Origin of the sequence: uncultured Flavonifractor sp. (assembly GCF_944385615.1) — a bacterium.
Classification (GTDB): domain Bacteria; phylum Bacillota; class Clostridia; order Oscillospirales; family Oscillospiraceae; genus Flavonifractor.
In genome coordinates this window covers 1-54,377 of sequence record NZ_CALWXV010000006.1, presented here as the reverse complement: position 1 = coordinate 54,377, position 54,377 = coordinate 1, and the positions used below count along the sequence as shown (strand labels likewise).

Annotated in this window: 64 protein-coding genes and 1 tRNA gene (1 of these 65 running past the window's edge); 50 read left to right on the top strand and 15 right to left on the bottom strand. The window is 59.7% G+C overall.

All coding sequences use genetic code 11. The features are described 5' to 3' along the window. Together Q0J75_RS03320 and Q0J75_RS03315 are read right to left on the bottom strand one after the other, a co-directional pair. A protein-coding gene (locus Q0J75_RS03320) for an amino acid ABC transporter permease (RefSeq protein ID WP_297196761.1) crosses the window boundary here: on the bottom strand, position 1 shows a 1-nt sliver of it. Its footprint begins 731 nt before the window's first position; just 1 of its 732 coding nucleotides falls inside the window; the start codon is cut by the window's left edge — 1 of its three bases falls inside, at position 1; its stop codon lies off the left edge, out of view. A 74-nt stretch (positions 2-75) separates the two neighbouring features. Then, positions 76-942 (bottom strand): ABC transporter substrate-binding protein, encoded by an 867-nt coding sequence (locus Q0J75_RS03315; protein ID WP_297196759.1) that lies wholly within the window; start codon positions 940-942, stop codon positions 76-78. 316 nt (positions 943-1,258) lie between these two features. On the opposite strand from Q0J75_RS03315, the gene Q0J75_RS03310 reads away from it, so the two are divergent. Genes Q0J75_RS03310 through prmA form a run of 3 tightly spaced genes read left to right on the top strand, consistent with a single transcriptional unit; the run spans position 1,259 to position 3,657 of the window. Further along, positions 1,259-1,822 (top strand): DUF1836 domain-containing protein, encoded by a 564-nt coding sequence (locus tag Q0J75_RS03310; protein ID WP_297196757.1) that lies wholly within the window; start codon positions 1,259-1,261, stop codon positions 1,820-1,822. Between the two features lie 18 nt (positions 1,823-1,840). Beyond that, on the top strand, positions 1,841-2,713 hold the full coding sequence (locus tag Q0J75_RS03305) for a DegV family protein (protein ID WP_297196755.1): 873 nt from the start codon (positions 1,841-1,843) through the stop codon (positions 2,711-2,713). Then, positions 2,713-3,657, top strand: coding sequence for a 50S ribosomal protein L11 methyltransferase (gene prmA, locus Q0J75_RS03300; protein WP_297196753.1), 945 nt, complete (start codon positions 2,713-2,715; stop codon positions 3,655-3,657). The genes Q0J75_RS03305 and prmA overlap by 1 nt, the downstream gene beginning before the upstream one ends. 61 nt (positions 3,658-3,718) lie before the next feature. Here prmA and Q0J75_RS03295 read toward each other — a convergent pair whose 3' ends face one another. After that, positions 3,719-3,898: a YlcI/YnfO family protein gene (locus Q0J75_RS03295; protein WP_297196750.1), complete on the bottom strand. Its 180-nt coding sequence runs from the start codon at positions 3,896-3,898 to the stop codon at positions 3,719-3,721. 574 nt (positions 3,899-4,472) lie between these two features. Between Q0J75_RS03295 and Q0J75_RS03290 the strand changes: the two genes are divergently transcribed. After that, positions 4,473-5,651 carry a DEAD/DEAH box helicase gene (locus Q0J75_RS03290; protein WP_297196748.1) on the top strand — a complete coding sequence of 393 codons (1,179 nt, stop codon included), beginning with the start codon at positions 4,473-4,475 and terminating at the stop codon, positions 5,649-5,651. Positions 5,652-5,899: 248 nt separating this feature from the next. On the opposite strand, the gene Q0J75_RS03285 is transcribed toward Q0J75_RS03290, so the two are convergent. Beyond that, positions 5,900-6,706: a PilZ domain-containing protein gene (locus Q0J75_RS03285; RefSeq protein WP_297196746.1), complete on the bottom strand. Its 807-nt coding sequence runs from the start codon at positions 6,704-6,706 to the stop codon at positions 5,900-5,902. A 217-nt stretch (positions 6,707-6,923) separates the two neighbouring features. Between Q0J75_RS03285 and Q0J75_RS03280 the strand changes: the two genes are divergently transcribed. The 7 genes from Q0J75_RS03280 (at position 6,924) to Q0J75_RS03250 (ending at position 15,851) form a co-directional block, all read left to right on the top strand. Beyond that, positions 6,924-7,838 (top strand): DUF2156 domain-containing protein, encoded by a 915-nt coding sequence (locus Q0J75_RS03280; protein WP_297196745.1) that lies wholly within the window; start codon positions 6,924-6,926, stop codon positions 7,836-7,838. A 31-nt stretch (positions 7,839-7,869) separates the two neighbouring features. Then, entirely contained in the window at positions 7,870-8,748 is an 879-nt protein-coding gene (locus Q0J75_RS03275) for a GNAT family N-acetyltransferase (RefSeq protein WP_297196744.1), read from the top strand. Between the two features lie 506 nt (positions 8,749-9,254). Continuing rightward, complete coding sequence (locus Q0J75_RS03270) at positions 9,255-10,196, top strand: ABC transporter permease (RefSeq protein ID WP_297196743.1); 942 nt, start codon at positions 9,255-9,257, stop codon at positions 10,194-10,196. Position 10,197: 1 nt separating this feature from the next. Continuing rightward, positions 10,198-11,538: an ABC transporter permease gene (locus Q0J75_RS03265; RefSeq protein ID WP_297196742.1), complete on the top strand. Its 1,341-nt coding sequence runs from the start codon at positions 10,198-10,200 to the stop codon at positions 11,536-11,538. 16 nt (positions 11,539-11,554) lie between these two features. Continuing rightward, positions 11,555-12,628 carry an ABC transporter ATP-binding protein gene (locus Q0J75_RS03260; RefSeq protein WP_297196741.1) on the top strand — a complete coding sequence of 358 codons (1,074 nt, stop codon included), beginning with the start codon at positions 11,555-11,557 and terminating at the stop codon, positions 12,626-12,628. Then, positions 12,621-13,655: an ABC transporter ATP-binding protein gene (locus Q0J75_RS03255; RefSeq protein WP_297196739.1), complete on the top strand. Its 1,035-nt coding sequence runs from the start codon at positions 12,621-12,623 to the stop codon at positions 13,653-13,655. Before Q0J75_RS03260 ends, Q0J75_RS03255 begins: the two co-directional genes overlap by 8 nt. Positions 13,656-14,123: 468 nt before the next feature. Beyond that, on the top strand, positions 14,124-15,851 hold the full coding sequence (locus Q0J75_RS03250; RefSeq protein WP_297196737.1) for a peptide ABC transporter substrate-binding protein: 1,728 nt from the start codon (positions 14,124-14,126) through the stop codon (positions 15,849-15,851). A gap of 116 nt (positions 15,852-15,967) precedes the next feature. On the opposite strand, the gene Q0J75_RS03245 is transcribed toward Q0J75_RS03250, so the two are convergent. From Q0J75_RS03245 to Q0J75_RS03235, 3 genes are all read right to left on the bottom strand, one after another. Then, positions 15,968-17,287, bottom strand: a complete 1,320-nt coding sequence (locus Q0J75_RS03245) for a S1C family serine protease (RefSeq protein WP_297196735.1) — start codon at positions 17,285-17,287, stop codon at positions 15,968-15,970. Positions 17,288-17,568: 281 nt separating this feature from the next. Next, positions 17,569-18,441 carry a DegV family protein gene (locus tag Q0J75_RS03240; RefSeq protein WP_297196733.1) on the bottom strand — a complete coding sequence of 291 codons (873 nt, stop codon included), beginning with the start codon at positions 18,439-18,441 and terminating at the stop codon, positions 17,569-17,571. A 24-nt stretch (positions 18,442-18,465) separates the two neighbouring features. Then, complete coding sequence (locus Q0J75_RS03235) at positions 18,466-18,933, bottom strand: MarR family winged helix-turn-helix transcriptional regulator (protein ID WP_297196731.1); 468 nt, start codon at positions 18,931-18,933, stop codon at positions 18,466-18,468. 194 nt (positions 18,934-19,127) lie between these two features. On the opposite strand from Q0J75_RS03235, the gene Q0J75_RS03230 reads away from it, so the two are divergent. From Q0J75_RS03230 to Q0J75_RS03220, 3 genes are all read left to right on the top strand, one after another. Beyond that, positions 19,128-20,285 (top strand): stage II sporulation protein P, encoded by a 1,158-nt coding sequence (locus Q0J75_RS03230; RefSeq protein WP_297196729.1) that lies wholly within the window; start codon positions 19,128-19,130, stop codon positions 20,283-20,285. A 157-nt stretch (positions 20,286-20,442) separates the two neighbouring features. Then, positions 20,443-20,871 carry a hypothetical protein gene (locus Q0J75_RS03225; RefSeq protein WP_297196727.1) on the top strand — a complete coding sequence of 143 codons (429 nt, stop codon included), beginning with the start codon at positions 20,443-20,445 and terminating at the stop codon, positions 20,869-20,871. Positions 20,872-20,896: 25 nt separating this feature from the next. Next, entirely contained in the window at positions 20,897-21,466 is a 570-nt protein-coding gene (locus Q0J75_RS03220; RefSeq protein ID WP_297196726.1) for a hypothetical protein, read from the top strand. Between the two features lie 61 nt (positions 21,467-21,527). Here the strand turns inward: Q0J75_RS03220 and Q0J75_RS03215 are convergent, their stop codons facing one another. Next, positions 21,528-22,742: a CapA family protein gene (locus Q0J75_RS03215; protein WP_297196724.1), complete on the bottom strand. Its 1,215-nt coding sequence runs from the start codon at positions 22,740-22,742 to the stop codon at positions 21,528-21,530. Positions 22,743-22,755: 13 nt separating this feature from the next. Further along, on the bottom strand, positions 22,756-24,003 hold the full coding sequence (locus Q0J75_RS03210; protein ID WP_297196722.1) for a serine hydrolase domain-containing protein: 1,248 nt from the start codon (positions 24,001-24,003) through the stop codon (positions 22,756-22,758). A gap of 137 nt (positions 24,004-24,140) precedes the next feature. Here Q0J75_RS03210 and Q0J75_RS03205 point away from each other — a divergent pair, with 137 nt between their 5' ends. The 5 genes from Q0J75_RS03205 to lepB all read left to right on the top strand — a co-directional run bounded on the left by Q0J75_RS03205 (position 24,141) and on the right by lepB (position 29,417). Continuing rightward, complete coding sequence (locus Q0J75_RS03205; RefSeq protein WP_297196720.1) at positions 24,141-24,923, top strand: TIGR00282 family metallophosphoesterase; 783 nt, start codon at positions 24,141-24,143, stop codon at positions 24,921-24,923. Between the two features lie 37 nt (positions 24,924-24,960). Beyond that, positions 24,961-26,043, top strand: a complete 1,083-nt coding sequence (locus Q0J75_RS03200; protein WP_297196719.1) for a metallophosphoesterase family protein — start codon at positions 24,961-24,963, stop codon at positions 26,041-26,043. Then, positions 26,040-28,244, top strand: coding sequence for an ATP-binding protein (locus tag Q0J75_RS03195; RefSeq protein WP_297196718.1), 2,205 nt, complete (start codon positions 26,040-26,042; stop codon positions 28,242-28,244). The genes Q0J75_RS03200 and Q0J75_RS03195 overlap by 4 nt, the downstream gene beginning before the upstream one ends. Positions 28,245-28,271: 27 nt before the next feature. Next, positions 28,272-28,700, top strand: a complete 429-nt coding sequence (locus tag Q0J75_RS03190) for a DUF4176 domain-containing protein (protein ID WP_297196717.1) — start codon at positions 28,272-28,274, stop codon at positions 28,698-28,700. 111 nt (positions 28,701-28,811) lie between these two features. Beyond that, positions 28,812-29,417 (top strand): signal peptidase I, encoded by a 606-nt coding sequence (gene lepB, locus Q0J75_RS03185; protein WP_297196715.1) that lies wholly within the window; start codon positions 28,812-28,814, stop codon positions 29,415-29,417. Between the two features lie 350 nt (positions 29,418-29,767). Here lepB and Q0J75_RS03180 read toward each other — a convergent pair whose 3' ends face one another. The 6 genes from Q0J75_RS03180 to Q0J75_RS03155 all read right to left on the bottom strand — a co-directional run bounded on the left by Q0J75_RS03180 (position 29,768) and on the right by Q0J75_RS03155 (position 35,201). Then, positions 29,768-31,363, bottom strand: coding sequence for an MBL fold metallo-hydrolase RNA specificity domain-containing protein (locus tag Q0J75_RS03180; protein WP_297196713.1), 1,596 nt, complete (start codon positions 31,361-31,363; stop codon positions 29,768-29,770). Between the two features lie 133 nt (positions 31,364-31,496). After that, positions 31,497-31,588 (bottom strand) — tRNA-Ser (locus tag Q0J75_RS03175). Beyond that, positions 31,562-32,758 (bottom strand): tyrosine-type recombinase/integrase, encoded by a 1,197-nt coding sequence (locus Q0J75_RS03170; protein ID WP_297196711.1) that lies wholly within the window; start codon positions 32,756-32,758, stop codon positions 31,562-31,564. Before Q0J75_RS03170 ends, Q0J75_RS03175 begins: the two co-directional genes overlap by 27 nt. 117 nt (positions 32,759-32,875) lie before the next feature. Next, on the bottom strand, positions 32,876-33,601 hold the full coding sequence (locus Q0J75_RS03165; protein WP_297196707.1) for a hypothetical protein: 726 nt from the start codon (positions 33,599-33,601) through the stop codon (positions 32,876-32,878). Positions 33,602-33,729: 128 nt separating this feature from the next. Next, positions 33,730-34,290: a PH domain-containing protein gene (locus Q0J75_RS03160; RefSeq protein ID WP_297196704.1), complete on the bottom strand. Its 561-nt coding sequence runs from the start codon at positions 34,288-34,290 to the stop codon at positions 33,730-33,732. 104 nt (positions 34,291-34,394) lie between these two features. Beyond that, positions 34,395-35,201: a helix-turn-helix domain-containing protein gene (locus tag Q0J75_RS03155; protein ID WP_297196703.1), complete on the bottom strand. Its 807-nt coding sequence runs from the start codon at positions 35,199-35,201 to the stop codon at positions 34,395-34,397. 155 nt (positions 35,202-35,356) lie between these two features. Between Q0J75_RS03155 and Q0J75_RS03150 the strand changes: the two genes are divergently transcribed. The 31 genes from Q0J75_RS03150 to Q0J75_RS03000 form a co-directional block, all read left to right on the top strand. Beyond that, complete coding sequence (locus tag Q0J75_RS03150; protein ID WP_297196702.1) at positions 35,357-35,578, top strand: helix-turn-helix domain-containing protein; 222 nt, start codon at positions 35,357-35,359, stop codon at positions 35,576-35,578. Positions 35,579-35,653: 75 nt separating this feature from the next. Further along, positions 35,654-35,848: a hypothetical protein gene (locus Q0J75_RS03145; protein ID WP_297196701.1), complete on the top strand. Its 195-nt coding sequence runs from the start codon at positions 35,654-35,656 to the stop codon at positions 35,846-35,848. Between the two features lie 85 nt (positions 35,849-35,933). Then, positions 35,934-36,185, top strand: coding sequence for a helix-turn-helix domain-containing protein (locus Q0J75_RS03140; RefSeq protein ID WP_297196700.1), 252 nt, complete (start codon positions 35,934-35,936; stop codon positions 36,183-36,185). 60 nt (positions 36,186-36,245) lie between these two features. Further along, the gene (locus Q0J75_RS03135) at positions 36,246-36,395 is read left to right on the top strand and encodes a hypothetical protein (RefSeq protein WP_297196699.1); all 150 of its coding nucleotides are present in this window, start codon (positions 36,246-36,248) and stop codon (positions 36,393-36,395) included. After that, positions 36,392-36,727, top strand: coding sequence for a hypothetical protein (locus tag Q0J75_RS03130; RefSeq protein ID WP_297196697.1), 336 nt, complete (start codon positions 36,392-36,394; stop codon positions 36,725-36,727). The genes Q0J75_RS03135 and Q0J75_RS03130 overlap by 4 nt, the downstream gene beginning before the upstream one ends. Before the next feature lie 16 nt (positions 36,728-36,743). After that, on the top strand, positions 36,744-37,589 hold the full coding sequence (locus Q0J75_RS03125; protein WP_297196695.1) for a DUF3102 domain-containing protein: 846 nt from the start codon (positions 36,744-36,746) through the stop codon (positions 37,587-37,589). 100 nt (positions 37,590-37,689) lie between these two features. Next, positions 37,690-38,043 (top strand): hypothetical protein, encoded by a 354-nt coding sequence (locus Q0J75_RS03120; RefSeq protein ID WP_297196693.1) that lies wholly within the window; start codon positions 37,690-37,692, stop codon positions 38,041-38,043. Positions 38,044-38,056: 13 nt separating this feature from the next. Beyond that, the gene (locus Q0J75_RS03115) at positions 38,057-39,778 is read left to right on the top strand and encodes a PcfJ domain-containing protein (protein ID WP_297196691.1); all 1,722 of its coding nucleotides are present in this window, start codon (positions 38,057-38,059) and stop codon (positions 39,776-39,778) included. Continuing rightward, the gene (locus Q0J75_RS03110) at positions 39,775-40,173 is read left to right on the top strand and encodes a hypothetical protein (RefSeq protein WP_297196689.1); all 399 of its coding nucleotides are present in this window, start codon (positions 39,775-39,777) and stop codon (positions 40,171-40,173) included. Before Q0J75_RS03115 ends, Q0J75_RS03110 begins: the two co-directional genes overlap by 4 nt. A 525-nt stretch (positions 40,174-40,698) precedes the next feature. Further along, on the top strand, positions 40,699-40,908 hold the full coding sequence (locus tag Q0J75_RS03105; protein WP_297196687.1) for a hypothetical protein: 210 nt from the start codon (positions 40,699-40,701) through the stop codon (positions 40,906-40,908). A gap of 14 nt (positions 40,909-40,922) precedes the next feature. Next, positions 40,923-41,504, top strand: coding sequence for a hypothetical protein (locus tag Q0J75_RS03100; RefSeq protein WP_297196685.1), 582 nt, complete (start codon positions 40,923-40,925; stop codon positions 41,502-41,504). Then, positions 41,501-41,746, top strand: coding sequence for a hypothetical protein (locus Q0J75_RS03095; protein WP_297196683.1), 246 nt, complete (start codon positions 41,501-41,503; stop codon positions 41,744-41,746). The genes Q0J75_RS03100 and Q0J75_RS03095 overlap by 4 nt, the downstream gene beginning before the upstream one ends. Before the next feature lie 409 nt (positions 41,747-42,155). Continuing rightward, the gene (locus Q0J75_RS03090) at positions 42,156-42,905 is read left to right on the top strand and encodes a hypothetical protein (protein WP_297196682.1); all 750 of its coding nucleotides are present in this window, start codon (positions 42,156-42,158) and stop codon (positions 42,903-42,905) included. Next, positions 42,898-43,110 carry a helix-turn-helix domain-containing protein gene (locus tag Q0J75_RS03085; protein ID WP_297196680.1) on the top strand — a complete coding sequence of 71 codons (213 nt, stop codon included), beginning with the start codon at positions 42,898-42,900 and terminating at the stop codon, positions 43,108-43,110. The genes Q0J75_RS03090 and Q0J75_RS03085 overlap by 8 nt, the downstream gene beginning before the upstream one ends. Before the next feature lie 80 nt (positions 43,111-43,190). Then, positions 43,191-43,664 carry a terminase small subunit gene (locus tag Q0J75_RS03080; protein WP_297196678.1) on the top strand — a complete coding sequence of 158 codons (474 nt, stop codon included), beginning with the start codon at positions 43,191-43,193 and terminating at the stop codon, positions 43,662-43,664. Beyond that, complete coding sequence (locus Q0J75_RS03075; RefSeq protein ID WP_297196805.1) at positions 43,657-44,892, top strand: PBSX family phage terminase large subunit; 1,236 nt, start codon at positions 43,657-43,659, stop codon at positions 44,890-44,892. The genes Q0J75_RS03080 and Q0J75_RS03075 overlap by 8 nt, the downstream gene beginning before the upstream one ends. A 1-nt stretch (position 44,893) precedes the next feature. Further along, positions 44,894-46,291, top strand: coding sequence for a hypothetical protein (locus tag Q0J75_RS03070; RefSeq protein ID WP_297196676.1), 1,398 nt, complete (start codon positions 44,894-44,896; stop codon positions 46,289-46,291). A 4-nt stretch (positions 46,292-46,295) separates the two neighbouring features. After that, positions 46,296-46,484: a hypothetical protein gene (locus tag Q0J75_RS03065; protein ID WP_297196674.1), complete on the top strand. Its 189-nt coding sequence runs from the start codon at positions 46,296-46,298 to the stop codon at positions 46,482-46,484. Continuing rightward, positions 46,478-47,590 (top strand): phage minor capsid protein, encoded by a 1,113-nt coding sequence (locus Q0J75_RS03060; RefSeq protein WP_297196672.1) that lies wholly within the window; start codon positions 46,478-46,480, stop codon positions 47,588-47,590. Before Q0J75_RS03065 ends, Q0J75_RS03060 begins: the two co-directional genes overlap by 7 nt. A 113-nt stretch (positions 47,591-47,703) precedes the next feature. After that, positions 47,704-48,264 carry a phage scaffolding protein gene (locus tag Q0J75_RS03055; RefSeq protein WP_297196670.1) on the top strand — a complete coding sequence of 187 codons (561 nt, stop codon included), beginning with the start codon at positions 47,704-47,706 and terminating at the stop codon, positions 48,262-48,264. A gap of 17 nt (positions 48,265-48,281) precedes the next feature. Next, complete coding sequence (locus Q0J75_RS03050) at positions 48,282-49,142, top strand: hypothetical protein (protein ID WP_297196668.1); 861 nt, start codon at positions 48,282-48,284, stop codon at positions 49,140-49,142. A gap of 14 nt (positions 49,143-49,156) precedes the next feature. Continuing rightward, complete coding sequence (locus tag Q0J75_RS03045) at positions 49,157-49,531, top strand: hypothetical protein (RefSeq protein ID WP_297196666.1); 375 nt, start codon at positions 49,157-49,159, stop codon at positions 49,529-49,531. Continuing rightward, positions 49,513-49,827, top strand: a complete 315-nt coding sequence (locus tag Q0J75_RS03040) for a hypothetical protein (RefSeq protein WP_297196664.1) — start codon at positions 49,513-49,515, stop codon at positions 49,825-49,827. The genes Q0J75_RS03045 and Q0J75_RS03040 overlap by 19 nt, the downstream gene beginning before the upstream one ends. Further along, entirely contained in the window at positions 49,824-50,252 is a 429-nt protein-coding gene (locus Q0J75_RS03035) for a minor capsid protein (RefSeq protein WP_297196661.1), read from the top strand. The genes Q0J75_RS03040 and Q0J75_RS03035 overlap by 4 nt, the downstream gene beginning before the upstream one ends. Next, positions 50,249-50,683, top strand: coding sequence for a minor capsid protein (locus tag Q0J75_RS03030; protein ID WP_297196659.1), 435 nt, complete (start codon positions 50,249-50,251; stop codon positions 50,681-50,683). Before Q0J75_RS03035 ends, Q0J75_RS03030 begins: the two co-directional genes overlap by 4 nt. After that, the gene (locus Q0J75_RS03025) at positions 50,676-51,188 is read left to right on the top strand and encodes a hypothetical protein (protein ID WP_297196657.1); all 513 of its coding nucleotides are present in this window, start codon (positions 50,676-50,678) and stop codon (positions 51,186-51,188) included. Before Q0J75_RS03030 ends, Q0J75_RS03025 begins: the two co-directional genes overlap by 8 nt. Positions 51,189-51,191: 3 nt before the next feature. Continuing rightward, a complete protein-coding gene (locus Q0J75_RS03020) occupies positions 51,192-51,614 on the top strand; it encodes a hypothetical protein (RefSeq protein ID WP_297196655.1) in 423 nt (140 codons plus the stop codon). Then, entirely contained in the window at positions 51,611-52,162 is a 552-nt protein-coding gene (locus Q0J75_RS03015) for a Gp15 family bacteriophage protein (RefSeq protein ID WP_297196653.1), read from the top strand. The genes Q0J75_RS03020 and Q0J75_RS03015 overlap by 4 nt, the downstream gene beginning before the upstream one ends. Positions 52,163-52,166: 4 nt before the next feature. Continuing rightward, complete coding sequence (locus Q0J75_RS03010) at positions 52,167-53,747, top strand: hypothetical protein (protein ID WP_297196651.1); 1,581 nt, start codon at positions 52,167-52,169, stop codon at positions 53,745-53,747. A gap of 1 nt (position 53,748) precedes the next feature. Then, positions 53,749-54,138: a hypothetical protein gene (locus tag Q0J75_RS03005; protein WP_297196649.1), complete on the top strand. Its 390-nt coding sequence runs from the start codon at positions 53,749-53,751 to the stop codon at positions 54,136-54,138. Between the two features lie 9 nt (positions 54,139-54,147). Next, positions 54,148-54,377 (top strand): hypothetical protein (locus Q0J75_RS03000; protein ID WP_297196647.1); only part of this gene is annotated, 230 nt, incomplete at its 3' end.

Below are 54,377 nucleotides of genomic sequence, written 5' to 3'. Positions count from 1 at the left end.
TAATAGAAGAGGCCTCCTTTCCTGAAATATGAGAAGAAGGGCGGCACAGAAGGCCGCCCTTCTCCAAGGTCCAGTTTACTTCGACGGAATATACTTGTCAACGATGGACTGAACGGTACCGTCAGCGATCAGCTCTTCAAGAGCGGTGTTCACAGCGTCCTTCAGAGCGGTGTTGCCCTTGGCAAAGCCGATGGCGTAATCCTCGTTGGCAAACTCAGTGTCCAGGATCTTCAGGCCGGGGTTGGCAGCCACAAACTCCTGAGCGGGAGCGTTGTCGATGACCACAGCGTCCACCTGACCGTTGACCAGAGCCATAACAGCCAGAGCGCCGTTGTCGTAAGCGGTGACATGGTCCTCGCCATAGCCGCCGTTCTCGGGGGTGTCGGAGCAGTAGATGTAGCCGGTGGTGTCGGCCTGGCAGCCGATCATGCTGGCGTTGGCCAGATCATCCACGGTCTCAATGGGGGAGTCCTCCTTGACGATGACCACCTGCACGCCGTTGGCGTAGGTGTTGGAGAACTCCATCACCGCCTCACGCTCGGGGGTAACGGTGATGCCCGCCATGGCAATATCGCTCTGACCGGTCTGTACAGCGGTGAGAGCGGCGTTGAAGGCCATATCGTCCACCACCAGCTCCAGGCCCAGCTTGTCGGCGATGGCCTGAGCCACCTCCACGTCGATGCCCTCGAAGCCGCCGTCATCGGTGGTCATTTCATAGGGGGGGAACTGGGCGTTGGTGGACATGTGGAGCTTGCCCTCCTCCACGGTGGTAAATTCCCCGGTGGCGGCGGGGGTGCTGCTCTCGGTGCTGCCGCTGGGGGTGTTGGAATTGGCGGCGGGAGTATTGGCCGTACCGGTGGTGCCGTTGCCGCAGCCGGCCAGCAGAGACAGAGACATGGCCGCAGTCAGGCCCATCAGGGCCAGCTTCTTGAAATTCTTCATGACGTTATACTCTCCTATTCATGCGCTTGGCGCGATCCTCTTTGCCTTACCTTGAAATAAGGTAGTTTCTATTATACACGGTATGCAAAGAAATGCAATATTTATTCATTCGTCAAACCCAACAAAAAACCAAAAAGTTTTCCCTGGTGCTCTCTCTGCGGGGTATGGGGCGGGAAGTGGGTTCACATAATGCTGTTATGTAAGGAAAAGGGCCTGTTTTCAATCCTTGAAGGGGTTTACTTCCGGGAAAGCGATGTGGTATAATGGCGGCGATATCTTCAGATATGGTTTTGAAAACCAGGAAGGAGGAGGCCTTTTGGAAGAGATCCGCGCATTAAAAGAGCGGCTGGAGAACGAGCGGCCGGTGGACTGGGAGGGCCTGCCCGATATCGGCCTGTATATGGATCAGCTTATCAGCTATATGCCCCGGCAGCTCATCCACTACGGCGAGGGGGAGGCCCTCACCTCCGCCATGGTGAATAATTATATTAAGGACGGGGCCATGCCCCGGGCGGAGGGCAAGCGGTATTCCCGCACCCATCTGGCCTATCTCACCGCTCTGTGCGCTTTGAAGCAGGTGCTGTCGGTGAAGGACACAGGGCTGCTGCTGGCCTCGGCGGCTCAGGGGCGGGAGCCTCAGGCCCTGTATGAGCAGTTCCGCATGGAGCTGGACCGGGCCCTGGACGTGACCGCCGGGTCCCTGGACCCCACCGCCGGGGAGGAGGACCTGCCCGGTCTGGCCCTGGCGCTGGCGCTGCGCAGCTACGCCGATAAGCTGGCCTGCCAGCGGATTCTGGAACTGCTGCGGGCCAAGCAGCCCCAGGCAGAGAAGGAAAGCGGAAAAAAGGGGAAAAGCAAGGAAAAAGATCTGAAATTATAACAGGAGGTTATCTCGCTGATGGGAGAGTATGTGATTTTGACCGACTCCTCCGCCGATCTGTCGGCGGAGCTGGTGGCGGAGCTGGGAGTGGAGGTGCTCCCGCTGTCCTTCACCATGGAGGATAAAATCTACTATAACTGGCCGGACAACCGGGACATTGACCCGGCAGATTTCTATGCCCGCCTGCGGGGTGGGGCTATGGCCACCACCTCCGCCGTTAACGTGGCCACCTATACCGATGCCATCGAGCCCTTTTTGAAGGAGGGCAAGGACGTGCTGGTGCTGGCTTTCTCCTCCGGCCTGTCCACTACCTGCAACTCGGCGCAGATTGCCGCCAGGGAGCTGATGGAGCAGTACCCCGACCGGAAGGTGTATGTGGTGGATACCCTGTGCGCCTCCCTGGGTCAGGGCCTGCTGGTGTGGTACGCCGCCCAGCAGAAAAAAGAAGGCAAGACCATGGACGAGGTGCGGGACTGGACCGAGGCGCACAAGCTCAACCTGTGCCACTGGTTTACGGTGGACGATCTCCACTTCCTCAAGCGGGGTGGGCGGATCTCCGCCGCCACCGCCGTACTGGGCACCATGCTGTCCATCAAGCCGGTGATGCATGTGGACAATGAGGGCCACCTTATTAAGGTGGGTACTGCCCGGGGCCGGAACGCCTCTTTGAAGGCCCTGGTGGACCACATGGAGCAGACCGCCCAGAACCCGGCGGAGCAGGTGGTATTTATCAGCCACGGCGACTGTGAGGCCGACGCCCAGCGGGTGGCTGCCGATGTGAAGGCCCGCTTTGGGGTAAAGACGGTGGTCATCAACTATGTGGGGCCGGTGATCGGCGCCCACTCGGGACCGGGCACCGTGGCCCTGTTTTTCCTGGGGAGTGAACGCTGATGGAGGATTTGAAGTGGCTGGAGGTGGTGCTGGACACCACCGAGGAGGAGCTGGACGGCCTGTGCGCCCGGCTCACCGCCAATGGCGTCACCGGATTTGCCATTGAGGACGAGGAGGACTTCAAGACCTTCCTGGAGCAGAACCGTCAGTATTGGGACTATGTGGACGAGGACCTGCTGGAGCGGATGAAAGGGGTGTGCCGGGTCAAGTTTTACGTCACCGACGACGACGACGGCAAGGCCCAGCTGGAGCGCTGGCTGGAGGGCATCCGCCAGCCCTATACCCTCTCCTCTCTGGGGGACAACGATTGGGCCCACTCCTGGCAGAAGTATTATAAGCCCATGGCGGTGGGGGAGAAGCTGTGGATCGTGCCTGAATGGGAGAAGGACCAGACCCCGCCGGAGGGGCGCACCCCGGTGTACCTCAACCCCGGCCTCACCTTTGGTACGGGCAACCACGCCTCCACCCAGCTGTGCCTGATGGGGCTGGAGGAGTATGTGGTCCCCGGCCAGCCGGTGCTGGATCTGGGCTGCGGCAGCGGTATTTTGTCCATCGCCGCCATGGCCCTGGGGGCTTCTTCCGCCGTGGCGGTGGATATCGACCCCAAGGCGGTGGATGTGGCCTATGAAAACGCCTCCCTCAACGGGATCGGGAAAGACCGGTATACCGTTCGGGCGGGGGATGTGCTCACCGACCAGGCCCTGGTGAAGGAGCTGGGGGAGCGGCGCTATCCTCTGGTACTGGCCAATATTGTGGCAGATGTTATTATGCCTCTGTCCGCCAAGGCGGGGGAGTGGATGACCGGGGACGGGGTATTCCTGTGCTCCGGCATCATCGACACCCGGGCCGACGAGGTCCAGGCCGCCCTGGAGCGCAACGGCCTGCGCATTATCCGCCGCCGGGAGCAGAACGGTTGGGTATCCCTGGCCGCGAAACGGGCATAAACAGGAAAAAGGGCGTGCCGCCATGCGGCACGTCCTTTTTGTGTGTGGCGTGCATTGCCCCTTACGGGTTGTCCGCTTCCTTCAGGTTTTCCAGCGCCACCCGAGTGGCCTCAATCACAAACTGGGAAAAGTTGCAGTCTGTGCCCTGAATGGCCTTTTCCACCTCTTCCAGAATGGGATTGGGAAAGCGAATGGTTTTTGAGGTGGTGCCGGGAACGGCTGGGAGCTTGAATTTTGCCATAGAATCACCGCGTCTTACATATTGTCATTTACAACGTAATACAATTTATGTTATAAGTATGTAAGACGAATTGTAAGACAACGGGGTGAGGATATGGACTGGGAAAGCGCGTATGTGCAGTGTCCGCCCTTTGGCGTCGGCAAAGGCCCCTATGGTTGCTGCCGGTACTATTATTACCGGGGTATGCTGCATGGTACCAGTGAAGCGTTGGAAACCTGGACTGCTTTGTATGGGACGGAGGAAGGAAATGGATGAATCAAAGGCGGGGGCGGCCTTTTATGGTCGCCAGTCCATCACCGCCGGGAGATTCGGCCGCCATATATGGCGGCCCTACCCTAAATGGTGGCAATGCCATTTGCAGAGGCCGGTCTCTATATTGTTACGCCCTCTTCCGGCGGGCATCCCGGCCGCTCCGGGTGAAAGGATTGCATTTATTCCTATAATATGATACACTTTTTCGGTACGATTTGAGGTCGCGCCCCGGGGAAAGAGGGCGTTGGGTACGAAAGGGAGTTTCGATGCCTGTGGGGACCTTGAATCAGGCAGATTGAAACGGAAAGGAAGTTTTGTACCCATGGAAATCAACGGCGAGCAGGTCAACGAGATCGTTAATTATGCTGACCTGGGCCTGTCCCCCGAGGTCATGAAGGCCATCGACAAAAAGGGATATGTTCAGGCCACTCCGGTCCAGGCCGGGGCCATTCCCTACTTCATGGACTGGAAGGACGTCATCGCCAAGGCCCCCACCGGCACCGGCAAGACCTTTGCCTTCGGTATCCCTATGGTGGAGCACATCGACCCGGCCCGGGAGGAGGTCCAGGCCCTGGTGCTGGCCCCAACCCGGGAGCTGGCGGTGCAGATCCAGGAGGAGCTGCGGGACCTGTGCGAGTTTAAGGAGGGGGTGCGCACCGTCTGCCTCTACGGCGGCGCCCCCATTGAAAAGCAGATCACCACCCTGAAAAAGCGGCCCCAGATCGTGGTGGCCACTCCGGGGCGGCTGATGGACCACATGAAGCGGCGCACCGTGCGCCTGGACAAGGTGGAGACGGTGGTACTGGACGAGGCCGACCGGATGCTGGACATGGGCTTTGTCCGGGATGTGACCCGGATTCTGGACCAGCTGAAGCACCGGAAGAACATGGGCATGTTTTCCGCCACCATCAGCCGGGAGGTGATGGATATCTCCTGGGTGTACCAGCGGGACCCGGTGGAAATCACGGTCCGGCCGGTGGAGGAGTCCAAGCCCGACATCACCCAGTACCGGGTGGACCTGGACGGACGGGAGAAGAAGCTGGACACCATTGCCGCCCTCATTACCCACGGAGGCTACGAGCGGGCCATTGCCTTCTGCAACACCAAAAATATGACCGACCGGCTGGCGGGCCTGCTGAATATGCGGGGCATCTCCTGTCAGGCCATCCACGGCGACATTCAGCAGCGGGTCCGGGAAAAGACCCTGGACAAGTTCAAGAAGGGTGAGATCAAGGTGCTGGTGGCCACCGACGTGGCCGCCCGGGGCCTGGACATCGACGATGTGGATGCGGTGTTCAACTACGATGTGCCCGACGAGCTGGAGAACTACACCCACCGCATCGGCCGTACCGGCCGGGCCAAGCGCCACGGCGTGGCCTACACCTTTGTGGCCACCGTCACTGAGAGTGTGCGCATGGACGACATCATCCGCAACACCAAGGCGGAGGTCCAGCGGCTGAAATACGATCAGGACGGCTGCCTGATGCTGGTGGAGCTGTGAGACCGTCGAAAAAGTGGCAAAGCCACTTTTTCGAGTAGGTTGCAGTCTGCCGCATGCAGGTTTTCTCCGCTTGTGGCGGACAAAACCCACACTTGCAGCCTGAGAAGTGTTTTCAGCCACGCACATGTCGCGGCTGAAAACAGATCAGATTTTTTTCGCGCCTGCGGGCGCGAACTCTGCGAGGCTTTGTTGATAAACTGAGGGCTGCTGCGCAACGGCGCAGCAGCCCTTTCTTACTAAAATCTGATTTACACCAGCATACCCTTGTTTTGCAGGGTCATGATATCCTTGTACAGCAAAGACTCCACCTCTTCGTCCAGCGGCTCAAAGGAGCAGCCATACCGCCAGCGGGGGGCCTGGGTGGGCTTGGCGGTATTCCGGCACACCGCCACGGTACAGGAAAATTTATAGCTGGACCCGCCAGGGAGCAGGGCGGGGACGTTGAGGATGAGCTGCCGTCCCACATCCAGTTTGAGGGGGCTGTAAAAGGCCACTCCAACCAGACTGATGTCGTCCAGCTGACACTTGCCCCGGAAGTGGAAGCCGGGACCCCACAGAAGCTGAGCGTCAACGGTTACCCGCTGCCGGAAGGCCCGGCGGCACTCGGTACAGGCCACCGCGTGTTTCACAAAGACGTTCCAGCTCTCCGCCCCGGCTGACGACACGGCGCCGTAGATCATGACCAGATTGCCCCATTCGGTCCGCACACGGACCTGGACCTTGACGGGGGTGCCGTGCTCCACCCCCAGGGGGGCTTCGCTGCCCCGGCGGGGCTCAATGGCTACCACCTTAAAATCGGGGTCCTGCTGCGCCACATGTCCGGCAAAAAACAGATAGTTGTCCTCACTCTGGACCTCGCAGGCCGCGCCCTGACATTCTGAGAGCAGCTCTTTTAAGGCCACGTCCGCCGCCGAGGGGACTGTTTCGGTGCCTTCCGGCGGGGTTTCTGCGGATTCCGGTACAGCTTCGGTATTCTCTGGTTCTGTTTCAGGGCGCTCTGGTATCTCGTTGATAACTTCCGGGGTCTGCTGGGTTTGGTCCTGTGTCTCGGACATAATGGGCCCCCTTCCTGCGCCGCCAGCGGTGAGGACGCAGCTTAAAATTTTCTGAAATGTATGTCCAGACTAACACCAGCGACAGATTCTGTCAAGGGCAAAGCCCGGGGCGTTTTGTTGCGGCGGGGACGGGATACGCCGGATTTCCCTTGCTATTTGTGGATTGACGTGCTATCATGGCGGCATACTGGGAAAATGTTAGGAGAGAATACCCTTTATGATCGCATTTAAAACGCCCGCTCCGGCGGATAAGGCCTGGGTGGACGGATTGCTGGCCCGGGGCAATTACCGGGGCTGCGACTATAACTTTACCAACCTCTATGTATGGAAAAAGACCTACGGCGTGGAGATCGCCCAGGGGAACGGTTTTTTGTTTACCCACCTGTGCGGCCGGATGGGATGCAGCTATCTGTACCCCGCCGGAGCCGGGGATATTGCCGGGGCCATCCGTATGCTGGAGGCAGACGCCGCCGGCCGGGGCCAGCCCCTGCGGCTGGTGTGCCTGACCCGGGGCCAGATGGCCGAGCTGGAGGAGTTTTTCCCCGGCCGTTTTACCTATGTGGCCGACCGGGACGGCTACGATTACCTCTATGAGATCGATCGGCTGGCCGACCTGGGGGGCAAAAAGCTCCACGCCAAGCGCAACCACATCAACCGGTTTATGGAGAACAACCCCACCTGGGTGTATGAGGAGATCACCCCGGACAGCCTGGCCGAGTGCCTGGAGATGGACCGGGAGTGGTACCGCCGCTCTCTCCAGCGGGAGGGCCAAGCGGAGGAGCGGGAACTGGGGGACGAGGGGATCGCCCTGCGTACCGCCATGGAGGACTATCAGGCCCTGGGCCTGGAGGGCGGTCTGATCCGGGTGTACGGCGAGGTTGTGGCCTTTACCATGGGGGACAAGCTGTCCGCCGATACCTACGACGTCCACTTTGAAAAGGCCTATGGCGAGCTCCAGGGGGCCTATGCCATGATTAACCGGGAGTTTGCCCGCTGGGTGCGCCAGCGCCACCCGGAGATCAAATACCTGAACCGGGAGGACGACATGGGCGTGGAAGGCCTGCGAAAGGCCAAACTGTCCTATTACCCCGACCTGCTGGTGGAAAAATACGCTGCGACGTTACGGCCCTGAACGAGGGCTGGTGAAAGAGAGGAGTGTTCCCATGGTAGAGATCCGTCCATCCCGTCCGTCAGAGGCCCAGGCCCAGAAGGACCTGTGGCAGACCGCTTTTGGCGACGACCCCTGTTTGATTGATTGGTTTTATACGTGCTGCTGGCGGCCGGAGGATATGCTCCTGGTGCTGGAGGACGGCAAGCTGGCCTCCATGCTGGCCCTGCTGCCCCACACCATCGCGTTGCCCGGCGGCGGTGAGGCGTCGGCCTGGTATATCTACGCCCTAGCCACCGATCCGGCGGTCCGGAGCAAGGGCTACGGCCGGCAGCTGCTGCTCTATGTAGACGAGTTTCTGAAAAAGCGGGGGGCGGACTGCGTGACCGTAGTGCCTGCCGAGGCCAGCCTGTTCCGCTTCTTCGGCATGGTGGGCTTTTTGCCCGGCTTTTTCACCCGAAAGGTGGAGCTGCTGCGGAGCATGACCACCCCGGCGGACCCGGCGGACCGGGTGGAGCCCATCGGCCCTGCGGAGTACAACGCCATTCGGGAACAGGTGCTCTCCGGCCTGCCCTCGGTGTCCTATGGAGAGCCGCTGATCCGCTACCAGGAGGGCCTGGGCAAGCGGAGCGGAGGAGGGCTGTACCGGATAGCCATCGGGGCGTTCCAGGGCTGTGCCGCCGCCGAGTATGTGGACGAGGAGAGCGTGGTGTTCAAGGAGCTGCTGCTGCCGCCGGAGCACATGCCCCGGGGACTGGCCGCCCTGGCGGCCAAATTGCCCGGGCAGCGGTGCTTTGTGCGCACCCCCGCCCAGTGGGATGGGATGCAGGGCAGCTACCTCCAGCCCTTCGGGATGATTAAATGGTATAACCAGGAAAAGGGCGCCCAATGGGGCGAGGAGACTCAGGGCTATATGGGGCTGGGGTTTGACTGAGAAGGGTCCTTTTTGCGGGAAAACCACAGCTTCCCGCCGGATTCCGCCGCCTTTGGACGGGGGAATTTGGCGAGGCGTTAGGCGAAGCAGATGATTGACAAGCCGGGGCGGGCGGACACACAGCAGTGTGTCCGCCCGCCTTTTTGCAACCGGATGACAGGGCGGGCTTCAAAGCGGTCCATTTGCAGGAATTCCGCCGGGATGAATATTGGCGGGCGAAAAATGGATAATTATCAGGAAATTTTATCACGCTAGAGAGAAAAAGTGCCGAAAACCATGGAATACAAGGGGAAAAAGCGTCTGAAGTCGAAAGAAGAAATGGACAATTATGCAGAAAAGTGTCCTTTTGACACGGACACCTGCAAGATTTGACGGCGATTCCATCAAATTCAGGCCATACAACTCTTGACGGAAGTATCTATTTACGATAAAATAAACGAACGTTTATAGTGTATTGTGGGGAGATTCACGGAAAACGAACAGAGACTGGTATAGGAAGTGAAGAAATGGCAAAATACATTTTGAAAAGAGTGCTGATGGCAGTAATCACGCTGTTTATCGTCATCTGCCTCACTTTTTTCCTCATGAACGCCATTCCGGGCAGTCCTTGGCTGTCTGAGAAGACCCCGCCTCAGGCTACCATCGACGCTCTGAATGAGAAGTACGGCCTGGACCAGCCGGTCATTGTCCAGTTGGGCAAGTACCTGGCCAATATTGTCCACGGCGATTTTGGCACCTCCATCAAGATGCAGAAGGACCGTCCCGTCCTGGACATCATCACCACCATGTTTCCCGTCTCGGCCGCCATTGGTATCATCGCCATCCTGTGGGCCATTTTGGTGGGCGTCCCATTGGGCTGTCTGGCCGCCTATAAGCGAGGCACGTGGGTAGACAGTCTGCTGCGGGTCATCTGTACCATAGGCATATCCATGCCGGGCTTTGTGGTGGCAACCATACTGCTCTACTTGCTGGCAGGCGGCATTGATGGATTCAAGATCTTCCCCACCATCTTTGACGGCAGCCTGAAAAGCTATGTGCTGCCCTGTCTGGCTCTGGGCTTCTATCCCATGTGTTACCTGTCCCGGCAGACCCGTACCGCCATGCTGGACTCCATCAACCAGGAGTACATCAAGACTGCCCGGGCCAAGGGCCTGAAGAACAAGAAGATTATCTTCAAGCACGCCCTGCGCAACGCCCTCATCCCCGTCATTACCTATCTGGGGCCCCAGGTGGCCTTTACCCTGTGCGGCGGCTTCGTGGTGGAGACCGTCTTCTCCATCCCCGGCCTGGGCCGCTACTTCGTCCAGTCCATCCAGAACCGCGACTATCCCATCATCATGGGCACCACCATTTTCCTGGCTGCCTTCATCATTATTATGAACCTGGTGGTGGACCTGCTGTATAAGCTGGTGGACCCCCGTATCAATCTGAGCAAGGGAGGGAACTGAGTTGGCAGAGAAAAGAAAAAAAGTGCTTGGCTCTCTCCAGCCGGACGTGGAGGATATCCTGGAGTGGAACAATCTGCCCGACAACGCCTTCGAGCCCGCCAGCGCCCAGGAGAAGGAGAGCTTTATTCAGGACCGCAAGAGCGTGTCCTATTGGAAGGACGCCTGGCGGCGGCTGCGCCGCAACCGGGTAGCCATGGTGGCCATGGTCATCGTGATCCTCATCGGCCTGTTTGCCTTTGTGGGCCCGCTGCTGGTGCCCTACGGCTATGACGAGCAGATCCGCGGCGCCAACAATCTGCACCCCTGGCACTATTCCCTGGAGGACCAGGCCCGCATTGACGCATACATGGAAGAGCACAACAATACCGCCAACCTGACCCCCGACGAGGCGGTGGAACAGGCCAAGGCGGAGGCCGCCGCCAAGGGCGAGGAGCTCTCCCGCATTGAGGAGGCCAAGATCCGCGCCAACGCCAAGGCCAGCCAGGGCAGCGGCGAGGGCGAGGTCACCGAGGCTGCCGCCATTGAGGCTCTGGGCATCAAGGCCAAGCCCTTCGGCTACTCCGACGATGAGCTGCAGCGCATGGAAAACGGCGAGTCTGTTTTCCCCCATGTGTTCGGCTGCGACACCCATGGCCGTGACATCATGGTCCGTACCATGATCGGCGCCCGTGTGTCCATGATCGTGGGTATCTGCTGCGCCATCATCGTGCTCATCATCGGCGCTATCTACGGCTCTATTTCCGGCTACTTCGGCGGCAAGGTGGACGCCGTCATGCAGCGCATCGTGGAGGTCATCTACACCATCCCCGAGGTGCTCATCATCCTGCTGCTGGGTACTACCCTTAAGCCGGTGTTTGAACAGTTCCAGAATTCGGGCAACGGACCCCTTCAGCAGCTGGTCACCACCCTGGGCCCCAACCTGATCTCTATTTTCATCGCCTTCGGCCTTTTGTACTGGGTGACCATGAGCCGTATCATCCGCGGCCAGATCCTCCAGCTCAAGCAGCAGGAGTATGTGACCGCCGCCCGGGCGCTGGGCGCCAAGGGCGGGCGTATCATCAAGCGCCACCTGCTGCCCAACTGCGTGGGCCAGATCGTCACCACCACCTTCCTGCAGATCCCCTCGGCCATCTTCACCGAGTCCTTCCTGTCCTTCCTGGGCATGGGCGTTTCCGCCCCCATGACCAGCCTGGGCTCCATGTGCTCGGACGCCCTGAGCGGTCTGACCAGCTATCCCTATCGTTTGTTCATCCCCGCCGCCATCCTGAGCGTCATGATCCTCTGCCTGAACCTGTTTGGTGACGGCCTGCGGGACGCCCTGGATCCCCGGCTGAAGAAGTAAGAAAGGAGGAGACAACATGGAAGAGAAACAGAAAAGCGGCAAGCTGCTGGAAGTGAAGGATCTCCACGTCTCCTTCTTCACCCCCGCCGGCGAGGTCAAGGCGGTGGGCGGCATCAGCTATGATTTGAACTATGACGAGGTCATGGGCATCGTGGGCGAGTCCGGCTCCGGCAAGAGCGTGGAGGCCTATTCCATCATCGGCCTGCTCCAGTCCCCCGGCAAGGTGGTGGGCGGCTCCATCACCCTGGAGGGTGAGGACGTGCTGGCCAAGAGCAAGGAAGAGATGATCGACCTGCGGGGCAACAAGGTGGCCATGATCTTCCAGAACCCCATGACCTGCCTCAACCCGGTGTACACCATCGGCAACCAGCTCATCGAGGCCCTGAAGGCCCACGACAAGAAGGTCTCCAAGGAGGAGGCCGCCAAGCGGGCCATGGAGATGCTGGAGCTGGTGGGCATCAACAACGTGGAAAAGCGGATGAAGCAGTACCCCCATGAGCTGTCCGGCGGTATGCGCCAGCGCGTCATGATCGCCATGGGCCTGATCTGCCATCCCCAGCTGCTCATTGCCGACGAGCCCACCACCGCTCTGGACGTGACCATCCAAGCCCAGATCCTGGAGCTGATGAAGGATCTGCAAAAGAAGACCCACATGGGCATCATCTTCATCACCCACAACCTGGGCGTGGTGGCTGAGATCTGCGACAAGGTCTCCGTCATGTACGCCGGCAAGATGGTGGAGCAGGGCCCGGTGGACGATATCTTCTACAAGCCCGGCCACCCCTATACCATGGGCCTGCTGCGGTCCATGCCCCGTGTGGATGCCGAGAGCTATGAGCGCCTGATCCCCATCGAGGGTACCCCCGTGGATATGCTCAATCCCCCCGAGGGCTGCCCCTTCGCCCCCCGCTGTGAGTACGCCATGAAGATCTGCTTGCAGAAGATGCCCCCCTACGTGGAGTTGGGGGAGAACCACCGCGCCGCCTGCTGGCTGCGGGTGCAGGAGCAGATGGCCAAGGAGAAGTCCGGCCAGGCGGACGCCAAGGCTGGCTCGCAGACCGAGAACAAGGAGGCGGGCGACCATGAGTGAGAAAAAAGATATCCTCGTTCAGGTGGATCACCTGAAGAAATACTTTGGCGTCAAGGGCATCAAGGGCCCCGGCATCCAGGCTGTGGAGGACGTGTCCCTCTTCATCAAGCGGGGCGAGACCCTGGGCCTGGTGGGTGAGTCGGGCTGCGGCAAGACCACCCTGGGCCGTACCATTCTCCAGCTCCATCCCCCCACGTCCGGCAAGATCATCTATGACGGTCAGCCCATCTTTGAGGGGGAGGACCCCTGGCAGAAGGATGAAAGCGGCCAGCTGGTCCATGTCAAGACCCCCAAGCCCACCGTGGCCAATATGCTGCCCTACCGGCGGAAGATGCAGATCATTTTCCAGGACCCCTCCGCCTCTCTGGACCCCCGTATGACGGTGGGCGAGATCATCGGCGAGGCTTTGGACATCCATAAGCTGTGCGCCAACAAAAAGGAGCGCACCGACCGCATTAAGGAGCTGCTGTCCCGGGTGGGTCTGAACACCGAGCACGCCAACCGCTATCCCCACGAGTTCTCCGGCGGCCAGCAGCAGCGTGTGGGCATCGCCCGGGCTCTGGCGGTAAAGCCTGAGTTTATTGTGTGCGACGAGCCCATTTCCGCTCTGGACGTGTCCATCCAGTCCCAGGTGGTCAACATGCTGGAGGATATGCAGCAGGACCTGGGCCTGACCTATCTGTTTATCGCCCACGACCTCAGCGTGGTGCGCCACATCTCCAACCGCATCGGCGTGATGTATCTGGGTACGCTGGTGGAGCTGGCTGAGAGCTACGAGCTCAACCGCAACCCCATCCACCCCTATACCAAGACCCTGCTGTCCGCTGTGCCGGTGCCCGACCCTGAGGTGAGCCGCACCCGCCAGCGCATCGTGCTTCAGGGCGACATCCCCTCTCCCATGAATCCCCCCACGGGCTGCCGGTTCCATACCCGCTGCCCCTATGCCACTGAGAAGTGCAAGCAGGCCGTGCCCCAGTTCAAAGAGCACGCCCCCGGGCACTACGCCGCCTGTCACCTGCTGGGGTAAGCAGGGGCGGGCTCTTGCGAGCGCAGCGAGCCGCCGCGTAGCGGCGTACAAGCGGTTTGGGCTGCGCCCAAACCCTTGATGCCGGGCGAATTCAGTTCGCCCGCGCAGAGAAAAGAAAGGGGACCCGCCCGGCCCAGGCCGGGTGGGGGGCACGCCCCCGGGCACTACGCCGCCTGTCACCTGCTGGGATAAGCGGGGGCGGACGCTCTTGTGTGCCATCCAAAAATGGAAAAATAGTGGAAAAAAGGCGGCCAAAGCCGCCTTTTTTCAAACAAACTTACAAGCCTGTAACAATTTTGAAACATTTCCTTTACACCGTGTACTTACCTGTGGTATAATACCACTCAGTTACTTTACCGTGTGAAAGGCCATGGCCTTTCGGCGCCCGCAAGCGGGCGCCAAGATCCTCTGCTGGTGTATCCCGCCTTCGGGCGATTCGATACAAAAATGAAAGATGGAGGTCCAACCATGAAAAAGAGAAAGCTTGTCTCTCTGGCTCTGTCCGGGGCCCTCGTGTTTGGCGTGCTGGCCGGCTGCGGCAACGGCAATGAGGGCAGCACCAACAGCACCGCCCCCCAGAACAGCGAAACGGCCAACAATGAGAGCAGCGGCGCTTTTGAGATCAGCATGAGCATCGCTTCCGAGCCCCAAACCATTGACCCTGCCCTGAACAGCGCGGTCGACGGCGCCATCATGATCAACCACATGTTTGAGGGTCTGATGCGCTGGGAGGATTCCGGCAGCGAGACCGCCGGTTCCGACGGCACCTGCAACGACGCCAAGCTGGGCTACGGCCAGGCTGAGAGCTATGACAAGGTGGTCAACGAGGACGGCACCGTCACCTACACCTTCCACCTGCGCGACGGCATCAAGTGGTCCGACGGCAAGGACGTGACCGCTCAGGACTTCGTGTATTCCTGGCAGCGCCTGGTCACCCCCGCCACCGCCGCTGATTACAGCTATATGATCGACAGCGTGGTCAACGCCAACGCCATCATGAACGGCGAGATGGAGCCCTCTGAGCTGGGCGTTTCCGCTCCCGACGACAAGACCTTCGTGGTCACCATCACTTCTGATCTGCCCTACTTCACCGAGATCTGCGCCTTCCCCGCCACCTTCCCCGTGCGTGAGGACGTGGTGAGCAATCCCGAGTGGACCTACACCCCCGAGACCTATATCTCCAACGGCGCTTACAAGATGACCGTCCGTGAGACCAACTCTCAGATCGTCATGGAGCCCAACGAGTACTACTACAATGTGGATAAGCTGGGTCCCCAGAAGATCACCTTCAAGCTGATGGACGACAACAACGCCCAGCTGAACGGCTTTAACACCGGCGAGCTGGACTTCATCGAGACCGTGCCCGTGGACGAGGTGGCCGGCCTGCTGTCCTCCGGCGAGATGAAGGTTGTGGATTACCTGGGCACCTACTATGTCTGCTACCAGACCCAGAAGGCTCCCTTCGACGACTGGCGCGTCCGTAAGGCCTTCACCCTGGCTGTGGACCGCAACTATATCGTGACCGAGATCACTCAGACCGGTCAGGTGGAGGCCGGCGCCTATGTGCCCGCCGGCGTGTACGACGCTGCCGGTGTTGAGGGCGACGACTTCCGCACCGTGGGCGGCGACTACTACGATCCCACTACCGACGCTTACGAGGCCAACTGCGAGGAGGCCCGTGCTCTGCTGGCCGAGGCTGGCTATCCCAACGGCGAGGGTTTCCCTGTGGTTGAGTACCTGTACAACACCGACGACAACCACAAGGCCATTGCCGAGGCTCTGCAGAACATGTGGCAGACCGAGCTGGGCGTGACCGTCACCCTGACCAACCAGGAGTGGGGCACCTTCCTGCAGACCCGTAAGGACGGCGATTACTCCATCGCCCGTAACGGCTGGATCGCTGACTACAATGATCCCATGACCTTCCTGGATATGTGGCTCACCGGCGGCGGCAACAACGACGCTCAGTACTCCAACCCCGACTATGACGCCAAGATTCAGGAGGCTAAGGCCACCTCCGATGTTGCTACCCGGATGCAGCTCATGCACGAGGCTGAGGACATCCTGCTGGAGCAGGATTGGGTGGTCAACCCCCTGTACTTCTACACCCAGTCCTATATGCTGGCCGACGGCATTGAGGGTATGTACTACTGCCCCCTGGGCTACTTCTTCTTCGACACCTGCACCCAGGGCTAAGATCATCAAGACCCCCCAAAACGGACGGAGCCGACCGGCTCCGTCCGTTTTTTGTGCCAATACATAAAAACCCGGATGTGCTGTTTAGCACATCCGGGTTTTGTATAGCGTGATGATTACCAGCCGCCGAAGGGGAAGTTGTAGTAGTAATTGCCGCCCTGCTGGGACTGAGACTGCTGGGACTGGTAGTCGCTCTGGAGCTGGTTCATGGCCTCCTGCCGCTCCTGGTTGTCCTCGTCCAGCGTTACCTGGACGGTGGTGGTCTGGCCGTCCCGGTACACTGTAAAGGTGACGGTGTCGCCGGCCTTATAATTCTTTACGGCGGAGGAGAGCTGAGAGGAGCTGGTGACGGTGGTATCGTCCACAGCGGTGATGATGTCGCCTACCTGGAGGCCGTCGGTCTGGGCGCAGGAGCCGTCCAGAATGGCCATGATCTCTGCCCCGGCGGGAACGCCGTACCGCTGAGCGGAGCTATCCACGTCATTCATGAGAATGCCCACGTTGGGCTTGCCGGTGACGTAGCCGTTCTCCATGATGGAGGTGACCATGTCCTTCACGTCATTGATGGGGATGGCGAAGCCCAGACCCTCCACAGAGGCCTCCGAGCTGGAGCTGGAGGAAAGCTTGGCGGACACGATACCCACCACCTGGCCGTACTTGTCAAACAGGGGACCGCCGGAGTTGCCCGAGTTGATGGCGGTGTCGGTCTGGATCATGTTCATGACGGTGCCGTCGCTCATGGTCACCGAGCGATCCTTGGCGGAGACATAGCCGCCGGTGAAGGTGAAGGTCAGCTCACCCAGGGGATTGCCGATGGCGTACACGTTCTCGCCCACGTTGATGGCGTCCGAGTCGCCCAGCACCACGGTTTGCAGGTTGCCCTGGTTGATTTGCAGCACAGCGATGTCGTTTTCCTCCTCACCGCCCACCAGAGTGGCGTCATAGCTGCTGCCGTCGGCGAAGGTCACTTTGATGTCGCTGACCCCGTCAATCACGTGGTAGTTGGTGAGGATGTAGCTGGTGGTGGCGTTGGAACTGATAACGAAGCCGGAGCCGGACACGGCGTTTTTCACGGTCTGGCCCCACACGTTGGTGGTCACGTTGCCGTTAACGCCCACAACCGCCCCCAGGTTGGAGGCGTATACCTCTTCGGCGGAGAGGACGGTCTTGCCGTCCACATTGGCCAGAGACACGGCGGTAGGACGATTGCCTTCATAGATGGTGGTGGAATTGCTGCCGAACCGGCTGGCGGCCCACACGCCGCCGCCGCCCACCGCGCCGCCGATGACGGCGCAGCACAGGCCTACGGCAATCAGCTTGCCAAAGCCGCCCTTTTTCTTTTTCTTGGGGGGCTCGGCGTCATGGACTTGGAACTGGTCGGTCTCTATGATGGGCTCCCGATCTTCGGGGGGCCGGTTATAATCGCTGTAATACATAACGGATCTCTCCTTTGACAACAGGTTTGTTGTTTCCTTTGAACGAGTCTTAGGATAACCCGTAATTGTGGCGGAATTATGAAGAAAATATGCATGATTTTTAAATTGTTTCCATCCTCGACAGGATCGGGAAGGACCGTTCTTTCCACCGGAGAGGGCCGTTTTCCACGAAGTTTTCCACAATCCGGCCGGGAAATGTGGAAAAGAACCGGCTATTTTCCGTAAAGAGGTGTAAAAACAGGCGGACCGCAAAAATTGCGGTCCGCCTGTTTTCATGAAAGTTATTTCAGCTCCAGAGCCTTGCTGACGGTCACTGCCTGGGCGCCGGGGCCGATGTGGCAGGCCACCGACAGGGACAGGGGGTCCATGTGAATGGGGTAGCCGGGGAAGGTGGCCTCCAGCTCCTTCCGCCACTCCTCGGCGGCGGCCCGGTCGCCGGTGTAAGCGGCGGCGATGTGGAGCTGCTCAGGACCGGACAGACCGGCAAAATCGGTGTCCATGGTGTGGCGGATGGCGTCGATCATGGACTTTTTGGCCGCCTTCCAGCCCCGGACCTTGGCAAAGGAGTCCAGCTTTTCCCCCTTGATGCGCAGCACCGGCTTGATGCCCAGCACCGCCCCCAGAGCGGCGGCGGCGGGGGTGCAGCGGCCGCCCTTCTTTAAGTACTTCAGGGTATCCACGGTGATGTAGATATCCGAGTCAAATTTGGTGCGCTCCAGATAATCATGGATCTCCTGGGCGCTCTTGCCCGCCTGGGCCATGGCCTTGGCGTCCAGCACCGACTGGCGCTGAGTCACCGAGATGCGCTGGTTGTTGACCACAAAGACCTTGCCCTCGTAGTCCTGGGCCAGCATCATGGCGGTCTCACAGGAGCTGCTCAGGCCGCTGGACATGGGAATATATACGATCTGGTCATAGTCCTGGAGGATCTTGTCCCACAGGTCGGTAACGTCGCCGGGGGAGGGCTGGGTGGTCTTTACGTCGGCGCCTTCCTCCAGCCGCTGATAGAACTGCTCCTGAGAGAGGGTGATATCCTCCAGAAAGAGCTCGTCGTTGATGTAAAAGGGCATGGGCAGCACAAAAATGCCCAGCTCCTTGCCCTGGGCCTGGGTGATGCCGCTGTTGCTGTCGGTGGCGATGGCGATTTTACTCATAAATAACCTCACTTATCCGCACTGTTATGGTTTCTGATTGACTGGGGCCTGGGGGCCGCCCCGAAAAAAGTCGGTGAGCTTCTCCAGCCCCCGCAGCAGGGCGGAGGCCTCCTGATCGGTGAGAACGGATAAAAGACTGTCGGCGATCCGGCGGTGGAAGGCCCGGTGCTGTTCGCTGGCAGCCCGGCCCTGCTGGGTGGGCATCAGCCGCACCACCCGCCGGTCCTTTCTGTCCCGCAGGCGGGTGAGGTAGCCTTTCTTTACCAACAGGTCCACGGCGCAGGTCAGGGTGCCCGCCGGCATCTGCCGGGCGGCGGCAATGGCGGTGGAGCGGTTGTCCCCGCCCTGGTCCACCGTGCGGCACACCGCGTCGATGAGCTGCACCTCCCGCAGGGACAGGTCCCCCGCGGCCAGGCTGGCCTCCTCCCGCTTCAGGATGTCCCCAAAGACCTCGGAGAGAAACTGATGAAATAACTCGCTGGAACGCTCCACAGATGCCTCCTTTCCTCCATGGCCTGTGTCAGCAACTGCATTATACCGGATTAAAGGGAAAAGTCAAGATACTATTTTGACCGTCAAACTATTTTTAGGCGGAGGTTTTTCTGGGACAAGGCATACCTGCCGGGGGCGGCGCATAGGGTAGAATGACCCGGGGACGCCGGGAATACAGATGAGGATGGTGCGATATGAAACGGCCCATTGTTTGGAAACGGCTGCTGCGGCGGTGCGCCGCTCTGTTCCTGGCCACCCTGGCGGTGTGGCTGCTGCTGTTGTGCGGCGGCGCGTCGGGGGCCCTGCGGAGTCTGGGGGAGAGCGGCGGCTTTGTGGCCACCGCCCTGGCGGCGGAGCTGGGAAAGGCCCCGGAGGAGGACGGGCCTTTGAGCCTGCTGGACGGCTGGGACCGGCTGGCGGTGGGGCAGTCCCTGCTGCTGACCGGCAGCCAGGGGGCGGTGGCGGAGTACCTGAGCGGGACAGAGGAGGACCCACAGCTGCCCGCCGGACAGCCTGCCGAGGACCACGACGACATGGGGGAGGAGCCCCAGGTCACCGCCGCCCCGTCGGACATTGTGGCCCGCACCCTCATCCCCACCAGCCCCCAGGGCTATGACGTGGCGGGGGGACTGTACCTCTACAACCGCACCGGGGAGAGCGTGGATCTGGCGGGGGCCGCTGGGGCGGCGGTGAACATCACCCTGCCGGCGGAGGGACCCCAAATCCTCATCATACATACCCACGCTACCGAGGCCTATACCCCCGACGGCACCGACGTATATACCCCCAGCGACCAGTCCCGCACCCTGGAGGAGGAGGACAATATGCTCCGGGTGGGAGATGAGATGGAGCGGGTGTTCACCGAGATGGGATTAAGGGTGGTCCACGACCGTACCCTCCACGACTATCCCCAGTACAACCAGGCCTATACCCGCTCGGCCCAGACGGTAAAGGACTATCTGGCCCAGTATCCCTCCATCAAAATTGTGCTGGACGTCCACCGGGACGCCCTGGTGGGGGAGGATGGCACGGTATACAAGGCGGTGACCCGGATCGACGGGGTGGACACCGCCCAGGTGATGCTGGTGGTGGGTCACGGCCAGAACGGCAGCAATCCCCACTGGATGGAAAATCTCACCCTGGCCTGCAAGCTCCAGACCGGTATGAATACCCTCTATCCCACTCTGGCCCGGCCCATGACCTTCCGCGCCTCCAGCTATAACCAGGAGCTGTCCACTGGCTCCCTGCTGGTGGAGGTGGGTACCCACGGCAATACCCTCCAGGAGGCCCTGGCGGGGGCCCGGCTCTTTGCCCGGGCCGCTGGGCAGGTGCTGCTGGGGCTGGCGGAGTAGCTGAAGCTGTCGAAAAAATGGCAAAGCCCAACTCCATGAGTGGAGTTGGGCTTTTTGCGGTGTGCCTGGCAGAAGTATGGAACATTCTGTTGACTTTTGGTGCCTGCTCCAATAGACTAACGGTGAACGGTCTGTTTGAGACAAAAGGAGGCACGGCATGAAGCACGTCTTTCTGAACTGGGTGACCCATTCCAAAAAGCCTGCCTTCTGGGTGGCAGCAGCAGCTCTGGCGGCCGGTGTGGTAGCGGGGGTGTGGTTTTTGCGTGATCTCACCGCCAGCCGTACCTTTCCCATGGAGGACGCCCATCCCTCCCAGATGGAGCCGCAGCAGATTGTGTCGCAAATCGCAAAGCTGGAAAAGCTGAAGGACAGTTCCCAGCTCTGCGTCAATGCCGATCAGGTTGCACTTTTTCTGACATCCGACTTTCAGTGGGTGGACGGGGGCGCTGTTCGTTTCTTCTACACACAGAACCAGACCACATACACTGCCCAGCTGCGGATGCATCCTGAGGAAGGCCAATATTCTGTGACAGAACCCGCAGAATGGGTGGAGCAGGAGCGGATTTTTAATCTGCTTCTATGGTGAGGAGAGACAGGAAGACAGCGCCGCTTTGCTGGGAGACTATGATTTTGACCAGGACGGGACGCTGGAGACGGTGGAACTGGAAAAGCATGACGATGTATATCCCTGGTTTGAACTGCGGGTAAAAAAACCGGATGGCACCGTCCTGTGGCGGGAAGAGGCCCACGCCGCACATTCCGGCTACAACAGTCTCTTTGCCTGTAAGCTGGACGGGAAAGACTACTTGCTTCGCTACAACCCCACCATGTACCAGGGCTATGCCACCTATGCATACACCCTGTTCTCCCTGGACGCCCAGGGAAAGGCCGTACCCGTTCAGGAGGAGAGCGTCAGCTTTGATGTGAACTGGGGCAGCCCCATGCACGAAGGTTTTGACGGGGCGGCGCTGGCCGATTTTATGGACCAGCTCAACGGCCTGCTGGCCCACGGCAGGCTGCTGGTCACCACCGACACGGCTTTGGAGGGCATAGACCCAGAGCATCCCCAGGATCTGCTGTGGTGGCTGCAGGATGGGACCTTCTGCGGTGGCTACCAGTATGACGGCGATAAGTCCCTGCGGGAAAACCTGTTGGAATTTACGGAGTTTATCGGCGCATAAATGAATTCAGCCCCTGGCCATTGTCAAATAGACAATGACCAGGGGCTGGTTTTTGCTGTGGTCAGGGGGACGCCGGGGTGGGGCCCAGGATGGAGGCGCAGTCCGACACAGCCTGTTCCAGCTTGTGGACCAGGGCGTCGGAGGCCCCGGCGGGGATGGCGGAGGCGTCGGTAAGGGTAAACACCTGGGCGGTGCCGTCCCGCCGCACCATGAGCATGGGCACATAGGACCAGCCGGTGACCCCTGCCTCTCCCGTCTCATGATCCAGGGTCAGCTCTAGGGTGAGCACTGCGGTGGTGTCGGTGAGGGGGTCCACCTGAGAGGAGATGAAGTTGCCCAGAGAGTAGCACACAAAGCCGGTGTGCTGGGTGCCGTCCGCCGCCGTGACGGTGCGCATCTCCAGAGGCTGGGGCACATGGGAGTGGCCCCCCAGCACCAGGTCGGCCCCGTTGGCGATGAGCAGGTCGGTCAGCTCCTCCTGATAGGAATTTTGGGTGGTCTGGTACTCCACTCCCCAGTGGATCATCACGGCGATGAGATCGGTGTCCAGCGCCCGGGCGGCGGCCAGATCGGCTTCCAGCCGGTCGGTGTCCGGGGTGGACAGGGTGGTCATGTAATCGGTGTTGAAAAGGTTGACGGCATAGTCCTTGCCGCTGGGCAGGGGGATGCCGTTGGTGCCGTAGGTGTACCCCAGAAAGGCCACCGAAATGCCCCCCACGTCGGCCACCTGGATGGCGGTATCGGGCTGGGCCTCCTCCGCCGAGCGGGCGGTGCCCACATGAGCCAGCCCCGCCTGGTCCAGCTGGTCCAGGGTGGATACCAACCCGTCATACCCCCGGTCCAGACAGTGGTTGTTGGCAGTGAGCACCAGATCAAAGCCCAGGTCCTTCAGATCGCCTGCCAGGGCGGCGGGGGATTTGAAGGCCGGGTAGCCGGAATAAGGCCCCTGGGTGGACAGGGTGGTCTCCAGGTTGGCCACGGCGTAGTCCGCCCCCTCCACATAGGGGCGGGCCGCCTCAAAAATGGGGGTGTAGTCGTAGATGCCCGCCCCCTCGTCCCAGGCGTCGTTGGTCACCGGCATGTGGCTCATCACGTCGCCGCACACCGCCAGGGTGGCGGTGGTGGGGGGCTGGGGGGTAGGTGTGGGCGTGGGCGCAGCGGTAGGGGTGGGGGTGACTGCCGCCTCTGGGGTGGGAGTGGAGACGGGGGCGCTCTGGCAGCCGGTGAGGACCACAGCGGTCATGGTGGTCAGCAGCAGGATGGAAAAACGGCCCATAAAAGCGGCCTCCTTATGCGCGTGATGCGGGGTCGTACACCGCCTGGGCAATCTCGCCGCAGACGGCATACACCCCGTAGGAATCTATGGAACCCTCGGCGCCGGTGGTGAACACCACCAGGCCGTCTTTTGTCACCGGGTCATAGGACAAAAAACCGTAAAAGCCATAGGCCGAGCCGGTGTGGTAGTAGAGCCCCTCCCGGCCGTACATGTCCTCCTGATACCGCAGGGGGCGGCACTGGTAGAAAGTAACGCCCCGGTTTTCATCAGTGATGGGCTGGTCCAGGGGGGTCTCCAGATAGGTCACCGCCTCCGGGGAGAGAAGGGTCTGCCCCTCATATTCCCCGTCCGCCGCCAGCACGGCGATGAGCCGGGCGTAGTCCCCGGCGCTGCACGTAAAGCCGCCGGCAAAGAAGTTGCCCCGGTAGCCCGGCGTGGGATTGCACACATAACCCAGCATTTCCGATACCGAGCGGCTCATAGAACCGCCCTGATAGAGGGGGGCCAGCAGCTCGGTGTGGGTGACGCTGCCCGCCTCAAAGGCGGCGTCGATGCCCATGGGCTGGAGCATCCCCTCTCCCAGCACCTGGTCCAGCGGCTGTTCGGCGGCCAGCTCCAAAGTCATGCCCAGCACCGAAAAGCCGTAGTTGTTATACGACCACCCGGCGGGGTCGCCGGGGCACACCGCCTGAAAGCCGCTGCCCGCCAGCCGCTGGCGGGCGGCGGTACCCTTCAGGGCGGACAGACTGCTGGCGTCGCTGAGGGAGGAGGTGTGGGTGATGAGGGCGTCAATGGTCACCGGGGTGTCGGGATAGTAGGGGTTGCACACCGTGGAGCCCCAGTATTGGGCAATGTCGGCCTCCGGGTCGATCACCTCCTGGTCCAGCAGCAGGGCGGTGGACAGGCCCACCGCCACCTTGGTGAGGGAGGCACAGCGCAGCTTGTGCTGGGGGGTGAGGGCCACGCTGTCCTTGACTGCCCAGCCCCAGGCGCTCTCCAACACCACCGTTCCGTCCTGGATCACGGCGGCCTGGACGCCCACCGCCCCGTGGTCCGTACCGGCCTGGGCCACCGCCTCATCCAGCCCAACTTGTGTGATAGCGGGGATGGGGGTGGGGGTCGGCTCCGGGGTGGGCGTGGGGGTGGCCGCAGCGGGCGGAAGGGAGACCGGCGGGGCCGACTCTGTGGCGTCTTTCGTTCCGCAGGCGGCGAGGGCCATCCCCAGGCTCAGGGACAAGAGCAGAGGAACAAACCGTTTCAACAACAAAATACCCCCTTTTTTCCACTATCTTACCATAAAGCGCGAAAAAAGGAAAGGAGGGCAATCGGGAATTGCTCTTTTTTGAAAAATCACATATAATAAACAATACTGCGTAAACACAAAGAGGGAGGCAGACTATGATCTTACACGTGCTGGCGGTAGGCGATGTGGTGGGCGAGAGCGGTATGGAATGTTTGGCCCGTCACCTCCGCAGCCTGAAAAAGCTCCATGACGTTCATTTTACCGTGGTCAACGGGGAGAACGCCTCCGGCGTTGGTATTCTGCCCCGGCAGGCCCGGGATATTTTTGACGCCGGGGCCGACGTCATCACCCTGGGCAACCACACCTGGAACCGCATCCAGATCGCGGACTTTCTGGAGAACGACCGGTATACCCTCCGGCCCGCCAACTACACCAACCGGGTGCCCGGCCGGGGCTGGGGGGTGTACGACGGCCCCCAGGGCCTGCGCATCGGGGTGGTGAACCTCATCGGCCGGTGCGAGATGGACAGCAACTTTGAAAACCCCTTCACCACCGCCGACCGGGTGTTGAAACGGATGGAGGGGGCGGACCTGGTGCTGGTGGACTTCCACGCCGAGGCCACCAGCGAAAAGGGGGCCATGGGGTACTATCTGGACGGACGGGTCCAGGCCCTGTGGGGCACCCACACCCATGTGCCCACCGCCGACGGCCAGGTGCTGCCCAAGGGCCTGGGCTTTGTCACCGACCTGGGCATGACCGGCCCGGCCCGCAGCGTGCTGGGCATCCGACCTGAGCAGGCCATCAACCGCTTTTTGGGGGGGCTGCCCCGGCGCTTTGAGCAGGCGGAGGGTCCCTGCAAGCTGGAGAGCGTCCTGTTCTCCATTGACACCGACACCCGCAAGTGTGTAGGGGTGGAACGGGTGGACATCCGGGACTAATATTGCGCAATATCCTGTTGGAAAGGAACACAAAACCATGCTGACCATCATTCACGGGGCGGATTTTCATCTGGACGCCCCCTTTGCGGCCCTGCCGGCCGATAAGGCCCGGCAGCGGCGGGAGGAGCAGCGGGCCCTGCTGGACAAGCTGGCCGACCTGGCGGAGGAGCGGCAGGCCGACCTGGTGCTGCTGTCCGGCGATTTGCTGGACGGCAGCCAGACCTACCAGGAGACGGTGGAGGCCCTGGCCCGCACCCTGGGCCAGATCCACGCCCCGGTGTTCATCGCCCCCGGCAATCACGACTGCTACGGTCCCCGGTCGGTGTACGCCAACACCGCCTGGCCCGACAACGTACATATCTTTTCCTCGGTGGGCATTGAGTCGGTGGCTCTGCCCGATTTGGGCTGTACCGTCCACGGGGCGGCCTTCACCACTCCCCAGGCAGACCGCTCTCCCCTGATGGGCTTTACCGCCCCCCAGGACGGACAGGTCCACCTGATGGTCCTCCACGGCGACGTGGAGGGCAAGGGCCGCTATGGCCCCATCGACCCGGCGGATATTGCCGCCAGCGGCCTGACCTATCTGGCCCTGGGCCATGTCCACGCCTGTTCGGGGCTGCAAAAGGCGGGGGATACCTGGTGGGCCTATCCCGGCTGCCCCGAGGGGAGAGGCTTTGACGAGACGGGGGACAAGGGGGTGCTGGCCGTCACCGTAGGGGACAGCCCCGGCGACGTCACCGCCCAGTTCGTCCCCCTGGCCGGACGGCGGTATGAGATCGTGGAGGCCGACGTCACCGGGGCTGACAGCGCCGCCGAGGCCCTGGAGGCCGTCCTGCCGGGGGAGCCCTGCGGCGACTGCTGCCGCATTCTGCTCACCGGCCAGCGGAGCTTTGGGCTCCCGGACCTGGCCGCCCTCACCGCCCAGGCGGAACCATACTACTATAGCGTCACCCTGCGGGACCAGACCCGGGAGTACCGGGACCTGTGGGCCCGGGCGGGGGAGGACACCCTCACCGGGCTGGTCCTCCGGGCCTTGAAGGGGAGCGGCGGGCCGGAGGCCGAGCTGGCCGCCCGCTTTGCCCTGGCGGCGCTGGAAAACGGGGAGGACCCCTGTCCATGAAAATTCTGCGTATGAAAGCCACCTTCGGCGGCCTGGACAACCAGGAGCTGACGCTGAAGGAGGGGCTCAACATTCTTCAAGCCCCCAACGAGGGGGGCAAGTCCACCTGGTCCGCCTTCCTGCGGGCCATGTTTTACGGTATCAACACCAAGGAGCGGGACAAGCAGGGCCACATCGCCGAGAAAAACCGCTACCAGCCCTGGAACGGCGGGGCCATGGAAGGCGTAGTGGAGCTGGAGTGGAAGGGGGAGGAGATCACCCTCCGCCGGGGACCCAAGGGAAACACCCCCTTCGGCAAGTTTGAGGCGGTATATACCGCCACCGGGGAGCCGGTGCCCTTCCTCACCGCCGACAACGTGGGGGAGACCCTCATCGGCGCTCCCCGGGAGGTCTTTGAACGCTCCGCCTTTGTGGGCCAGGGGGGGACCGCCATCGACGGCGCCCCCGCGCTGGAGGCCCGCATCGCCGCCCTGGCTTCCAGCGGGGAGGAGGATGTGTCCTACTCCCAGGTGGAGCGCCGCCTGCGGGACTGGCTCAACCGCCGCAGGCACAACAAGACCGGCCTCATTCCCAAACTGGAGGAGGAGCTGGCCGCCGACGGGGAACTGGAGGGCCGTCAGGCCAAGGCCTTCCGCCTGGCCCAGGAGGCCAAGCGGGAGCTGGACAAGCTCCAGGCCGAGCACAAGCATCTCCAGGCCGAGCGGGACGCCCACCTGGCCCGGGCCATGGCCTCCCGCCGCCAGCGGTGGGAGGAGGCCCAGGCCGCTTTGGAGCAGGCACAGGGGCAGGTGGAGGCCATCCGGGCCGAGCTCAACCGCCACGGTGCGCCCCCGGACAAGGCCACCTTGCAGCAGGCTCAAGGGGAGCTGAACCGGCTCAACGCCCTCCACACCAGCCGAAAGCAGGCCGAGGAGCGGCTGGAGGAGGCCAAGGACGGAGAACGCGCCGCCACCGCCGCCATGGCCAACCCCCTCTTTCCTCAGATGACCCCCGACGAGGCCTGGGAGCAGGCCAGCGACGACGCCCAGGCGGCGGGGGAAATGCCCCGCTGCGGGGGACTGTACGCCGGGGGAGTCATCGCCCTGGCGCTGGCCGCCGGATCGCTGGCCCTGGCCTTTGCCGGTGTGCTGCCCGCCCCCTGGATGGGGGGCGCGGCCTGCGGCGTGCTGGCCGGAGTGGGCGTGGGCCTGATTGCGGCGGCGGTTGTGTGGAAAAAGAGGGCCGCCGGCCGGACGGCGGAGCTGCTGGAGCGGTATGATGCGGAGGACCCGGAGGGGATTCTGGCCCGGGCCAGCGCCTACCGGGAGGTTTGGGCGCTGGCCGACCAGGCGGTCAAGCAGCGGGAGAGCGCCCAGCGGGCCCTCACCGATCTGATTGCCCAGGACGAGCACATCCGCAAGGCCCTGCTGGAGCTGGTCCACCCCTTCGCCCCCACGGTGAAGGATACCTTTGGGGTGTCTGCCGCCATCTCCCGGGCCCTCCAGCTGGAGGAGCGGCTGGCCACCGCCCAGGTCAAGCTGGAGGGGGCGGTCAAGCTGGCGGACAGCCTGCCCAAGCCCACTCCGGTGGCCGCCGACCCCGGGGTGGAGCCCCGGTTCGACCCGGCGGAGACGGCGGCCCGGCTCAGCGCCGCCGAGGGAGAGCTGTCCCGGCTGCGCAGCGGCCTGGCCATGGCCCAGGGGGAGCTGAATACCCTGGGGGACCCGGCGGAGCTGGAGGAGCGGAAGGAGGCTGCCCGGGAGGAGCTGGAGCGGCGGCAGCGGGAATATGCCGCTCTGGAGGCCGCGCTCACCGCCCTGGATGCCGCCCACACCGGGCTCCAGGCCCGGTTCTCCCCCGCCCTCAACCGGCTGGCCGGAGACTATCTGGCCAAACTCACCGGGGGCAAGTACGACAAGGTGTCCCTTACCCGGCAGTTTGAGGCCCTGGCCGAGGAGGCAGGCAGCCTCCAGCCCCGGCGGGCTTTGGCGCTGTCTCAGGGGACGGCGGACCAGCTCTATCTGGCGGTACGTCTGGCGGCCTGCCGGCTGGTGCTCCCGGGAGAGGAGCCCTGTCCCTTGGTGCTGGACGACGCCCTGGCCAACTTTGACGATGAGCGGATGGCGCTGGCTCTGGACTGCCTGAGTGAGCTGGGGAAGGAGCGGCAGATCCTGCTCTTTACCTGTCACAGCCGGGAAAAGGCTTGGGAGCAGGAGCGCTGAGCCATCGGGCAGAAAGGAAGGTAAGATATGCGGCTTCAAAAAACCTTACTTGTATGTTTGCTTTTCGCTGCTGTCCTTTCTTTGACGGCCTGCGGCAAGACTCAGCCGCCAGCCGACCAAGCACAGCCGTCTGATTCTACAGCCGCAAGAGATTTTAAGACGGAGTTTCTTCCCGTCGGTTCGGTTGTTTTGCTGGAGGACGGGAATAAGACCATCATGATTTGCGGCCGCATCCAGAGCATGGCCGGATCAGACACCATATATGACTATTCCGCTTGCTACTATCCAGAGGGGATCATCGATCCGAAAGCCATGATTTTCTTCAACCGGGAGGACATCGCGGAGGTGTGTTTTGTGGGCTATGAAGATGAATCGGAGCTTACCTATCGGGACAAGCTGAATCATTTGGGCGAATTGGAAATTAAGGATGGCGTCATCGTAGAGAAGCAGCCGTGAGGAGCGTCAGAGGGCGCTTCAAGGAGCTGATACGGGGAAGCGGAGGCGCTGAGCGGTATTTCCCTTGCAATCGGGGGAAAAGGGCGCTATAATGTTGGATATTTCAAGCGTATGGAGCTGATGGCATTGGCAAAAGACAAGACCCAGGAGAAGGAGCTGGAGGGGAAGGACGCCCTGAAGGTGGACCTGTACTTCTGGCTGCAGGCCCTGGTGATGGTACTGGTGGCCCTGATTTTGATTTTCACCTTTGTGGGCCGTATCATCGGCGTGGTGGGCAGTTCCATGTACCCCACCCTCCACGACGGCGACCTGCTGCTCTTGCAGAGCATCGGCTATACCCCCAAGCAGGGGGACGTGGTGGTGCTCACCAAGGAGTTTGACGCCGCCGAGGGCCCCATCGTCAAGCGGGTCATCGCCACCGGCGGCCAGCATGTGGTCATTGACTACGACGCCGGTACTGTGTCGGTGGACGGTCAGGTGCTGGATGAGCCCTATATCAACGAGGTCATGGTGGAACCGCCCCGGGAGTCCATCACCGACGTGGTGGTGCCCGAGGGCTCCATCTTTGTCATGGGGGACAACCGCAACGCCTCCTCCGACAGCCGGGACGTGACCCTGGGCACGGTGGACGAGCGGTATGTGCTGGGCCGGGCCCTGTGGGTGCTGCTGCCCTTTCAGAATTTTGGGGCCATCGTCCACGGCAGCGCCGTAGCGTAACAACAGAAAAAGACCGCAGACAGCTGTCTGCGGTCTTTAGTCTGTCGAAGAAGGTAAAATCCACGCAAGAGGGAAAGCGTTTCTTGTATAGGAAAAAGCCCTCGGCAGAGTTTTGCCGCCCGCAGGCGGCAAAACAGAGTGGAAATCTGTTTTTTCTGAGGACATGTGCCTCAGAAAAAACACTGCTCAGCCCGCAAGTGTGGCCTTTGGCCCATTGGCCAAAGGCTGCGCGCGGCGGGCTGCATCTCCTCGAAAAAATGCTTGCATTTTTGAGAAGCGTGTCGAGGTTTCTCGACACGCTGAAGACCGCAGACAACTGTCTGCGGTCTTTTTGCGTCCATAGGGAAGATTCAGCGGTCCCATTTTTCGATGAGGGCCCGCAGCTGGTCGGCAAACTTGCCCAGGTCCTTGTTGGTGCCCCCCTTGTTGTGGGCGATGACCTCCATCAGCTTGCGGCCCACCTCCTCCAGCCGCTGGTAGGCGGGGGAGGCGCCGGGGGTGGCGGCGGGTTTCTGCTCCGGCGGCAGGCCGGGGGAGAGCATCTGGTTGGTGAGCAGGTCATAGACCTCCTCATAGTTGGGGGCGTGGGCGGCCAGCCCCCGCTGGCGCAGGGTGTTGGCGTAGCGTTCGGTGACCTCCGCGTCGCCGTGGACCACAAAGACCTGCTTGGGGTGGGGATTGTAGCTTTCGATCCACCGCAGCAGGCCGTCCCGGTCGGCGTGGGAACTAAGGCCCTGGAAGTTGACGATTTTGGCCCGGACGGCGATCTCCTCCCCAAAGAGCTTCACCGACGTGACCCCGTTGAGCAGCCGACGGCCCAGACTGCCCTCGGCCTGGAAGCCCACAAAGACCACGGCGCACTCCGGCCGCCACAGATTGTGCTTCAGATGGTGGCGGATGCGGCCGGCGTCGCACATGCCGGAGGCCGAGATAATGACCCGTGGGGTCTTGTCCTCATTGAGGGCCCGGGACTCCTCGCTGCTCTCGGTGATGGTGAGGCCGGGGAACTGGAACAGGGCGCCCCCCTTCAGAGCGGCGATGGCGTCCTCGTCCAGGTAGCCGTGGAGGTCCCCGGAGAAGATGCGGGTGGCCTCGCCCGCCAGGGGGGAGTCCACCACCACCTGGAAGCTGGGCAGGCTCTTTACCAGCCCCTGCTCCTTCATCTCCCGTATGAAGTATAAAAGCTCCTGGGTGCGGCCCACGGCGAAGGAAGGGATAATGACGTTGCCCCCCTTGCCCAGGGTTTCGTCAATGATGGCGGCCAGATCGCCGGCATAGTCCGGCTTCTCGCTCATGTCGTGGAGCCGGTCGCCATAGGTGGACTCGGTGAGGACGTAGTCGGCCTCCTTGATGTACTGCGGGTCCCGGATGATGGGCTGGTCCCGGTTGCCGATGTCGCCGGAAAAGACCAGTTTCCGGGTCTCGTCCCCCTCGGTGAGCCACATCTCCACACTGGCCGAGCCCAGCAGGTGGCCCGCGTCCACAAAGCGGACCTTCACCCCATCCTCGATTTGCAGACGGGTGCCGTACTCGCAGGTAACGATGTGTTTGATGGCGGCCTCGGCGTCGGCCACGGTGTACAGCGGCTCCACCGGCTCGGCCCCTGCCCGCCTGCCCTTTTGGTTGGCCCACTGGGCGTCGCTCTCCTGAATGTGGGCGGAGTCCCGCAGCATGATAGACAGCAGCTGCCCCGTCAGCCGGGTGCAGTAGATGTTGCCTTCAAAGCCCTGCTTTACCAGCAGGGGGATACGGCCCGAGTGGTCGATATGGGCGTGGGTGACCACCACCGCGTCGATGTACCCGGCGTTGAAGTCCAGCTCCTGGTTGTCCCGCTCGTCCCGGCCCTGCTGCAGGCCGCAGTCCACCAGAATCTTTTTCCCGCCGCATTCCACACAATGGCAGCTGCCGGTGACGGCCCGGGCGGCGCCGAAAAAGGTCAGTTTCATGGGGCACCTCCTTGTCAGTTTTGTACAACCCCATTGTAATACGGGCGGTTCAAATCCGCAAGGGGAGAAGGGCTTTTCTGTGCAGCAGGGAAACATAATAAAAAAGGACATCCAAATCGGATGTCCTTTTTTATGGTGGAGACGACAGAACTCGAATCTGTGACCCCTTGCGTGTGAAGCATAATATAGAAAAACGGTCTATCCATTGATACTCAATACATTTTCGTGTTGAGCATTTTCCTTTTGCCCCGAGTTTTGCCCCGAAAAGGCATTTTCCACGGCGTCGATCAGTTCATCCGGTGTATTTCCGACTACATGGCTATAGATACCAAGGGTCATTTTAATATCGCTGTGGCCAGCCAGATATTGAATCTTTTTAATATCCATTTTAGACTGGCACAGACGGGTGATATAGGTATGGCGGAGCAAGTGGGGAGTGACGGAAAAATCCAGCATCCGCTGGATCTGTGGGCCGCGCCGCTTTCCGTTGGTTTCTTCTGGAGAAGCTAGAGAATTGCAAACGCTGCGCCGCTCGATAATTGCCATGAGATTGCGCACGGTCTGGAGGCTGGCGTTGGTACCGTCTTTGGCTGGTACCACAAAAACACTATTGCTGTTAGCTTTGGCGGAGCGCAGGGCATCCGTCAGCTTAGCGGGCAGGGGGATAGTGCGGTGGGCTGCCTTAGTTTTCAGAGGGGAAGGAAAGATGCCTTTTCCGCCCTCAAAGCGCACAGCATTGTTTACTGTGAGATGAGGGGTTGTGGCGTTCAGCTCCACATCACTCCAGCGCAAGCCGCAGATTTCCTCCCGGCGCAGGCCGGTATAGAGGCCCAGCAGCACAAACAGGTATGCGCGGGTGCCCCTTATAGCCTCTTCCAGTGCGTCGCACTGCTCGGGGGTAAGGGGGACCTTTTCGGCGGTAGGGGTGCCGCCCGCCTTCAACTTTGTGCTGGGCGAGCGGAAAATCAGGCCGTTTTCCACAGCGCAGTCAAACGCCATATTCATAACGCCTAGCACCTTGACCTGGAGGGAATGGGATTTTCCAGCCAGAGCCGCCATGACGCGCTGGCAGTCCTCCGGCTTGACCGCTTTCAGTTGGTATCCACCGATGATGGGGCAGATGTGATTATTGATGGCATTTACATAATCCCGCCGCCGGGAATAGGAAAGGCCGTCTTTGCGGTTGGTATACCATTGGGCCAGGAGCTGGGCCACGGTGGTTTTGTCATCCAGGATTAGGCCCATCCGTTGGGCCGTCTCCAGCTCATAGAGTTTGGCCCGTAGGTCCTCCTTGCTCTTGGCCCTTACATCTTTGTAGGTGCCGTTCTGGAGCTTGAGCCGCTTCCGGTAATATCCGGTCTTTTCATCAAAATAAAATTCTGCACGCCTTGCCATGCTTGAAACCCTCCTACAAGTATGATATTCTAGGAGGGTGAAGGGGCTGTCCAAACCTTTCACCTTCCTACCCATGTGACCGCTCTCGGTGTTGCAGCACCGGGGGCGGCACTTATTTTATTCCAACCCAAATTGTGCCTTGCTGGAGACCTCATTGCCCTGGAACATAACATTGGCATTTGCGCCCAGAGAGCCCTCTCCCTCCCACGTCCACATGGCCGTGACATATTCAGGACCAAGGCCAAGATCCGTTTCTGAAAGCAGCGTTCCACTGGAACCGATAATGGCCACCACCTCGTCATAGCTCATTCCGGTGGAGATCTGGTTAAACTCCGCCAGGCTGATCGTCGGTGCGTTGTATACGGCTGGGGCCTGTCCAGTAAATGCGTCGTATATGACAGAGCCGCCGGAGGCAGTGAGATAGATATCACCCTCCTCCGCGTCTTTCAGGTAGATCAAGACCGTGCTTGTCCCAGAAAGGGGGTCCAGGTCAGCGGAAAGAGCCACGATGCCGTCCCGGAGAGAGTCCCATCCATCAGGCATAGCGGATGCGCTCTTTGCCTTGACCAGCTGCACGGCGGTCTCAGGATCGTATAGGTCAATGGTAGTTTTTCCATCCATGCCGGATATTTTGATATATTCCCCGGAAGCATAGCTGGAGCAGGCCTCCAGGATATAAGCGTTTTCATCAACGGGGGCGCTTTCCATAACGGGCGCGGCGCTTTGGGAAGGTTGGGCCTGCTGGGCCTGCTGGGACGGAGTTGCAGACTGGACAGCAGGGTCAGCCGAGCAGGCGGCTAATAGCAGTGCTGTGGGCAAGAGCAGTAAGACCTTGCCATTCATAACGAACATCCTCTCTTTTCTCTGTACATTCCGCTCCGCGGCGGATGGATATGGCCGGTAGGTTCAGCCGCTGCCGGGGACGGTGTAGGTTCTGTCCCCGAGCGGGAGCCGCACTTGTTTGTGTAGACTTAAAGCCCCAAAAGCTGCCGCTTCTTGGCCTCAAATTCTTCCTGTGTGATGACTCCATCGTCATAAAGTTTTTTGAACTTTGCAAGCTCATCCGCCTCACTATAAGCTGAGGCTGTGGCCTCGGATGCCTTTGAAGCGGAAAACTGCTTTGCCATATCAAGGGCTTTGTGGATGCACTCATGGATATTGTCGGCGCAGTTCTTAAGCACCACAATTTTCACACGTTCTTTTGCGGTGTCAATCTCGATAAAGCCGTGTATAGGGCCTTTTTCCAGTGTAATGTCGTTGATATTCTTAAGGGAAATGGATTTGACAAAACTGCCGACAAGGGCTTGCTTGGACAGAAGGATTCGATCGTTTGTGATGGCAAATGAATAATTGAATTTATTGATTAAGCCCACAAAAGCGGTAAAAACAACCTCGTTTGGTTTTAATTCATCCTCTATTAAGCGAAAATGCCTTACACTCCAAAATTTAAAGGAGCCGATGCCCATATCATAGGTTTTGCAATAATCATACAAATCTTCTGCGGTGCGAAGGGGTCTAAAAGAACTAGGCATGAATATTCCCTCCAGACAATAGTAAAAGATTTACAAAAAGACAAGAAAACCATCAGATGAAATGCCGCCATGTCCCATGAGCAGGGGGTATTTTTACAGACAGTTCACCAACCAAGCATATCCTGCTGATACCCCGTCGTCCACTGGCCAAGGACCTGACCCAGTGTGCGGAAGGAATCAAACTCACCTACAAGAATGTCCGGGTAGGCGGGATTGATGGATACCAGACGGATCTGCCGGTTATCCTGGTCCACGGCCAGTTTCTTACAGTAGGCCTGACCGTTCAGAATGAAGATCCCGATTTTCCCCGGCTCGACGCTGGGGGTGGAGCGGACGAATACCGTTCCGCCGTCGTGTACCTTCGGCTCCATGCTGTCACCGGAAATGATGACGCCAAAATCCGTTTTGGGCGGGATCACGCTGATGGGATACTGCTCCACGTGAAAATCCGGCTTGTCCAGATAGTTTCCCATGCCCGCGGCGGAAGGCTGGTCGTAGACATTGATCTGCACCATGGGGCCGCTGCGCCTGGACTTTGGGAACGGAAGGGCTTCTCCGGCCGCTTGTTCCTGCTGGGAGCAGTGTACCAGGGCCGTTTCTTCATATCCCAAAATCGCCCTGACCGCCCCCTTGCCGTGGTCGGTCAGCCGTTCATAGCTTTCAGCAATCTTATGTGCCTCCTCCGAGAGATCGGAGGGGGCACTTTTTATTTTTACACAATCTTGAAAAAGGAAATTTGCATCAACACCAAGAGCCTCTATTAGGGAATACATGACTGGCTCCTTTGGGTGGCTGGTTTCTTTTTCGTAGTTGGTAATTGCCGAGCCGGTTACGCCAACAAGTTTTCCAAGTTCTTCTTGTGTCAGTCCGGCGGCTTCACGGGCTTGTTTTATTCTTCGTCCAATGCCCATCTGCATCACCTCTGTGCCCTTATTAAATCACATCTGCTATATAGGGTCAAGATAAAACTTCAAGAATCTTTAGACAAAAGGATTGACACATAAAGAAAGTTGAGCTATCATGAGGATGCACTCAAGAATCTTGAGAAAATAAAAGGGGTGATACTATGAGCCAGACCGGTATTATCGAAAACACAAGAAGAATTATCGAGAAAAAAGGAATGAAGCATCGTGCCGTTGCAGAAAGAGCCGGATTTTCAGAAAAACAGTTCAGCGCACTTCTGAACCGCCGGAAGATTATCAAAGATACGGACGTCATTGCAATTGCCAATGCACTGGAAGTTACACCTAATGAGCTTTTTGGGCTGACCAACCAGCCCGGCGCATGATGTTGGCATCCAGTCTGACCGCCACAGCGCAGACCCCCGCTCCTGATGGGGCGGGTACAAAAGGAGGTAAATAAAGTGATAGCAATCAGAACGGCCCAGAAAAGGCAGAACCACATCACAATCATGGCCCCCGTGGCCCTGGGTGAAGATACGGTATATGCCCTGAAGGCTGCTTTGACCAGGGAAAACCGGCTTCGGGTCAAGGAAGGCAAGGAGCGGTTCTCCTATGAGATTAAAATCTCCGGCCTGGATACCAGGCCGGAGACGTAAGTCAATCGGGGATAGCTTCAACCTCGGGAGGTGGGAGGTGGGCAAGCGCCGCCGGGTGGACCCGGCACATGAAGGAGGTATACCCATGATCCAAGAGACAATGCTCACAGCCCAGGACGTGGCAGCACGTTGGGGCGTGTGTGTGCAGACAGTGTACCGGCTGGCCGCCAAGCGGGACGGACTGCCGGCCTACAAGGTAGGGCGGTGTATTCGCTTCAAGGCTGATGAAGTAGCCGCCTATCTGGAAAATCAGGCGGTCAAACCGCCGGAGCTGGAGCCCGGAATGAAGGTGGGCCGGTTCCAATACAAGCCTGGAATGAAGGTAGTAAGCATATAGGCAGCACTGGCAAAATGGCGCGGGATAAACCGTGCCGGGACATACACAGGAGGAAATACCATGTACATCTATCAGGGTAAAAGAGTCACCCGCGAGGAGAAGCGCCGGCAGCAGCGGGTCCGGGCCAACTTGATCGGCATTGGTCTTATGGCGCTGCTGGTTTTGGCCGGGGTGATCCTGGGGGCAGCCGGGGCGGTGAGTATCTTATGAGGAGACAGGCACAGACCAGCGGGCCGGTCATGCGGTATGAGGTGCGCCACCCGGAGTATGGGCAGTTGGAAGTCAACTCCCTGAGCCCGGAGAGCGCAGTATGGGCGGCCGTGAGGCACTGGGGCGCGGATTGGCGGACTGAGGCCTGCAACTGCACCGTCAAGAAGCTGGGCACAGCGGCCAAGCCCCGGTGCCGCCGCTGCGGTAAGGAGTTCGGCCGACCGGGAGACTATACCGCCTTTTGCCCGGACTGCGAGCGGGTCAATGAGCTGTACCGGCGGGAGTGTGCCAGCAGGGCCAAAGCCGACAGACGGGCGGGGATGCGGAAATGATCGGAGGATGGATGATATGAACGAGATCAGCACCAGAGAAAGCCCTCCGGCCAGGTCGGTGGAGACCGTCACGCTGGAGATCCGCACGTTGCAGCATCAGGCCCAGCAGATGCTGCTGAGCTATGCCATCGAGATCGGCCGCCGGTTGGTGGAGGTCAAGTCTCTCCTGCCCCATGGGCAGTGGGGGGACTACATCAAGGAGCAGGTGGGGTATTCCCAGTCCACCGCCAACAATCTGATGCGAGTCTTTGAGGAGTACGGCGCCCCCCAGCAGTCCATGTTCGGCGCCGGGGCAAATTCCCAAGCGCTTGGGAATTTGAGCTATACCAAGGCCCTGCGGCTGCTGGCCATCCCCGCGGACGAGCGGGAGGCCTTTGTCGAGGAGCACCATGTGGAGGAACTGTCCACCCGCCAGCTGGAGCAGGCCATCAAGGAGCGGGACGAGGCCAGGGCCGCCGCCCAGCGGGCGGAGGCCGACAAGCATACCGCCGAACAGGCCCGGGCCAAGATGGCGGAGGACATGGGGATGCTCAACGCCAGTCTGGCCTCCGCGCAGGACGCCCGGGAACAGGCCATGCAGGACGTGGCCCGTTTGGAGGCTGAACTGGCTGACCTGAAGGCCCAGCCGGTGGACGTGGCGGTGGAGACGGTGGTGGACCAGGCTGCCATTGAGAAGGCCCGTGCCGAGGCTGTGGCCGGGATGCAGGCCAAGCTGGACAAGGCCAGGGAGAAGCAGCAGCCCAGCGCAAGCTGGGAGAGCAGGCTAAAGCGGAAAAGCGGGAGAACTTGGCCGGGGACAAGGACCTGGCCCAGTTTGAGGTGTTCTTCAACCAGGCCAAGGATCACGCCAACCAGATGCTGAAACTACTCTTCCATGCGCGGGGCCGGGAGGACCAGGACACTGCCCAGATCATGGAAAAGGCTCTAATGGCTCTGTCTGAGCAAATTGGGAGGTGTGCAAAGTGAGTACCTGGTATGAGCAGGCGGAGGCCCGGCTGAAGGAGGAATACAAGGCCGTCACCGGACACAAGGAGTCCGCCATGAAAAGCGCTGTGCGGGACGCCCTGCTGGAGTTCTGCCGCCAGAATGAGGAGTTTGCCCAGGCGGTGGCCCAGGGCGGCTCCTTCCCAGACTGCATGAAGGCGGTGGCCCAGGGGGTGGGAAACTGCATCTCCGATCTGGAGGCTTACCGCCGGGCGGCGGCCTTCTACTTCGACGGGGCAAAGGTCCAGTGTTCCATGTCTATCCAGCTGGAGCCGGCAGAGACCGGGCCGGATCGGAAGGGCATCCTGCTGGACCTGTCCGACTTCTTCTGAGGGGGTGGGCAGAATGTCAGACTATACGGACCGGGAACGGGAGCTGCTCAACAGCTGGCCCGCCGTGACGGCGGAAGATCTCACGCGGATGAACGATCTGTTCCCCCACTACCTGTTTTTCCGCAAAGAGGGGGAACTGATGGGCCTGGGCGGGGTCAGGCTGTATTCCTCCTGCTGCGGCCATAAGGAGTACCGGCCCTATCTGCCCCGGACTGAGACGCCGGAGCACCGGGACCTGCTGGACCACCTGAAACACAAAGAATCCTGGACCTGTCCCTGGTGCGGCCGGGCCGTGACCGTCATCGACCTGGCCAAGGCCAGAAAGCGGAAGACCCTGCGCCGGGTGGAACTGACGGTACTCCTCCATGTGCAGGACGGCGCCCTCTATGCCGACGCCTTGGCCCTGCGGAAGGACTACGCCAACGAGGCGGACCTCACCGCCCGCCCCACCGCCTGGTGCTCCAGCGGCTACCGGTTTACCCAGGGAGAGGTGATGCAGGTGGATCACCAGTGGGATGACAAACATCCTTACATCACCTACGAGCGGGACAAGCTGGGGCGGCGGAAGCTGGTACAGGAGCCCTTCAAGTTTGGCAGCCTCTCCTGGTATCGCTACGAGGCCTATTCCATTCTCAACCGGGAGGCCCTGGAGGGGCACCCGCTGTTCCGGTACTGCGGCTATTTTGACCTTTGGCAGTACCGGCCAATGGGGCCCCGAGGATATGCCGCCCGCTTCCACGATTTCATTTCCTACCTGACCGCCTACGCCATCTACCCCAGGCAGGTTGAGATGCTGGCCAAGGCGGGGTACTGGGAGCCGCTGAACGATCTCATATACAGCCGCAAGAAGAACGCCGCAGCCATGTGCTGGGAGGAGCCGGACCCCCGCAAATCCTTCCGGCTGAATAAGCGGGAGCTGTCCCTCCTGATGGGGATGCAGCCGCCCCTGAAGACCCTGGAGGTACGCAACTACGTGGGGCGGCACTGGGGCGATGTATGGAGCCTGCCCTTCTGCATGGACTTTTGCAACCTGTGGGGGAACCACTTGGACCCCATGGAGGTCCTCCGGTTTCTGAACCGGTACCGATTGGACCCGGACCGTTTTCTCCGGTATCTGGGCGGGGAGTTCGACCGGGACCATATCGAGGCGGTCTGTTACGCGGACCTGTTTGAGATCTACCGGGACTATCTGAACGGGGCCTACCAGCTGGGCTATTGTCTGGAGCACAGCCGGGTGCTGTGGCCGCCGGAGCTGTTTACCGCCCACGATTTGACCATGGAGCAGCTGGCCCAGCGGCAGGAGGTCAGCCAGGCCCAAAACCGCCGGGCCCGCCGGCTGAAGTATGAGTTTGAGCTGGACGGGTGGAAGATCGTATTCCCCACCACGGCAGCGGCCATCAAGCGGGAGGGCAAGATGCTGTGCCACTGTGTGGGCGGCTATGCCGACCGGCACATGAGAGGGGTCACCACCATCCTGTTTCTGCGCAGGTCCAGCGCCCCCAGCACCCCCTATGTGACCATTGAGATGGACGGCAACCAGATCCGGCAGATCCACGGCTACCACAACGACACCTTGCCGGGCAGTCCCAAGCCCCGGGAGGTCCACAAGGCGTTTCTGGACGCCTGGCTGCGCTGGCTCCGGGCGGGCAGCAAGCGGAATGAGGACGGCACGCCCAAGCTGCCCAAACGCGCCGGGACCGGGAAGACAGAGCAAAAAGGAGTTGGTGCGGCATGATCGGTGATTTGCTGACCCTGGAGCAGCTGCGAGGGATGGAACGTCCTACACCTGTATGGGCAGAAATCCAAAACAAAACGGTTGAAGGCTGGGACGGGTACTGGTGTCTCTGCATCCGTGGGTACATTTTGACGCCTGGGCTTATTTCAATGTACGCAGAAAAGATGGAAGGGGTAAAGTTCTACACCTACCAACCTGCCCACATCGACCGGGAGGCGTGGGGGTGCCCAATTTGCGAAACCAGCAACGTCATTTCTTACAGGGCGTGGGAGAATGAAGAAGCGCGCCTCAAAGAAGGCCCGTTTATCCAGGGTGGCGCCGCGTTCTGTCCTCAATGCGGGAAGCCGCGCACGCCGGAGGCCTGGGCCGAGCTGAAAAAGCGGTTGAGGGGGTGAAAGAAAGATGGGACTTAATCTTTGCGATAGGTGCGTGGCCGATTGCAGACACCACCGGGAACCCAACGAAATAGTAGTTCAGTGCGGAGCATTCAAGCCTCCTATGACCAATGCCGACCGGATCAGGGCTATGAGCGACCAGGAGCTGGCTGCCTTTTTGGATCGGATCTCCATTGAAGGGGATGAACCCTGGGAAAGTATATTCAAAACAACCTTTTGCGATTGTTGTCCTACCGTAGAGGTAACGGAAGAGGATGGTACACAGCACCATCTAAATGAGTGCGATTTTGCAGACGGTGTGTGTCCCCACGGGAAAAGCATCCAGTGGTGGCTGAAACAACCGGCGGAAAAGAAGTAACATGACCAACTCCGGCCCTCTGCCGGGTGAGAGCGTCCGCTCACCCGAACTCTCTTTTCTCTTTGTCTGCCGGGGCCCTGCCGATCTGAAGGCCTGCGTTCCACGCGGGATAATGGTAGGAAAAGCGGGGCGCCCGGCAGAGGGCCGGAGCAAAGGAGGGAATCAGATTGACTACAATGGACTACACGACGACGCTCCGGGCAGTGAAGAAGCTGAAGGTCCAGACCGGCTCCCTGGCCTGTGTGGGCTGTGGGTATGAGAACAACTGCTCGTTACATGGCTGCGCGATCCTGCGCAATGCCGTGGAGCATATGGAGGCACTTCTTACCAACTATGACCATTTGGCCGCGCTGTTGGATCAGAAGAAACAGACATAAGGGGGAAGGTTGCTGTGAAGCCGATTCTGTTTCATACCGATATGGTCCGGGCCATCCTGGAGGGCCGCAAGACCGTCACCCGCCGGGTGGTGAAGCCGCAGCCGGTGGGCCAACCGGCGCAAATGGGAGAGGACAGCTGCTGGCCCGGATGCTTTGCGAGTGCTGATGATGAGCGGGTTTACCGACCGCCCTATCAACCGGGCGATATCCTGTGGGTGAGGGAGACGTGGGCACATCCAAGCAAAGAAGAAATTGCAAGAGGAACTGATAAGAATATATTCCTGTATCGAGCTGATGTGCCCTCTGTTCTTTATGCCTGGGACCACTGGAATCCGTCCATCCATATGCCCCGGGAGGCCGCCCGAATCTTCCTGCGGGTCACCGGGGTTCGCGTGGAGCGGTTGCGGGACGTGAAATATTTTGATTGTTTGGCAGAGGGAATCCTATACAGGCAGATGGAGACGGACATTGTACAGGATTTTTCTACTTTATGGGATACCACCATCAAGCCAGCAGATCGGGCTGCCTACGGATGGGGGGCCAACCCTTGGGTGTGGGTGATCCAGTTCGAGCGGACCAAGGAGCTTGGGCCATGAATCAGTGGACAAGCCTGTTGACCAGGAAAGGCAGAGACGCACTTCAGGATGCACTATCAAAGAAAAAGATGGTAGAGGTAGAACTGCAAGTGCCATCGATGCGACTGCGCATCAGGGTCAGCACACAGCGGGCGGCGCCAGTCTGGAAGGTGCCCATGGTGCTGCGCCTGGAGCGGTGGGGGCCTGGCCAATACAGCACGCAGATTTTTGACAGCCTGGAGGCGATGCTGCATGGAACTTGACCCGCGGCGCCTGGGGCTCAGGGCTCAGGTGCAAATTGCGCTTGCTCTTTTAGAAAAGGATAAAGAAAGAAGGAACCTATGTGGCGGGAGTGGATTTGATCGCGCTGTGTATCGAAGCCCGAAGGCGGCAGATGACTTACGGACAGCTGATTGCCAGGACCAGCGAGACAGAACAAAAAGAGATCATAGCCAAGTATCGAGGAGCCGGAAAGAAAAAGGAAAATAAAGGAACTCAAAAGAGGGCGGGCCGGTGAGCCCGCCCCTTTGGACATGATCCTGTCCGGTACCCCCAGTATGCCGGGGGCAGCGTAGAGGACCATTCATTATAAAGGAAGGGACGCGCGCGTTCCTATGCGGGGCTCTTAGACCGCTAATATCTCGACCACCAGAGTAGAAGGAGGAGAGCAGCGTGAAACAGTTAATGCGCTATCGGATCACATCCGGCCGTGCTGTAGAGGTCCGCGATGTGATGATGGAGACACGGGGACATCCGGCCAGAGGGGGAAAACGGGGAACGTCCTCCCCCAAGCAGCGCAAGCGCAATGAGGAAGAGGCGGTGCTGATCCTGGCCAGGCAGCTCAATGCCAACTGTAAGGGCGGGGATCTGTTCCTCACGCTGAAATACTCAGACGGCCGCCTGCCTGCCACCAAGAAGGATGCAAAGCGGATTGCCCGCAATTTCATCCGGCGGCTGGCCAGGGCATACAAAAAGGCCACCGGACAGAAATTGACCTGGTGGCTGGTGACGGCCAACACCTCCACCAAGACAGGCCGGCCGGTCCGCCTCCACCACCATGTGGTCATGAATGCTTTGGACTGGGATCTGATTGCCAAGCACTGGCCGCCGGAGGAGTTCTCCTACCGCCGCCTGGACGCCACAGGGGACTACACGGCTGTGGCCCGGTACATGATCCGAAACGCGGGGTACGGCGGGGGGCGGGCCTGGTCCCACTCTCAGGGCATTAAGCAGCCCAAATATTCCACGCCTATTCCCGTCAAACGAGCGGGGACGGTGAAGGTGCCCCCGTCGGCCAGAATCGTAGAGCGCGAAATCCGGGAGGACACAGAGGCGGGCTTTTCATCGGCTTACATACGTTGGGTGATGCCGCTGACAGACCATACCGCACGTCACGGGAGGAGGAAAAAGCAGGATGAATGAGACCTTTGCGGTACGGCTCAGACGGCTGCGGGAGCGGAAAGGGCTAAGCCGCCGCACCCTGTCCGAGCTGTGCGGACTGAGCAAGAACATGATCGCGGTCTACGAGCGGGGAGAGGCCGACCCATCCACCGAGACCATCTGCCTGTTGGCCGACCATTTTGACGTGTCGGCCGACTACCTGCTGGGGCGAAAAGAAAATTTTTAGCGTGCCCGATAAATTGGGCACGCCGTGCCGGATGTGTAGTATGCTTCCAGTACGGGGTGTGTTTGATTGGGGGAGGTGCTATGACCGAGTACGAAAATATGGGTCTGGAGGAGCTGGAACGGCTGCTGACGCGGAGGGAGCGCCTCTTTGTGGAGGAGTACGACAAGGACGGAAACGGCACTCAGGCCGCTATCCGGGCCGGGTACACCCCCGGAAAGAAAAACACCTCTGCGGCCGTGCAGGCGTGCAAGCTGCTAAGATCGCCTAAGGTCTCCGCGTACAGGCGCGCGCGCGCGAATGAGTTGTGCCGCCAGTTGGGACTTAGCCCGGAGAGCATTAGGCTGAACATAATGGAAGTTTATCGCCGGTGTATGACGGCTACGCCGGTGATGAAGTACGACCAGGAACTGGGAGAATGGGTGGAGTCAGGTACATATGAGTTTGATTCAAAAGGCGCGTTGAAAGCCATGGAGTTGCTGGGAAAGCCTATGGGCGTATTCGAGCGGGACGAAGACGGTGGAGGTGGGGGCGTTACCATTGTCGACGATGTATAAGCTGTCTGAAGTCATGCCGCCCGCCTTCTTCGAGTTACACAGACAGATCCGATCTGGCAGTGTGTCTGAGGCTCTATGTCAGGGAGGACGGGGAGGCGCTAAATCTTCGTATATCTCCGAGGAAATTGAGGTGCAGATGATGCGCCATCCGGATACTCACGCTGTGGTGCTCCGCCGGAAGGAAAACACTCTGAGGCGCACAGTCTATAACCAGTATATTTGGGCGGCTGGCGCATTGGGGGTGAGTAGCCGGTGGCGGGCCACAGTTTCCCCAATGGAGCTGACCTACCTGCCAACAGGGCAGAAGATCATGTTCTTTGGTCTGGATGACCCGGGCAACCTAAAGTCCATCAAGCTGCCGTTTGGATATGTGGCCTATGTTCACTTTGAGGAGTTGGATCAGTTCCGTGGGCCGGAAGAGGTGCGCAGCGTGGAGCAGTCTCTACTCCGGGGCGGACCCATCGCCATTACGTTCAAAAGCTTTAACCCGCCGGCCAGCGCGGCCAACTGGGCCAACCAGTACGCCAGAGAGAGCAAGCCGGGGCAGGTGAAACACCACAGCACCTATCTGGAGACGCCGCCGGAGTGGCTGGGGACACGCTTCCTGGCGGATGCGGAGCACTTGAAGGAGCTCCACCCACTGGCCTACCGGAATGAGTACCTGGGGGAGGTCACCGGCGGCGGGGCAAATGTGTTTGAAAATATACAACTGCGTGCTATCACGGACGACGAACTGGCCCGGTTCGACCGTATTTACCGTGGAATTGATTGGGGATATTATCCAGACCCGTGGGCCTATAACTGCATGCATTATGACGCGGCCCGACTGACCCTCTATATCTTCGACGAGGCAGAGGCCTACAGAAAGGGAAACGAGGAAACCGCTCGGATTCTTCAGGAGGAGAAGCGGATCACGCCATACGATTTACTGACGGCGGATAGTGCGGAGCCAAAGAGTGTGGCAGACTACAAAGCATACGGGCTGAACTGCCGTGGGGCGGCCAAGGGGCCAGGCAGTGTGGAGTACTCCATGAAATGGCTGGGACGGTTGGCGGCCATTATCATAGATCCGGACAGGTGCCCAAAGTCGGCAAAGGAATTCAGTGAGTATGAGTTCGAGCGGGATAAGGAGGGGAATCTGATCTCATCTTACCCGGACGCCAAAAACCACCACATTGACGCGGTGCGCTATGGAATGCAGCCGGTGTGGAAGCAAAGGGGCGAATAGCATGGATTTTCTGTATTGGATGGGAAAGGCGGTGAAGGGTATGTTCAAGAGAGCACCAGCGGCACCAGGCGGTCTCCAGGTGTCGGAGAAAATGGCGAACGCCATCACTGCCTGGCTTTTAGCGTTTTACCAACGGCCTGCGTGGCTGGAAACAGGGTACCGGGTGACCAACACGCCAATTAGTGTCACGGATTATATGTCTACCTTGGCCTGCAATGAGATTGCCATAAACGCAGGGGCCTCAGACCGGGGCGTGTGGATCAATGGCCAGATATCTCGTTTCCTATTGCCACAGCTCAAAAACGCGGTGCAACTGGCTGGAGCCGGAGGGCGGGTGGTGTTAAAGCCATATCCATCCGGCGGGAATATTTATACTGAGGTGGTGCCGGCAGACCGTATCTATCCAACACGGATCAACGGGGCGGCGGTGACTGAGGCTGGATTCTTCACAGACTTTTCCACACTGCGGGGCAGGAAGGTGGTGCGGGTGGAAGCGTTTGACCTCCAGCCAGACGGACTGTATCTCCAAAACCGCGCCTATTGGTACAGTACCGGGGATACTCTGGGAGGGGAACTATCCCTTACAGAAGTGCCGGAATGGGCTGGCCTGGAGCCAGATGTAATTATCCGCGGTGTAGACCGTCCTCTATTCGGAGAATTGCGTATGCCAATGGCAAACACGGTGGATGAAACAAGCCGTCTGCCGGTAAGCCTGTATGCCAGGGCAATGGATACGATGTCAGAGCTGGACCGCATTTACAGCGAATTTCTATGGGAGGTGCATACGGGCAAGCGCAAGCGTATCGTTGACCGAACGGCAATCAAGCCGGATACGAACGGATGCGGGGTGCCCTTTAAAGACCAGACAACAGATCTGTACCTTGCCATGGACCTGACCGGCGATTTGGGACAGGGAGACCCATTCCGGGACTATACGCCAACCCTGCGGGTGGATGAGTATCAAAGGGCGATTGATATCCAGTGTCGGCTCCTGGAGCGGCAGACAGGCTTTTCGCCTGGGACCTTTTCCTTTGACATAAAGACTGGGCGCATGACCGCAACCCAGGTCGTGAGCGATGATAAGGAGACCTACAACACCACCAAAAGCATTCAGGAGTATGGTCTGCGCCAGGGATTGCTGGACCTGATAAACGCCTACGACGTGTACGCCACTCTGTACGGACTGGCGCCGGCGGGAATCATTGAGCCGTCTGTATCGTTCGGAGACGCCATCTTTGAAGATACAGGTGTAGAGTTTGCCAGGCGTAAGAGCCTGGTGGACAGCGGGTACTTGCGGCCGGAGCAGTTGGTGGGCTGGTATTTTGGCGTCAGCGAAAAGGAGGCACGTGAGAAATACATCCCAGAGCCGGCCCCTATGCTACGTTTTCAGGAGGAGTGAGGATGTGATCTGTCCATATATCTGCCATGTGGTCCAGGCCAATCAAAACCGCTACGAATACGACGATGATGGACGCAACACATTCCATGAGCACGTTCTGGTGGAAACTAAGAAACCAATGGACTGCGCTAAGGGGGGATGCGGGGCCTGGCGGGATGGGAAATGCACCTACGGAGGTGGAGAGATATGCTGACGCCGAGATATCTGGAGGACGCACCGGAGGCAATGGTGGAACTCTATAGCCAGGCGGAGGCGGATATCCTGGCAGACATGGCCCGCCGGATCTCAAAGTATGACTTTTTTATCCCAGCAGCGGAGCACCAGATGAGAATGCTGGAGGAGATGGGGGCTGAACAGGCGTACATCCTTCAAAAGCTGGCAGAGCTCACCGGGCGTAGCGAGAAGGAGCTGCGGCAACTCTTCGGGGAGGCTGGTGGGAAGGCATTGGTCAGCGACCAGGCGGACTACCGAAAGGCTGGTCTGCATCCACCCGCCCTTAATACGTCAAAAGAGCTCCAGCAGGTGCTCAATGCGGGGCTCCGCCAAACCAAAGGCCTTTTTATAAACCTGACCCGCACCACCGCCCTGGACAGCGGTGGGCAGTTCCGAGAGGTGTTGGATAGGGCGTGGCTTCAGGTAAACACTGGCGGATTTGACGCAAATACTGCCATCCGGAACGCTGTAAAGGACCTAACCCGCCAAGGGCTGACAACCGTGGATTATGCTTCAAACCGCACTATATCCGTGGAGGCCGCTGTGCGCATGAACGTGGTGACTGGCGTAAATCAGACAGCTCTACAGCTCCAGGACACGCTGGCCAACGAAATGGACAGTGACCTGGTGGAAACCACCGCCCACAGTGGTGCCCGTCCTTCCCATGCCAAGTGGCAGGGGAAGGTATTCAGCCGATCTGGAAAGTCTGGAAAATATCCGGACTTCCGTAAGGAGACCGGATACGGCACCGGGCCTGGGTTGGGCGGCTGGAACTGTCGGCACTCCTTCCACCCATATTTTGAGGGCATGTTCCGCACTTACGGGGCCGAGGAGCTGAAACAGATGGAGGCAAAGACCATCACCTACAATGGGGAAAAGTTGACTGAGTACGAGGCCAGCCAGCGCCAGAGATACATAGAGCGGCAGATCCGCCGCTGGAAACGGGAGCAGCAGGCCATGGAAGCCGCCGGGAAGCCTCAAGAGGAGGCAAAAGCGAAGCTAAAGCATTGGCGGGCGCTCCAGAGTGACTTTGTGGAACAGACCGGGCTCAAACGCCAGTATGACCGCGAGCGGGTTGGCGGCTGAGCGTCCGGAGTTCAATATCCGCCCTTCCCCGGCCGGGCTTAAAATGCCGGGACGCCCCGGCGCGGAGTGGCCGCGCGTTTACAAGTAAAATCGCGGGCGGGAAAGGAAAAGGTATGAGTTATGAATATCTGAAGCCTATGTTTGGGAACGGTCCCCTGACCTTTGAGCAGCTGACGGAGAAGCTGGACGCGGCGGAAGGCGTAAAGCTGGTCAATCTGAAGGACGGAGGCTATGTCGGAAAAGAAAAGCTGGATGCGGCCGAGGCCCGGGTCAGTGCGCTCCAGCAGCAGCTCACGCAGGCCAACGGAAAGCTGGAAGGCTACGACCCGGAGTGGAAGACCAAGGCCCAGCAGATGCAGCAAGAGGCTGACCAGAAGGTGGAGGCTGTTCGGTTTGACTACGCCATCCGCACAGCTCTGACAGAGGCAAAGGCCAAGAATCCGGAGAAGCTGGCTAAGCTCATTGACCGGGATAGCCTGAAAATGGTGGATGGGAAGCTGGTGGGCCTGGACGAGCAGCTGAAAGCCTTGAAGGAGTCCGATGGCTATCTGTTCGAGGGAGATAAGCCTGCTCCGGAGATCGTCAAGCCGGGCAATCCGGTCTACAGAACGCCGGCAGGGGGCGGGGATCTGGACGCCTTCTATGCCAACAATCCGTTTTACAAGAAAAATTAGCAGAGGAGTTGTGAACAATGTCCGTTACCTACAATACCCTCCATGTGGATGAGCGGTATTCCGCCATTCTGGAGCCTAATCTGTATTTCAACCCCATCCTGGTGCCTGGTGTGACCTGTACGGATAAGTACCAAGTGGGACCTGCCGGCCAGATCTTTGTCCATCAGCTGGCCACCAGCGCGGTGGAGGCAGGCAAGCCTGGTCGGAACTTTACCGACGAGGAGGCTTCCAATGAGTTGATTCCCATTCAGCTCAACAATAATTTCCAGAAGTCCAAGAAGATCTATGGCGTGCAGGCCGCCGCGGTGGCGTTTGATGCTGGCAATGAGTATCTGGCCACCGCCATCCAGGAATGCCGGGAGGGATGGATGCAGTGCGGTATCGCCTGCCTGGCCCAGGAGGGGACCGCTGCAACCGCCGTCTCGGCTATCACGGAGGAGACGGTGAAGTCCGACCTCATCGACACCAGAACTGAACTGGTGAAGGGCAAGGGGCGGGCCAACGTGGTCATGTGTACCCCTGAGTACTACGGTCTGGTGCTCAAGGCTGCGGGGAAAGACTTCACGCCCACCACCAATGACCGGATTGCCTCTACCGGAAACGTGGGACAGTGGCTGGGCTTTACCTTCGTGGAGGCAAACGGAGCCACCGGCAGCATCAAGTATTACGATTCCGCCGGATCTCAGCAGACGGTTGACATGAGCACGGTACAGTACGTCATGTATTACCATGAGGCGCTGTCTGTGGTAAGCAACTTTGAGGTGGCCCGTATCATTGACTCTGAGCGATTCGCCGGCTCTTTGGCGCAGGTGGAGATGAACACCGGCTATAAAGTAACCAACAAAAAGCTGGCCTATGTCCGCAAGGTAAGCGGCTGAAAGAGGAGCGGGTCATGCTGAAGGTAGAGTACGAGTTCTACCGCGATACGTATCAGGGGGACAAGATCAGCGCCGAAGAGTGGCCCGCACTGAGTAGGGACGCTTCTGCTTGCCTGGATGAGATGACTCTGGGCAGGACAGAGGCGCCACTTTCAGAAGAACTTGGCCAGCGATGCCGGATGGCCATGTGTGCTGTGGCGGAGGAGCTGCGCGATCAGCGGGAACACGCAGGGGGTATCATTGCCTCGGAAAGCGTGGGCTCCTGGTCGCGCACCTACACCCAGACAGGAAGCCCGGCGCAGAAACAATGGGCCGCGGCGAGGCGGTGGCTGGTGAATACCGGCCTGATGTATCGGGGAGGCGAAACGCTGTGTGGCCGCATACCGTGACAGTTTGGTGCCGGGATGACAATGAGCACTACAGCCCGTGCATAGTGAAGGGGTGCCTGTGGGAGGACCGGCGGGGAGAACAGCTGCGCAAAACCGGAGCCACGGCAGCGAATGGAGTCAAGATCTATCTGCCAATTACAGCGCAAGTCAGGGCTGGGGACTATGTGGCTATGGGAGCAATAGGGGAGCCGGTAAATACGGCTCGGGATATCGTGGCTCTGGGTGGGCTCAGAGTAAGCGCAGCGGATCGCCTGGAGTTCGGCGGACTGCCCCATGTAGAGGCGGTAGCGGGATGAGCATCCGGTTTCGCTGGAATCCGCCCTTTGAGAGAAAAACAAAGGCGGGATTAGACCGGGCGCAGAGGGCAATCGACTCCGGAGTCCTCCGCTACAGCGAGCCCTTTTTGCCGTTCCAGTCCGGGGGACTGCGCAATAGCGGTATCACGGGAACGAAGGTGGGCTCCGGCCGGGTGCGGTGGATCGCGCCGCAGGCCCACTATCTCTATGAAGGCAAGGTCATGGGACCTAATATCCCCCTGCATGAGAATGGACAGCTGGTGGGCTTTTTCTCCAAAGCGCCCAAGGAATATACCGGTGAAACGCTGAAGTTCCATGGAGCACCTAAACGGGGCGCCAGATGGTTCCACCGTATGAAGCGGGTGCATGGGGCGGATATCGTGGAGGATGCGAACCGGGCCTATCGGAAAGGCGGAAAAGCATGAGTATTTTACAGGCGCTTCAAAGCTTTTTGGAGGGCTATGAGGGGATGGAGCTGCGCCCGCTGGGAGAGGTGCTTACCGACTTGACACGGGCGCAGCCACCTTCCTATTCCTTGGCGCCGGCCGGGGGCGGCGTAGCCACACAAGACGTGACAGGAAACCGGTATTACACCAGCCGATATCACTTCTTTGCGCTGGAGTGTGCGGTGGATGAAGCGGACCGGGCGGAAAGCTATGATTTCCTGGAGGCGTTGGCCGGTTGGCTGGAGGATCAGGAAGATAAGGGAAATTATCCAGAACTGCCTGGGCGCTACTGCGTGGTGGCGATGGCGGTACAGTATGCCACGCTCTATGACATATCTCAGAACGGGGCGGGACTGTATGAAGTACAGATTGAACTGACCATTAAGAAGGAGGTTGCGCCGTATGGCTGATCCGACCATTACTGGAACCGGCGCGGTAAAGCGTGCGGAATTCAAACTGTTTGCGGATGTGGGAGAGGCGGACTCCCCGGAGTGGGAGCTTCAGGGAGATCGCATTGAGGAGCTATCCCTGGAGATGAATCCCAATGTGGAGACGGTGACAGATGTTACCGGAGTTACCGCCACCACTCTGGACAAGTACGAGGAGCAGACCACTGTGGAGCCCTACTACGCCAAGCGGGAGAGCAAGCTGTTTGCCTGGCTCTACAGCGTGGTACGGAATAAAAAGACCCTGACTGATGTGGAGAAGAACTTCTGCTGCGTCAATATCTTTGCTGGCAGTGAGGGGCAGTATGACGCATGGACACAGAAGGCTATTGTGGCGGTGCAGTCCTACGGCGGGAATACAAAGGGCTTGCAGATTCCCTACAATATCCACTGGATCGGGGAGCGGACCTACGGCACGGCAGCCATTGCGGGGGGAAAATTGACCTTTACCCCCACACCGGAGGGGTAGAGCGTGGATAATCTGAATATCACGGAAAAGGCAGTACGCCTGTGCATTGACAACGATGAGAGCCGGGTGATCGAGTTCTACCCAACCGATGTTTCTTTTGCCGAAAACTTTTATGAGCTGGCGGCGGAATTTGACGCACGGCGGAAGGAGATTAAGACCCGTGCGGCTGCCATTTCAAAGGGGCCTGGGAGCAAGCTGGAGAAGGCCAAGGCAGAGCTGGCCCTTACCCGGGAGGCGTTCAAAGTGCTGCGGGAGGGAATCGACCGTACCTTTGGGCCGGGAACAGCGCAGACTGTATTTGGAGACAGGGACAGCGTAGGGATGGCAGCCCGTTTTTTTCGTGGCGTGACGCCGTACATTCGCAGCGCGCGTCAGGGGGAGCTGGAACGCTACCTTGAGGAGCCGGAGGGAGACGTGATGGAATGAATCCGCTTCTGCGCACCTTTCCGGAGGCGGTACGGATCAGCGGGGTGCGCTGCCCGCTCAATACCGATTTTCGGGTGGGTCTGCGTATCATGGTAGCCTATGAAGACCCGCGCCTGACCGGCTTTGAGAAACAGCTGATACTCTGTAAGCTGCTCTATCAGGAGCAGCCGCCAAATTTTGAAAGGGCGGTGCGGGAGGGGATCCGGTTTCTGGACTGTGGGGAGACGCCGAGAGAGCCAAGGGGCGGCCGTACATATAGCTTTACCCAGGACTGGGCGTATATCTATTCCGCGATCCTCCAGACCCACGGAGTAGATCTCCAGACGGCGCGGATGCACTGGTGGAAATTCCGGATGATGTTTCTGGATCTGCGGGAGGACACGACCTTTCAGCACATGGTCAGCCTGCGCAGACGCAAGGAGAAAGGCCTGCTGACCAAGGAGGAAAAAAGGCTGTGGGTAGATAGTGCCGATCTTCTGGAGCTGCGGGAACCGGATCCCGAGCGGGACAGGGCACAGGCAGAATTTGACCGGTGGATGAGGGGGTGAGCACATGCCGGACTTTGACGGATCTATTATTGTAGATACCGAAATTGACGCCAAGGGGATCCAGAGAGATACCAAGAAAGTGGAAAAGGCGGCCCGTGAAGCGGGGGCTGAGGTAGAAAGCATCGGGGACAGCTTCCGTGAGGCGGAGCGTGACGCAGACCGCGCGGCCAGTGGCATTGAGGATGAGCTGGATAAGCTGAAGGTATCCATCAATGAGGTTGGAGACGCGATCAGCACAGGCTTTGCGGCGGATATGCTGATGGAGCTTGGAAGCGGGCTGATGGATATGATGTCGTCCACGGAGGAGCTGCGGGGCGATCTGTCCATGCTGGACCAGAATGCCCGCATGGCGGGTATGGGCCTGGAAACGGCCAGAGAGGCCATGCAGCGACTGAATACGGTATCCGGGGAGACAGACAGCAGCATTGAGGCGGTATCCAACCTCTTGGCTGCCGGTGTGCCGGAAAATCGCCTTCAGCAGGCGGTAGAAGGATTGGCAAACGCTGCCATTAGCTTCCCTGACACCATTAAGATCGAGAGCTTGGCGGACAGCCTCCAGGAGACGCTGGCCACTGGAGAGGCAACCGGACAGTTTGCCGAGGTGCTGGACAGGATCGGATACAGTGCGGAGACGTTCAATAAAAACCTTGCCATGTGTACCACCGAAGCCCAGAAGCAGGAACTGGCGCTGAACATTTTGACGCAAGGGCCGCTGAAAGGGGTCTATGAGGGATGGGCGGCAGCCAACCCGGAGTTGGTCAAGGGTCGAGACGTGACGCTGGAGCTGGAGGAGGCAACTGCGGAGCTGGCGACCACTATATCTCCCGTGCTGACCAAACTTACAGAAATGGCTACCAGCGCGGTAAACTGGGTGTCCGGAATGGATAATATAGACGATGTTTTTACAGCTATCATTGGTGGAGTTGCCGCGCTGGGGGCGGTAAAGGCAATGGATACAATCAAGGGGCTGGCCACATCGTTGATGTCTGTGGATAAGGCAATGCTTATGACAAAAGCCAGTACCGGGCTGGCATTTGTAGCATTTGGATTGTTGTTCAATTTATTGCTGAAAGCCGCCGGCGTATGGGATTCCATGAACGACGCTGAAAAAATAACCGTAATTTTGGGAGCAATCACGGTAGCTGCCTTTGCTGCGGCTCTGGCGGTGGGTGCGTTCCAGTCGGCTCTGTCGCTGGGAGTTGCGGTGGCATTGATTGCGGGCGGCGTTGCGGCTATGATCCTTGCCATCAATTCAGCGGAGCAGAGGGTCAAGGAACTGGGCAGTTCGGTGACACAAAGCTTGGACCCCAGCAGCTATAGCCCCAAAATGACGGGGATACCGGCCTTGGCTACCGGTGCGGTGATTCCGCCCAACGGTGAGTTTTTGGCGGTTTTGGGAGACCAGAAAAACGGCCGAAACCTGGAAGCCCCCGAGGGGCTCATCCGGCAGATCGTTCGGGAAGAAGGCGGAGGCGCCAGGGCTCTCCATATCTATCTTCACAAGGGCGGTGGATTTATGCGAGATTTCAAATTTTCACTGGATGAGGAAGCCGGACGGCAGGGCATGAAATTAACCGAGGTGTGAGATGAAAACAGTGTTTTCCGTTGACGGACAGCAGTTTAATATCGCGGTAATCAGCCTGGAGCGGAGTGCCACGCTTCGGGGTGGAGACAACGAGGGGACGGCCATATCCGGACGGAAGATACGGGATCTGACCGGTACCTACTATGACTATAAGATGACGCTTGGCACAAGGGATATGGGAGGCCAGGACTACGACAGCCTGTACGAAATCCTGACTGCCCCGGTGGATAGTCACAATGTGGTCATGCCGTATGGACAGACCACTCTTACGTTCGAGGCATATATCGAAGAAGTCAATGACTCCCTGAAGAGAATGGGAGACGCAAAGAATCTGTGGGGGGATCTGGAGGTGACCTTCACCGCCACCAGACCCCAACGGATTCCAGACTGAGGTGATTGTGTGCGCAACAGAATCGTGTATGCCGGGAAGGAGTTCTCCGACGCCCTGGACGCTCCCTATCAGCTCACCGCCGGAGACGGCCTGATGGAGCTGGCTCCCGTCTCGGACGCTCTGGCGGCGGACACGCTGGAGTTTGAGGTGGACAGCGACGATACCTCCCTGACCCACTACATCCCCAACGATAAGCTGGTCTACTACTACCGGGACCGGCAGCTGGGCACCTTCTATGT

Excerpts from the sequence above, each read along its gene's own strand:
- Q0J75_RS03315 (WP_297196759.1), bottom strand. The coding sequence starts at position 942 with ATGAAGAATTTCAAGAAGCTGGCCCTGATGGGCCTGACTGCGGCCATG.
- Q0J75_RS03305 (WP_297196755.1), top strand. The coding sequence starts at position 1,841 with ATGGGAGAGTATGTGATTTTGACCGACTCCTCCGCCGATCTGTCGGCG.
- prmA (WP_297196753.1), top strand. The coding sequence starts at position 2,713 with ATGGAGGATTTGAAGTGGCTGGAGGTGGTGCTGGACACCACCGAGGAG.
- Q0J75_RS03295 (WP_297196750.1), bottom strand. The coding sequence starts at position 3,898 with ATGGCAAAATTCAAGCTCCCAGCCGTTCCCGGCACCACCTCAAAAACC.
- Q0J75_RS03290 (WP_297196748.1), top strand. The coding sequence starts at position 4,473 with ATGGAAATCAACGGCGAGCAGGTCAACGAGATCGTTAATTATGCTGAC.
- Q0J75_RS03285 (WP_297196746.1), bottom strand. The coding sequence starts at position 6,706 with ATGTCCGAGACACAGGACCAAACCCAGCAGACCCCGGAAGTTATCAAC.
- Q0J75_RS03280 (WP_297196745.1), top strand. The coding sequence starts at position 6,924 with ATGATCGCATTTAAAACGCCCGCTCCGGCGGATAAGGCCTGGGTGGAC.
- Q0J75_RS03275 (WP_297196744.1), top strand. The coding sequence starts at position 7,870 with ATGGTAGAGATCCGTCCATCCCGTCCGTCAGAGGCCCAGGCCCAGAAG.
- Q0J75_RS03270 (WP_297196743.1), top strand. The coding sequence starts at position 9,255 with ATGGCAAAATACATTTTGAAAAGAGTGCTGATGGCAGTAATCACGCTG.
- Q0J75_RS03260 (WP_297196741.1), top strand. The coding sequence starts at position 11,555 with ATGGAAGAGAAACAGAAAAGCGGCAAGCTGCTGGAAGTGAAGGATCTC.
- Q0J75_RS03255 (WP_297196739.1), top strand. The coding sequence starts at position 12,621 with ATGAGTGAGAAAAAAGATATCCTCGTTCAGGTGGATCACCTGAAGAAA.
- Q0J75_RS03250 (WP_297196737.1), top strand. The coding sequence starts at position 14,124 with ATGAAAAAGAGAAAGCTTGTCTCTCTGGCTCTGTCCGGGGCCCTCGTG.
- Q0J75_RS03245 (WP_297196735.1), bottom strand. The coding sequence starts at position 17,287 with ATGTATTACAGCGATTATAACCGGCCCCCCGAAGATCGGGAGCCCATC.
- Q0J75_RS03240 (WP_297196733.1), bottom strand. The coding sequence starts at position 18,441 with ATGAGTAAAATCGCCATCGCCACCGACAGCAACAGCGGCATCACCCAG.
- Q0J75_RS03230 (WP_297196729.1), top strand. The coding sequence starts at position 19,128 with ATGAAACGGCCCATTGTTTGGAAACGGCTGCTGCGGCGGTGCGCCGCT.
- Q0J75_RS03225 (WP_297196727.1), top strand. The coding sequence starts at position 20,443 with ATGAAGCACGTCTTTCTGAACTGGGTGACCCATTCCAAAAAGCCTGCC.
- Q0J75_RS03215 (WP_297196724.1), bottom strand. The coding sequence starts at position 22,742 with ATGGGCCGTTTTTCCATCCTGCTGCTGACCACCATGACCGCTGTGGTC.
- Q0J75_RS03205 (WP_297196720.1), top strand. The coding sequence starts at position 24,141 with ATGATCTTACACGTGCTGGCGGTAGGCGATGTGGTGGGCGAGAGCGGT.
- Q0J75_RS03200 (WP_297196719.1), top strand. The coding sequence starts at position 24,961 with ATGCTGACCATCATTCACGGGGCGGATTTTCATCTGGACGCCCCCTTT.
- Q0J75_RS03195 (WP_297196718.1), top strand. The coding sequence starts at position 26,040 with ATGAAAATTCTGCGTATGAAAGCCACCTTCGGCGGCCTGGACAACCAG.
- Q0J75_RS03190 (WP_297196717.1), top strand. The coding sequence starts at position 28,272 with ATGCGGCTTCAAAAAACCTTACTTGTATGTTTGCTTTTCGCTGCTGTC.
- lepB (WP_297196715.1), top strand. The coding sequence starts at position 28,812 with ATGGAGCTGATGGCATTGGCAAAAGACAAGACCCAGGAGAAGGAGCTG.
- Q0J75_RS03180 (WP_297196713.1), bottom strand. The coding sequence starts at position 31,363 with ATGAAACTGACCTTTTTCGGCGCCGCCCGGGCCGTCACCGGCAGCTGC.
- Q0J75_RS03170 (WP_297196711.1), bottom strand. The coding sequence starts at position 32,758 with ATGGCAAGGCGTGCAGAATTTTATTTTGATGAAAAGACCGGATATTAC.
- Q0J75_RS03165 (WP_297196707.1), bottom strand. The coding sequence starts at position 33,601 with ATGAATGGCAAGGTCTTACTGCTCTTGCCCACAGCACTGCTATTAGCC.
- Q0J75_RS03160 (WP_297196704.1), bottom strand. The coding sequence starts at position 34,290 with ATGCCTAGTTCTTTTAGACCCCTTCGCACCGCAGAAGATTTGTATGAT.
- Q0J75_RS03155 (WP_297196703.1), bottom strand. The coding sequence starts at position 35,201 with ATGGGCATTGGACGAAGAATAAAACAAGCCCGTGAAGCCGCCGGACTG.
- Q0J75_RS03150 (WP_297196702.1), top strand. The coding sequence starts at position 35,357 with ATGAGCCAGACCGGTATTATCGAAAACACAAGAAGAATTATCGAGAAA.
- Q0J75_RS03140 (WP_297196700.1), top strand. The coding sequence starts at position 35,934 with ATGATCCAAGAGACAATGCTCACAGCCCAGGACGTGGCAGCACGTTGG.
- Q0J75_RS03135 (WP_297196699.1), top strand. The coding sequence starts at position 36,246 with ATGTACATCTATCAGGGTAAAAGAGTCACCCGCGAGGAGAAGCGCCGG.
- Q0J75_RS03130 (WP_297196697.1), top strand. The coding sequence starts at position 36,392 with ATGAGGAGACAGGCACAGACCAGCGGGCCGGTCATGCGGTATGAGGTG.
- Q0J75_RS03125 (WP_297196695.1), top strand. The coding sequence starts at position 36,744 with ATGAACGAGATCAGCACCAGAGAAAGCCCTCCGGCCAGGTCGGTGGAG.
- Q0J75_RS03115 (WP_297196691.1), top strand. The coding sequence starts at position 38,057 with ATGTCAGACTATACGGACCGGGAACGGGAGCTGCTCAACAGCTGGCCC.
- Q0J75_RS03110 (WP_297196689.1), top strand. The coding sequence starts at position 39,775 with ATGATCGGTGATTTGCTGACCCTGGAGCAGCTGCGAGGGATGGAACGT.
- Q0J75_RS03095 (WP_297196683.1), top strand. The coding sequence starts at position 41,501 with ATGAATCAGTGGACAAGCCTGTTGACCAGGAAAGGCAGAGACGCACTT.
- Q0J75_RS03085 (WP_297196680.1), top strand. The coding sequence starts at position 42,898 with ATGAATGAGACCTTTGCGGTACGGCTCAGACGGCTGCGGGAGCGGAAA.
- Q0J75_RS03080 (WP_297196678.1), top strand. The coding sequence starts at position 43,191 with ATGACCGAGTACGAAAATATGGGTCTGGAGGAGCTGGAACGGCTGCTG.
- Q0J75_RS03075 (WP_297196805.1), top strand. The coding sequence starts at position 43,657 with ATGTATAAGCTGTCTGAAGTCATGCCGCCCGCCTTCTTCGAGTTACAC.
- Q0J75_RS03070 (WP_297196676.1), top strand. The coding sequence starts at position 44,894 with ATGGATTTTCTGTATTGGATGGGAAAGGCGGTGAAGGGTATGTTCAAG.
- Q0J75_RS03060 (WP_297196672.1), top strand. The coding sequence starts at position 46,478 with ATGCTGACGCCGAGATATCTGGAGGACGCACCGGAGGCAATGGTGGAA.
- Q0J75_RS03055 (WP_297196670.1), top strand. The coding sequence starts at position 47,704 with ATGAGTTATGAATATCTGAAGCCTATGTTTGGGAACGGTCCCCTGACC.
- Q0J75_RS03050 (WP_297196668.1), top strand. The coding sequence starts at position 48,282 with ATGTCCGTTACCTACAATACCCTCCATGTGGATGAGCGGTATTCCGCC.
- Q0J75_RS03045 (WP_297196666.1), top strand. The coding sequence starts at position 49,157 with ATGCTGAAGGTAGAGTACGAGTTCTACCGCGATACGTATCAGGGGGAC.
- Q0J75_RS03035 (WP_297196661.1), top strand. The coding sequence starts at position 49,824 with ATGAGCATCCGGTTTCGCTGGAATCCGCCCTTTGAGAGAAAAACAAAG.
- Q0J75_RS03030 (WP_297196659.1), top strand. The coding sequence starts at position 50,249 with ATGAGTATTTTACAGGCGCTTCAAAGCTTTTTGGAGGGCTATGAGGGG.
- Q0J75_RS03025 (WP_297196657.1), top strand. The coding sequence starts at position 50,676 with ATGGCTGATCCGACCATTACTGGAACCGGCGCGGTAAAGCGTGCGGAA.
- Q0J75_RS03015 (WP_297196653.1), top strand. The coding sequence starts at position 51,611 with ATGAATCCGCTTCTGCGCACCTTTCCGGAGGCGGTACGGATCAGCGGG.
- Q0J75_RS03010 (WP_297196651.1), top strand. The coding sequence starts at position 52,167 with ATGCCGGACTTTGACGGATCTATTATTGTAGATACCGAAATTGACGCC.
- Q0J75_RS03005 (WP_297196649.1), top strand. The coding sequence starts at position 53,749 with ATGAAAACAGTGTTTTCCGTTGACGGACAGCAGTTTAATATCGCGGTA.